Genomic DNA, 56,727 nt, shown 5'->3' on the forward strand with positions numbered 1-56,727 from the left:
TTGCATCCCATCCCGCCGACGTAGCTGCGCGACCCCTGGGAGATCGTAAACACGTTCTTAAAGCGAATGCGGGCCTCGAAATAGCCGAAGCGCGGCTGGTAGCGGCCGCTGGTGGTGAGGAAGCCGGTGTAATGCACACCGTTGGCGGTATAGGTGCTGATGCGCAGATTGCCGCCGCCCACGGCGATCGCGGCCGGCGTCAGCCTGGCGCTGTCGCGCAGCTTGTCGTAGGCCAGCCATTTGCGGGCATCGAGCGCCGGCGCCTTGAAATCGTCCTGCCAGACCAGTTGGTAGCCGGCCGGCGGCGCTGCGACGGCAGCCATGGTGGAGAACAGCGCACCCGCTGCGAACAGACCTGCACGGAGCATCATCCGCCCCTCCTTCCTGTATTCAGTCAGCCACGCACATCCTGCTGCGCCGGACGCTTGGAACGGGCGCAGAGGCCGGAGTTTCGCCCCCTCGAAGGAGGGAGGACTCAAGGTGCGACCAGAGGAGATACGGGGGATGAAGGAGATGGGAAGGTCGATGGCCTGCAGGCTTCGCAGCAGGCATCCGATGGGCCCGGCTCCAGCGCCCGCTCGCATGGAGCCCGAAAGAAATGGTAGGGCGTGGCGGACTTGAACCGACGACCAAGGGATTATGAGTCCCCTGCTCTAACCAACTGAGCTAACGCCCCATGCGCCAGCACCGCAGTCGGCCAGACACGCACGGATTGTATGTGTTTACTCCGCGCTTATTTACGGTGGCTGAGCGCGTTCGTCACCAGGCGCGACGTGATGTCCACGATCTGGATCATCTTGTCGTAGGCCATGCGGGTCGGGCCGATCACGCCCAGCGTGCCGACGATCTGGCCGTCCACCTCGTAGGGGGCGCTGACGACGGACAGCTCCTCGAACGGAACGACATGGCTTTCGCCGCCGATGAAGATGCGCACGCCCTCGGCCTTGCTGGAGATGTCCAGCAGCCGCAGGATCTGCGTCTTCTGTTCGAAGAGATCGAAGGCCCGGCGCAGGTGGCCCATGTCGCTGGAGAAATCGCTCACGGCCAGCAGGTTGCGCTCGCCGGAGAAGACCACCTCGTCCTGCGATTCGGTCAGCGCCTCGGTCCCGGCATTGACCGCCGCCTGCATCAGCTCGGCGATCTCGCCGCGCAGCTGATCGACCTCGGTCTTGAGCCGCTCGCGCACCTGCTCCATCGTGAGCCCGGTGTAGTGGGCGTTGAGGAAGTTGGCGGCCTCCACCAACTGCGACTGCGAATAGTCGGCGTCGGTGAAGATGACGCGGTTCTGCACGTCGCCGTCGGGCGAGACGATGATGACCAGGAAGCGCCGCTCGGAAAGCCGAAGGAATTCGATGTGACGGAACACCGATGCCCGCCGGGGCGCCATGACCACACCGACGAACTGCGACAGGCTGGAGAGCAGGTTGGCCGCGTTGGCGATGACCTTCTGCGGCTGCTCGGGCACCAGTTCGGGCGCCATCAGCTGACCGCGCTGCACAGTGAGCATGGTGTCCACGAAGAGGCGGTAGCCCTTGGCGGTCGGGATGCGGCCGGCCGAGGTGTGCGGGCTGGCGATCAGCCCCAGCTCTTCCAGGTCGGCCATGACGTTGCGGATCGTCGCCGGAGACAGTTCCAGCCCCGAAGCCCGCGACAAGGTGCGCGAGCCCACGGGTTGGCCGTCGGCGATGTACCGCTCCACCAGCGCTTTCAGCAACAACTTGGCACGATCATCGAGCATTGACTCATTTTAATGATGTAATTTCTGCATGAAGTCTTCTTTCCGGCGCGTGGCGCTCATCGGCAAGTACCAGAGCCCCAGTGCAGCGGCGGCATCCAACGACTCCCTGCAGGTGTTGGAGCGCATCGCCCGGTTCCTGTGGGACCGGGACTGCGAAGTGCTGCTGGAGGCGGAGACCGCCGCGAACACGGGGCTCGAGGGCTATACGGTGCTGGATGTGGACGGGATCGGCCGCCAGTGCGACCTGGGCCTGGTGGTGGGCGGCGACGGCACCATGCTGGGCGTGGGCCGCAGGCTGGCCAGCTACGGCACGCCGCTGATCGGCATCAACCAGGGCCGGCTGGGCTTCATCACCGATATTCCGCTCGAAGGCTTCGAGGCGACGCTCACCCCGATGCTGGAGGGCGATTACGAAGAAGACACGCGCCCGCTGATGCATGCCCGCGTGATGCGCGGTGGCGAATGCGTGTTCGAGGCCCTGGCTCTGAACGACGTGGTGGTCAACCGCGGCTCGACCTCGGGCATGGTGGAGCTGCGCGTGGAGGTGGACGGGCACTTTGTTGCCAACCAGCGCGCGGACGGGCTCATCATCGCCTCGCCCACCGGCTCCACGGCGTATTCGCTGTCGGCCGGCGGGCCGATGCTGCACCCCTCCATTCCGGGCTGGGTGCTGGTGCCCATCGCGCCGCATACGCTGTCCAACCGGCCGATCGTTCTGTCCGATACGACCGAGGTGGCGGTGGAAGTCGTGGGCGGCCGCGATATCAGCGCCAACTTCGACATGCAGTCGCTCGCCTCGCTGCTGCACGGCGACCGCATCCTGGTGCGCCGGTCGCAGCACCGCGTGCGCTTCCTGCATCCCCGCGGATGGAATTACTTTGCGACCCTGCGTAAGAAGCTGCGCTGGAACGAAGGGGGCTCCTGAGCATGGCACTCAAGCGGATCGCGCTGCGCGATTTCGTCATCGTCGAAAGCCTGGAACTGGACCTGCAGACCGGCTTCACGGTGCTGACCGGCGAGACCGGCGCCGGCAAGTCCATCCTGATCGATGCGCTGCAGCTGCTGCTGGGCGGCCGTGCCGACACCGGCGTGATCCGCGAAGGCGCGGAGCGCACCGACATGGCCGCCGAATTCGATGCCCCGGCCACGCTGGAGCCCTGGCTCGACGAGGCCGGCATTCCGGGCGACGACAGCCTGCTGCTGCGCCGCACCATCGACCTGCAGGGCCGCAGCCGGGCCTGGATCAACGGCGTGCCCGTCACCGCCACGCAGATGCGGGCCGCGGGCGGGCATCTGCTGGACATCCACGGCCAGCACGCCTGGCAGAGCCTGACCCGGCAGGACGCCGTGCGCGGCCTGCTCGATGCCTACGCGGGCGCCCAGCCTGGGCCGCTCGCTGCGCTCTGGGCCACCTGGCGGGATGCGCGCAAGGCCCTCGCCCAGGCCCGCAGCGCGCAGGACACGCTGCAGCAGGAGCGCGAGCGCCTGCAGTGGCAGATCGGCGAAGTGGGCAAGCTGGCCCCGGGCCACGACGAATGGGATGAGCTGAACGCGCAGCACACGCGCCTGTCGAACGCGCAGGCCCTGCTGGACAGCGCACAGGGCGCCCTGTCGGCGCTGGAAGAAGAGGATAGCGGCGCGCTCTCGCGGCTGTCACAGGCCCAGCATCTGCTGCAGGACTATGAGCAGATGGACGAGGCGTTCCGGTCGATGAACGAGGTGCTCACCTCGTGCCTGGCGCAGGCCAGCGACGTGGCGCATTCGCTGCAGAGCTACCTGCGCCATACCGAACTGGACCCCGATCGCCTGCAGGAACTCGATGCGCGCCTGTCGCAATGGATGTCGCTCGCGCGGCGCTACAAGCGCACGCCGGCCGAGCTGCCCGCCCTGCTGCAGGGCTGGACGGACGATCTGAAGCGGCTCGACGACGCCGCCGACCTGGCCGCGCTGGAAGCGGCCGAGCAGGCCGCCGCCGGCGCCTATGCCAAGGCGGCCCGCACGCTGTCGCAGCGCCGCGCCAAGGCCGCGCCCAAGCTGGCGCAGGCCATCACCCAAGCCATGCAGGGCCTGGGCATGACGGGCGGCCGCTTCGAGGTGGCGGTGGAGCCCGCGCCCGAACCCGGCCCGCACGGCACCGACGCCATCAGCTTCCTGGTCAGCAGCCACCCGGGCATGACGCCCAAGCCCATCGGCAAGGTGGCCTCGGGCGGCGAGCTTTCGCGCATCTCGCTGGCCATTTCAGTCACCACCAGCGAACTGGGCGAGGCGCCGACGCTGATCTTCGACGAGGTGGATTCCGGCGTGGGCGGCGCCGTGGCCGAGACGGTGGGCCGGCTGATGCAGCAGCTCGGCCGCGACCGGCAGGTGCTGGCCGTGACCCATCTGCCGCAGGTGGCCGCCTGCGCCGATCATCATCTGGTGGTGGCCAAGCACAAGCGCGCGGGCAACACCACCAGCTCCGTCCAGCCGGCAGCCGAAGACGCCCGCGTGAAGGAGTTGGCGCGTATGCTGGGCGGCGAGCGCCTGTCGGCCACCACGCTGGCGCACGCGCGTGAAATGCTGGACGGCGCGCAGCAGCCCCCCGCAGCAAGGCATTGACGGACGCACCATGGCACTCGACATCGTTTTCATCACCGGCATGTCCGGCTCCGGCAAGTCCGTCGCGCTGCATGCGCTGGAAGACGCAGGCTACTACTGCGTGGACAACCTGCCCCCCGAACTGCTGGCCGCCTTCGTCGCGCTGGAGCATGCGCACCACGGCCACCGCCTGGCCATCGCCATGGACGTGCGCAGCATGACCGCCCTGCCCCAGGTGCCCGAGCAGCTCGATCGCCTGCGCGTGCAAGGCACGCGGGTGCAGGCGCTGTTCCTCGACTCCACGACCGACACCCTGGTGCGGCGCTTTTCCGAAACGCGCCGCCGCCACCCGCTGTCGAAGGACGACCTGCACGAAGGCCAGCGCGGGCTGGTGCAGACCATCGAGCTGGAGCGCGAGCTGCTGGCCGAGCTGCGCGAGCACTCGCACGTCATCGACACCAGCGCCATACGCGCCTCGCAGCTGCAAAGCTACGTCAAGAGCCTGATGAGCACGCCGCCGGGGCAGCTGACCCTGGTGTTCCAGTCGTTCGCCTTCAAGCGCGGCGTGCCGGTGGATGCCGACTACGTCTTCGACGTGCGCATGCTGCCCAACCCGCACTACGAGCCCCCGCTGCGCGATCTGACGGGCAAGGACCAGCCCGTGATCGACTATCTGCAGCAGCAGCCCGAGGTGGAGGCCATGCGCACGCACATCGGCGGCTTCCTGCAGCACTGGCTGCCGGCGCTGGCGCAGAACCACCGCAGCTACGTGACGGTGGCCGTGGGCTGTACGGGCGGGCAGCACCGCTCGGTCTATCTGGTGGAGACGCTGGCCCGGCAGTTCAGCCAGGACTGGACGACGCTGCGCCGGCATCGCGAGCTGGACGGGCGCTGAGCGCCAGCCTACACAAAAGCTATCAAAACCATAGCTGATAGCGCATAGAGAGCAAGGGCTCCAGGCATATTTCGCCATGAATCGGATGGCGGATGGCGCAGACCTGCCCCCGCGCTCCAGACCTGACATCCGCCCCACTGACCGCGCGCCAGGGCGACACGGCCATCAAGCCAGCGGCAAGGCCTCCAGCATCTTGCGGATGGGCGCAGGCAGGCCCAGCGCCTGCCACTGCGCGCGGTCGAACCAGCCGCTGCCCGAGCCCTCACCCTCGCCCGCCATCCGGCCGCTCACCTCCTCCTGCGCCACCAGCACCGGGTGCAGATGCAGGTCGCGGTGCGTGAGCACATGCAGCGATGCGGGCAGGTCGTGCAGGGCGCCGTCATCGCCGTCACCTGCGCCCACGGCGCCGGAGAGCGCCGCACGGTCCTCGAATGCCGGCGGGCAGTAGAGCCCCGCCCAGATGCCCGCCTGCGGGCGCCGCTCCAGCCAGAGCCGGCCGCCCGCATCGCGCAGCAGCAGCAGCCACCAGGCCTGGGAGCTGCGGTTCAGCTTGCGGGTACGCACCGGGTAGTCCTCGGGGTTGCCTTCGGCGCGCGCCACGCAGGCCGCGTTCAATGGGCAGACGATGCAGGCCGGCTTGCGCGGCGAGCAGATGCTGGCGCCCAGGTCCATCAGGCCCTGCGTGTAGCGCGGCATGCTGGTGGCCAGGTCCTGCGTGGGCAGCAGCGCCTCGGCCTGCGCCCAGAGCTGGCGCTCGTTCTTCGCCACGGCCAGGTCGGCATCGAAGCCCAGCACGCGCGTGAGCACGCGCCGCACGTTGGCATCCAGGATGGGCGCCCGCACGCCGAAGCAGAACGATGCGATCGCGCCCGCCGTGGAGCGACCGATGCCCGGCAGCGCGGAGAGCTCTTCCACCGTGCGCGGAAAGGCGCCGCCGTGCCGCTCCATCACCTGCCTGGCGCAGGCGTGCAGGTTGCGCGCCCGGCTGTAGTAGCCCAGGCCCGCCCAGAGCGCGAGCACGTCGTCCTGCGGGGCCTCGGCCAGCGCCCGCACATCGGGAAAGCGCGCCAGGAAGCGTGCGTAGTAATCGAGCACGGTGGCGACCTGGGTCTGCTGCAGCATCACCTCGGACAGCCAGACGCGGTAGGGATCTCTCGTGTTCTGCCAGGGCAGATGGTTGCGGCCATGGCTGGCCTGCCACCGGACGACCAGGGTGGCGATGTCTTCGTTCTGAACGCTCATGCGGGAAGGGTTTCTGTGGGAGTGGCGCTGGCACCCGCCTCGGGCCGGGGCAGGTCCAGCAGCTGCTGCGTCAGGCTCTGCAGCCGGGCATGCATCTCGGTGAGCCGCTGTTCGGCCAGCTCGATCTCGGCGATGCGCTCGACCAGCCCGCTGGCGGCATGGCGGATGCGGTCCACCGCCTCGATGCGCCGCGCGAAGCTGCGCTTGCGCTCGCGCAGCTGGGCATCGAGCTGGGCCGTGGCCGACTTGCTCCACAGCTCCAGCTCGTTGGCTGCAGCCTCGAAAACGGCCCGCAGCCGCGTGCCCAGCGCCCGCACCAGGCGCTGCGTGAATTCCGGCTGCACCAGCCGCAAGGTGTTGCCCACGCCCAGGTATTGCAGGTGGCGGTCCTCGATCTGCTGGAGCTCCTGCACCAGGGGCGCGAGCGAGGGCGGCGTGGGCGCCTGTAGCGAGAAGCCGTATTCGGCATTGAGCTGGCGGAAGGTGCCGCCCAGCATGGCGTGGATCTCGCTGGCGGAGCCCTGGGCGCTGCCCAGCAGCTTGCGCAGGCGGCTGAAGGTGTCGATGTAGATCTTGCGTGCGCCCAGCTTGAGGCCGCGCGCCTGCAGGGCCTCTTCCAGCGCGGACATTTCCGTCTTCAGCGAACGCGCGCCCAGCTGCTGGAAGATGTCGCGCAGCAGGCGCAGATGCACGGCGCGCACGGCCTGGATGCGGGCGGCGCTGGCGTCGAACTCGCGCTGCTCCTGCTCGATGCGGCCGCGCATGTTGTCGATCACCTGGGCGTTCTTGCCGCGCAGGCTGCGCAGCTCCAGCATCTGCTCGTCCAGATCGCGCCGGCGGATGTGGATGGTGCGCTCGGCTTCGGCGCGCAACTGGGCCACGCCCGTAGCTACCGTCGCCCGCAGGATGGCCTGGCGGCGGCCCATGATGCCCTGGGCCAGCGCCTCTTCGAGCTGCGGCAGGCCGCTCATCGCGAGCAGGCCATGTTCGTGCCGCATCTTGGCCAGCAGCCCCTTCTGCGCCGACACCGGCAGCACCTGCGCGAGGGGCATGCCCAGCATCTCGGCGGCGCTGCGGCACTGGCGGTCCAGCTGCGCCTGCACCTGGGCGGGGGTGTTGATCGTGTCCCACAGGGTGTCGATCTTGTTGAGCACCACCAGCCGCGCGTCGGCGGCCTGGCCGGCAGGCGCCAGATGCTCGCGCCAGATGGCGAGGTCGGACTGGGTCACGCCCGTGTCGGCCCCCAGCATGAACAGCACGGCATGAGCCTGCGGAATGAGGTTGATGGTGAGCTCCGGCTCGGCGCCCACGGCGTTGAGCCCGGGCGTGTCCAGGATCACCAGCCCCTGCTTGAGCAGCGGATGGGGGATGTTGATGAGCGCATGCCGCCAGCGCGGCACCTCGACCAGGCCGGCTTCATCGGGCACGGGGTTGCCGCTGGCGGCAGTAGCGGCAGCGGCGGCATCGCCCTCCTGCGGCTCATCGCGCCAGAAGCCCAGGGCGCGGGCCTCTTCGACCGGCACGCGGCGCACTTCGGAAACCTTCTCGAAGGCATGGGCCAGCTGGTCGGCGTTGTCCACATCCAGCTCGATCTGCACCCACTGCTCGGCCCGCAGGCGCCAGTCGGCGAGGCTCTGCGGAGCCTGGCGGGTTTCGATGGGCAGAAGGCGCAGGCTGGGCGGGGTGGCCGGGTCGTAGGCCAGCTCGGTCGGGCACATGGTGGTGCGGCCCGCGCTGGCCGGCATGATGCGCCGCCCGTAGGACGCGAAGAAGATGGCGTTGATGAGCTCGGACTTGCCGCGCGAGAACTCCGCCACGAAGGCCACCATGACCTTGTCGCTGCGCACCTGCTCTTCCAGCCGGTGCAGGCGCTCCTGCACGGCGGCGTCCATCAGCTCGCACGAGCCCATCCACTCGGCCAGCTGGCGCAGCTGCTGCGCGAACGCGCGCCTCCAGGCACCGTGCTGGTCGAACTGTTCGTTGAAAGAAGGGCCCACGGTGCTCCCAGGATGGCGTGCGTCAACCAGCCCGAGCGGGCCGCAGAGATTTCAAAATATAGCATCGCGCCATGGCACGGGCCGCCCGTGCGCCGGCCTCAGGCACGCTGGCAGCGCGGGCAATAGAAGGTGCTGCGCTGGCCCTGCCGCAGCAGCTTGATGGGCGTTCCGCATACCCGGCAGGGCTGCAGCTCGCGCCCATAGACGTTGGCTTCCAGCTGGAAGTGGCCGGCATTGCCGTCGGCGCTGGAGAAGTCGCGCAAGGTGCTGCCGCCCCGCTCCACCGCGCGCGCCAGCACTTCGCGGATCGCCGCATGCAGGCGGCGCGCCCGCACCGGGCCGATGCTGCTGGCCCGCGCCGTGGGGCGGATGCCGGCAAGGAACAGCACCTCGGACGCATAGATGTTGCCCACGCCGACGACGATCTTGCCGCTGAGCAGCAGCAGCTTGACGGGCACCCGGCTGGCTCGCAGCCCCGCATGGAAGGCCTCGAACGTGAAGCCGTCGTCCAGCGGCTCGGGGCCCAGGTTCTGCAGCAGCTTATGCGCTACGGGGTCGGCCTCGTGCGCGGCCCAGACCACGGCGCCGAAGCGGCGCGGGTCATGCAGCCGCAGCGTGCCGCGATCGGTGACCATCTCGAAATGGTCATGCACGCCCGGCTCGGGCAGGTCGCCCGCGAAGCGCAGGCTGCCCGACATGCCCAGGTGCACCAGCAGCAGGCTGCCGTCGTCCAGATCGACCAGCAGGTACTTGCCCCGCCGGCGCACCCCCATGACCTGCCGGCCCGCCAGGCTGGCGGGATCGCGGCCCAGCGGCCAGCGCAGGGGTTTGCCCATCGCCACGGAGCGGATCTGCGCGCCGGCGATGCGGCCTTCGAAGCTGCGCCGGGTGACCTCGACTTCGGGCAACTCAGGCATCTGGGGACTCGTCTGAAAGTGGGAAAGGCATGGATTATTATGAGTCGATGATGCAATCACGTCGCTCCAGGGCCATTGCGCTGGCCTGCCTTCTGGCCACAGGTTCCGCCATGGCCGCCACGCAGCAACCCAAGCCCTCACAGGCCTCCCCCACGCTGCCCAAGGCCGCCACAGCGCAAGCCGCCCAGTCTTCGGACGACGAAGCGGCGGCCCTCAACGCCGAGCTGTTCTACGAAATCCTGGTCAGCGAGATGACCGCCAGCAGCGGCGACCCCGGCACGGCCTACGCGCTGATGCTGGAAGCCGCCCGCCGCAGCCGCGACGGCCAGCTCTACCGCCGCGCCACCGAGATCGCCCTGCAGGCACGCTCGGGCCAGTCCGCGCTGATCGCGGCCCAGGCCTGGAAGGAGGCGCTGCCGCAGTCGCGGGACGCCAACCGCTTCCTGCTGCAGATCCTCATCGCCCTCAACCGCATCGACGAGACCCCCGATCTGCTGCAGCAGGAACTGGCCGCCTCCACGCCGCGCACGCGCATCGCCACCATCCAGGCCCTGCCCCAGCTCTACGGCCGCGCTTCCGACAAGGCTCAGGCGACGGCCGTGGTCGAGAAGGCCCTGGCCAACGAACTCACCAACCCGGCCGTGGCACCGAGCGCCTGGATCACCATCGGGCGCATGCGGCTGGCCTCCGGCGACAAGGCGGGCGCGCTCGAAGCCGCCCGGCGCGCCAGCGAGCTGGAGCCCACCAACGACGGCGCGGCGCTCCTCGCGCTGCTGCTCACGGAATCCGGCGTGAAGGACGCCGAGGCCCTGCTCAAGCCTTACTTCGCCGGCACGCCGATCCCCGAGATCCGCATGACCTACGCCCGCGTCCTGCTCGAATCGCAGCGGTTCGCGGAAGCCCAGACGCAGCTGGAAGCCGTCACCCGCGAGCGGCCCGACATGGCCGAAGCCTGGCTGGTGGATGCATCCCTGAACCTGCAGGCCAACCGCCTGCCCCAGGCCGAGGCATCGCTGCAGAAGTTCCTGGCCCTGCTGGAGCCGCTGCCGCCCAGCGAGACGCGCGCCAACGCGCAGACCCAGGCCTACCTGCTGCTCTCGCAGGTGGCCGAAAAGCGCGGCGACTTCGCCCAGGCCGACGCCTGGCTGAACCGCATCGACAACCCCGCCGCCCTCATCAGCGCGCAAAGCCGCCGCGCATCCCTGCTGGCCAGGCAGGGCAAGATCACGGAAGCGCGGGCCATCCTGCGCGCCCTGCCGGCCAAGACGGCGGACGAGGAAAAGCAGAAGCTGCTGGCCGAGGTGCAGCTGCTGCGCGAAGTGCAGCAATACGACGCCGCCTACGAAGTGCAGAGCCAGGCCGTGGCCCGCTACCCCGACGACATCGACCTGGCCTACGAACAGGCCATGCTGGCCGAGCGCCTGGGCAAGCTCGATGTGATGGAGCGACAGCTGCGCGCCATCATCGCGCGCCAGCCCGGCTACCAGCATGCCTACAACGCGCTGGGCTATTCCTTCGCCGAACGCGGCGTGAAGCTGCAGGAGGCCCGGGAGCTGATCGCCAAGGCGCTGCAGCTGGCCCCCGGCGACCCGTTCATCACCGACAGCCTGGGCTGGGTGGAATTCAAGCTCGGCCACCGCGAGGAAGCCGCGCGCCTGCTGCAGGAGGCCTTCAAGGCCCAGCCCGATGCCGAGATCGGCGCCCACCTGGGCGAAGTGCTCTGGAGCATGGGCCAGCAGGACCAGGCCAAGGCCGTGTGGCGCCAGGGCCAGCAGCTCAACCCCGACAACGGCACGCTCAAGGACACGCTCAAGCGCCTGGGAGTGAGCCTGTGAGCCTGCTCAGCCGCCGCCGGGGCCTGCTGGCCTCGCTGGCGCTGTGCGGCCTCCTGGCCGCCTGCGCCCAGCCCCCCGCCCCTGCGCCCAGCACCGATCCGGCCAACGGCGCCTGGAGCGGCCGGCTGTCGCTGCTGGTCGATGACCCCTCCGCCCAATCCTTCAACGCCGGGTTCGAACTGACGGGCCGGCCGGAGCGGGGGCAGCTCACCATCCTCAACCCGCTGGGCAACGTCATGGCCCGGCTCGAATGGTCCCCCGGCCATGCCGTGCTGATGGACGGGCAGAAGCGCACGGAATCCGACTCGCTCGCACAGCTGGTGAAAACGCTCACCGGCAGCGCCCTGCCCGTGTCGGCGCTCTTCAGCTGGCTGCGCGGCGATGCCGTGCAGACGCCGGGCTGGCAGGTGGACCTGAGCGCCCTGCAGGAGCACGGCAGGCTGGTGGCGCAGCGCTTCTCGCCCATGCCGCAAGCCACGCTGCGCGTGATCCTGAGCCGCTGAAGAACCACGAATGCAATCGCTGTACGACGTGCCGGCTCCGGCCAAGCTCAACCTCTTTCTCCACATCACCGGCCGGCGGGCCGACGGCTACCACCTGCTGCAGTCGGTGTTCATGCTGATCGACTGGTGCGACACGCTGCATTTCGACCTGCGCGCCGACGGCCGGATCACCCGCGAGGACCTGTCGGTGGCGCTGCCGCCCGACGATCTCACGCTGCGTGCCGCCCAGGCCCTGCAGGCGGCCACGGGCTGCAGCCTGGGCGCGCACATCGGCGTGCACAAGCGCATTCCCGCGCAGGCCGGCATGGGCGGCGGCTCATCGGATGCGGCCACGGCCCTGCTGGCGCTCAACCGGCTCTGGAAGCTGAACCTGCCGCGCCACCAGCTCGAAGCCATCGGCCTGCGCCTGGGCGCCGACGTTCCATTTTTTTTACGCGGCAGGAACGCTTGGGTGGAAGGAATTGGTGACATAATTCGGCCTCTCGAATTGATGCACGAATTGCCGCGAAGCCGCTTCGCGGTGGTCAAGCCAGAAGCCGGGTTGGATACGAAATCGATTTTTTCAAGTCCTTTCCTCAAACGCGATTCTGCATGTGCTACAATTCAAGGCTTTGCTGCAGCACACTACCAATTTGGCAGAAACGACTTGCAGCCAGTCGCTCAGGCGCTGTGCCCCGAGATCGAAAAAGCCCTTCAGTGGCTGAATTCGCAAGGGCTACAGGCTAGAATGACGGGCTCTGGAAGTGCAGTGTTTGCAGCGATGCAACATGCGATCGATTTGAAGGATGCGCCCAGCACCTGGCAAGTCAGAGCATGTGAAAATCTGACGATCCATCCTCTCGAAGGGTGGTCAGCAGATGACAGTTTCGGTTGATTGCCCGCGGCAATCGACCTGTGTAGGGGAGTCGCCAAGTTGGTTAAGGCACCGGATTTTGATTCCGGCATGCGAAGGTTCGAATCCTTCTTCCCCTGCCAAATTCTTATCTCACACCGACGTTTTCCTCTAGCCAGCTGGGTCGCTCATGCAAGCCAATCAACCTGATTTCATGGTTTTCACGGGCAATGCCAACCCGGGCATGGCGGCAGAGATCGCCAAGCACCTCGGCACCACGCTGGGCGCTGTCGATGTGGGTCGGTTCTCCGACGGCGAAGTCACCGTCGAGATCAAGCAGAACGTGCGTGCCCGCGACGTGTTCGTCGTGCAGTCCACTTGCGCGCCGACCAACGAAAACCTGATGGAACTGCTGATCATGGTCGATGCGCTCAAGCGCGCTTCGGCCGAACGCATCAGCGCCGTGATCCCCTATTTCGGCTACGCCCGCCAGGACCGCCGCCCGCGCTCCAGCCGCGTGCCGATCTCGGCCAAGGTGGTGGCGAACATGCTGCAAGCCGTGGGCGTGGCCCGCGTGCTGACCATGGACCTGCACGCCGACCAGATCCAGGGCTTCTTCGACATCCCGGTGGACAACATCTACGCCTCGCCCGTCCTGCTGGGCGACCTGCGCCAGAAGCAGTACGAAGACCTGATCGTGGTCTCGCCTGACGTCGGCGGCGTGGTGCGTGCCCGTGCGCTGGCCAAGCAGCTCAATTGCGACCTGGCCATCATCGACAAGCGCCGCCCCAAGGCCAACGTGTCTGAAGTCATGCACGTGATCGGCGAGATCGAAGGCCGCAACTGCGTGATCATGGACGACATGATCGACACCGCCGGCACGCTGGTGAAGGCCGCCGAAGTGCTCAAGGAGCGCGGCGCCAAGAAGGTGTACGCCTACTGCACGCATCCCATTTTCTCCGGTCCCGCCATCGAGCGCATCGCCAAGGGCGGCGCACTCGACGAAGTGGTCGTGACCAACACCATTCCTCTGAGCGACAACGCCAAAGGATGCGCCAAGATTCGCCAACTGTCCGTGGCACCGCTGATCGCCGAAACGATCCAGCGCATCGCCAAGGGCGAGTCGGTGATGAGTCTGTTCTCGGACTGAGAAGTCTCCTCTGATGCACAGCCACCCTGCCGGGGTGGCCAGCAACAAGCCAAGCCTCCTTCGGGAGGCTTGTGCGTTCGGGAACACAGCAGGCTGCGGCACCACGAAGGTGCTGCGGTCTTTTTCAACAGGGCCAGGCTGGTCGCGGCCGGCCCATCAGGAGCTAACTATGAACTTCGTCGCTTTTGAGCGCGCCAAGCAAGGTACGGGTGCGAGCCGCCGTCTGCGCAACACGGGCCGCACGCCCGGTATCGTCTATGGCGGTGCCGCCGAACCCCAACTGATCGAGATCGATCACAACGCCCTGTGGCACGCCCTGAAGAAGGAAGCGTTCCACTCCAGCGTGCTGGACATGGAAGTTGCCGGCACCACCAGCAAGGTTCTGCTGCGTGACGTGCAATACCACCCCTACAAGCAGATGATCCTGCACATCGACTTCCAACGCGTCGATGCCAAGACCCGCCTGCACGTGAAGGTGCCCCTGCACTACAGCGGCTCCGAAGAGTCCGACGCCGTGAAGGTGGACAAGTGCCTGGTCAACCCCGTCGTGAACGAACTCGACGTGACCTGCATGCCTTCCGAGCTGCCCGAGTTCATCGCCGTGGACCTGAGCACGCTGAAGAAGGGTGCCTCCCTGCACCTGAAGGACATCAAGCTGCCCCGCGGCCTGCGTCCCGTGATCCGCGGCGGCCAGAACAACCCCGTTCTGGTGTCCGTGACCAACCCCGTGGTGGAAGAAGAAGCTCCGGCAGCCGATGCAGCTCCCGCTGCCGACGCCGCCAAGGGCAAGGGCAAGAAGAAGTAATCCATCGCACTCGCGACAAGGCAAGCCTGGGCGGCCCTCCGCCCCGGCCCCTTCGCAGGCCGCCTCCGGGCTGGCCTGCCCCGAACGGCCCACCTTCGCGTGGGCCGTTTCTCTTGGTGCGCACGGATAATCCCGCAGATCATGATCAAACTGTTTGTCGGCCTGGGCAATCCCGGCCCCGAGTACGAAGCCACCCGCCACAACGCCGGCTTCTGGTGGATCGACGCGCTGGCGCGCGAATTGAAGGCCACGCTGGTGCCCGATCGCAGCTATTACGGCCTGGTCGCGCGGGTGAACGTGCAGGGCCAGAGCGTCTGGCTGCTGGAGCCGCAGACCTTCATGAACGTGTCGGGCAAGTCGGTGGCGGCGCTGGCGCGCTTCTTCAAGATCCAGCCCGAGGAGATCTTGGTCGCGCACGACGAGCTCGACATCGTCCCGGGCCAGGTCAAGCTCAAGCGCGGCGGCAGCCACGCCGGCCACAACGGCCTGCGCGACATCCACGCCCAGCTGGGTTCCGCCGACTACTGGCGCCTGCGCATCGGCGTGGGCCACCCGGGCGTGAAGGCCGAGGTGGTGAACTGGGTGCTTAAGAAGCCCTCGCCCGAGCACCGCAATCTGATCGAGGACAGCATCGTGCACTCGCTCAAGGCCTATCCGGCCATGCTCGCGGGCGACATGGAGAAAGCCACGCTGCAGGTCCACACCACCAAGCCGCCCCGGCCGAAGCCGCCGCGCCCGGCTGCTGCGGCGACTCCCGCCACCGGCAAGCCAGCGGAAGGAGCACCGGCTGGCCCGGCGGATGCGGCCTGAGGCGCCTCGCGCCCAGGCTTGCTACGTTTTCAATAGCTAAAGGCGCTTGATCTATAAGGGCTGAGGCGAAAAAGATCGCTCAGGCGCTGGCAGCCGCCTGCAGGCGCTGGAACTTCTGCCACAGCGTCTCGCGGCTTTCGGTGTGGTTCGGATCGACGGGAATGCAGGCCACCGGGCAGATCTGCACGCACTGGGGCTCGTCGAAGTGCCCCACGCACTCGGTGCATTTGGACGGCTCGATCTCGTAGATCTCCTCGCCCATGGAAATGGCGCCGTTCGGGCACTCGGGCTCGCAGACGTCGCAGTTGATGCACTCGGCCGTGATCATCAATGCCATGGCGTGCTCCCACAGAGGAGCCGCGCAGCGGCAGGAAGACGGTGGAATCGGCTGGCGAAGGACATGCCCCGATTATCCGCCCCGCCCGCATGCCCCTGGCCGCGGCACGACCATGCCCGCACGGCGTACCGGCCGGCGATCGGGCCGATGGTTTGCCGCTATGCTCCGCCCACCCCACCGCAAGCCCCACCTGCCCCCGTTCACCCCATCCCTTCGCCATCCGCATGGGCCTGTTCGTTCTTCGCCGCCTGCTGACCCTGGCCGCCACGCTGGCCGGCGCGTCCGCCCTCGTGTTCCTGGTGCTGGAGATCCTGCCCGGCAACGCGGCCCAGGTGCTGCTGGGCCCCGATGCGGCGCCCGAGGCGGTGGCGGCGCTCACGACCCAGCTGGGGCTGGACCAGCCCGCCTTGCAGCGCTACCTGCACTGGGTGGCAGGCATGCTCTCCGGCGACCTGGGTACGAGCTACGCCTACGGCACGCCGGTGGCCGAACTGGTCTGGGAGCGGCTGGCGCTGACCGTGCCGCTGGCCGTGATGGCGATGGCCATCGCCACCGTGCTGGCCGTGGCGGCAGGCGTCTATGCCGCGTCGCGCCACAACCGCTGGGGCGACGTGGGCGTGATGGGCCTGGCGCAGCTGGGCATCGCCATTCCCAATTTCTGGTTCGCCATCCTGCTGATCCTGCTCTTTTCGGTGAAGCTGCAGTGGTTCTCGGCCGGCGGCTTTCCGGGCTGGACGGAAGACGCCGGTGGCGGCGTGCTGCCCGCGCTGCAGGCGCTGCTGCTGCCGGCCATCGCGCTGGCGGTGGTGCAGGCGGCCATCCTGGCGCGCATCACGCGCTCGGCCGTGCTCGACGTGCTGCGCGAGGACTTCGTGCGCACCGCGCGCGCCAAGGGCCTTTCGCGCCGCGCCGCGCTCTGGGGCCACGTGCTGCGCAACGCGATGATTCCGGTTGTCACCGTGATGGGCCTGCAGTTCGCCAACCTGCTGGCCGGCACCATCGTGGTGGAGAACGTGTTCTACCTGCCCGGCCTGGGCCGGCTCATCTTCCAGTCGATCGCCAACCGCGACCTGATCGTGGTGCGCAACTGCGTGATGCTGCTGGCGGCCATGGTGGTAGTGGTGAATGCCGTGGTCGATCTGCTCTACGCCGTGATCGACCCGCGCGTGAAGGCGGGCGCGGCATGAGCGGGCCGCACCCGCGCTGGCGCGTGCTGCGCCACCCCAGCTTCGCGCTCGGCGCCGCGCTCACGGCCCTGCTGGCCGCAGCCGCCCTGCTGTCGCTCTTCTGGACGCCCGCCTCGCCCTACGCCATGGACCTGGCCGCCAAGCTGCAGCCACCCAGCGCGCAGCACTGGCTGGGCACCGACGCCTTCGGGCGCGACGTGGCCTCGCTGCTGCTGGTGGGCGCGCGCAGCTCGCTGCTGGTGGGCCTGGTGGCGGTGGGCATCGGCGCGGGCATCGGCGTGGCGCTGGGCCTGCTGGCGGCGGCGCGGCGCGGCTGGGTCGAAGAAGTGGTGATGCGGCTGGCGGACTTCACCTTCGCCTTCCCCGCCCTGCTCTCGGCCATCATGCTGGCGGCGGTGTTCGGCGCGGGCATGGTCAACGCCATCATCGCCATCGGACTCTTCTACATCCCGACCTTCGCGCGGGTCACGCGGGCATCGGCCAACGCCGTGTGGTCACGCGACTTCGTGCTCGCGGCGCGGGCCTGCGGCAAGGGCCGCTGGCGCATCACGCGCGAGCATGTGCTGCCCAACATCCTGCCGGTGCTGATCGTGCAGGCCACCATCCACTTCGCGCTGGCCATCCTGGCCGAGGCAGCGCTCTCGTACCTGGGCCTGGGCACGCAGCCGCCGCAGCCCTCGTGGGGCCGCATGCTCAGCGAGGCGCAGACGCTGATGTTCCAGGCGCCGCTGCTGGCCGTGTGGCCGGGCGCGGCCATCGCCCTGGCGGTGCTGGGCCTCAACCTGCTGGGCGACGGCCTGCGCGATGCGCTGGACCCGCGCCTGGCCCGGCAGCGCTGACCGTCCCTGCTTCACCCCACATGACGACCAAGCCACCCGCCACGCCCTCGCCGCTCCTGCAGGTCCAGGACCTGAGCGTGCGCCTGCCCACGTCGCGCGGCATGGCCACGGCCGTGCGGCAGATGGGCTTCACGCTGGCGCGCGGCGAGACGCTGGGCATCGTGGGCGAATCGGGCAGCGGCAAGTCGCTCACTGCACTGGCGCTGATGGGCCTGCTGCCCGAAGGCGCTGAAACGTCGGGCAGCCTGCGCTTCGATGGCCAGGAACTGCTCGGCCTGCCCGATGCCGCCCTGTGCCGGCTGCGCGGCCACCGCATCGGCATGGTGTTCCAGGAGCCGATGACGGCGCTCAACCCGGTCCACTCCATCGGCCGCCAGGTGGCCGAGCCGCTGCGCCTGCACCTGGGCCTGGGCGCCCGCGCCGCGCGCAGCGAAGCCATCGCGCTGCTGGAGCGCGTGGGCATCGCGCAGGCGGCCCAGCGCTTCGATGCCTATCCGCACCAGTTCTCGGGCGGGCAGCGCCAGCGCATCACCATCGCCATGGCGCTGGCCTGCGGGCCCGACCTGCTGATCGCCGACGAGCCCACCACGGCGCTGGACGTGACGCTGCAGCAGCAGATCCTGGACCTCGTCGCCGACCTGGTGGACGAGCGCGGCATGGCGCTGATCCTCATCTCGCACGACCTGGGCGTGATCTCGCAGAACGTGGACCGCATGCTGGTGATGTACGGCGGCAGCGTGGTGGAAAGCGGCGACACGGCCGCCGTGTTCGCCCGCCCCGCCCACCCCTACACGCGCGGCCTGCTCGCGGCCCGGCCGCAGCTGCGGCCCCTGGCCGGCCCCCGCGCCCGGCTGGCGACCATTCCCGGCACCGTGCCCGAGCTGGCCGACCTGCCCCCGGGCTGCCCCTTCGCCGGGCGCTGCGCCCTCACCGTGCCGGACTGCGATGCCGGACTGCCCGCCGCCCAGGCGGTGCCGCCGGACGCGAGCCACCGGGCACGCTGCATCCGGCTGGATGCGGTGGATGCGGCCATGCCGCAGGAGGCCGCCGCATGACGCAATTCGCTACCAATTCGATAGCTGATAGCCCAGGCGGATCAAGCGCTGCTGCCCCATTCGGCACTGAAACCGTCACAGAGGCCCCGCTGCTGCGCGTGACCGACCTGCAGCGCCGCTACGCCCTGCCCCGCACCCGCCTCTTCGGCCCCCGGCCGCAGCACATCGCGCTGGCGGGCGTGAGCTTGCAGATCGACGCCGGCCGCAGCCTGGGCGTGGTGGGCGAATCGGGCTCGGGCAAATCCACCCTGGCGCGGCTGGTGATGGCGCTGGACGTGCCCGATGCCGGCCGCGTCGAATGGCAGGGCCGCGACCTGCACCGCCTGCCCGCCGCCGAACTGCGCGCGGCGCGCGCGGGCTTCCAGATGGTGTTCCAGGACCCATACGGCTCGCTGGACCCGCGCCAGACCGTGGAGCGCATCGTGGCCGAACCGCTCGATGCCCTGCCCCTGCCCGGCCAGGCGCGCCCCCTGCCGCGCGCCGAGCAGCGCGAGCGCGTGCTGCAGGCGCTGGCCGACGTGGGCCTGCGCAGCGCCGATGCGGCCAAGTACCCGCACGAGTTCTCGGGCGGCCAGCGCCAGCGCATCGCCATCGCCCGGGCGCTGGTCACGCGGCCGCGCCTGATCGTGGCCGACGAGCCGGTCAGCGCGCTCGACGTGTCGGTGCAGGCCCAGGTGCTCAACCTGCTGCAGGACCTGCGCGAGCAGCACGGCATCGCCTACCTGCTCATCAGCCACGACCTGGCCGTGGTCAACCAGGTCTGCGACGAGGTGGTGGTGCTGCACCAGGGCCGCATCGTGGAGCGCGGCGCGCCGGCGCAGCTCTTCGCCGCGCCCCAGCACCCCTACACGCAGGCGCTGGTGGGCGCGGTGCCGCGCATCGCGCCCGGCGCGGCGCGGGCCCGCCGGGCCGGCGCGGTGCGCACGCAGCACCGCGTGTAGTACAAACAGTGGCTGTGCGGACGGGCGGCCACGGCCCCGCCGCATGCGCCCGCACCCGACCACAGGAGATTCCCCCATGCCCGACCGCCGCTTCGTCCTCGCCACTGGCGCCCTCGCGTCCGCCGCGCTCTGCGCCCCGTTCGGCGCCGCGCTGGCCCAGGGCCGCAAGGACGCGGTGACGCTGGGCATGACGCTGGAGCCGCCGGGGCTGGACCCGACGGCGGGCGCCGCCTCGGCCATCGGCGAGATCGTGCTCTACAACGTGCTGGAGCCGCTCACCAAGATCAACGCCGACGGCAGCGTCTCGCCGCTGCTCGCCGAAAGCTGGGAGGTCTCGCCCGACCTCAAGACCACCACCTTCCGCCTGCGCCGGGGCGTCAAGTTCCAGAACGGCGAGCCGTTCAACGCGGCGGCGGTCAAGTTCTCGTTCGACCGCGCGGGCAGCGACAAGAGCATCAACAAGGACAAGCGCACCTTCGCCACCCTGAGCACGCAGGTGGTGGACGACCACACCGTAGTGGTCATCAACCAGGACATCGAACCCGACCTGCTCTTCCTGCTGGGCCAGGCCACGGCGGTCATCGTCGAGCCCAAGAGCGCTGCGACCAATGCCACCCGTCCGGTGGGCACGGGCCCCTATCAACTGAGCAACTGGAGCCGTGGCGCCTCCATCACCCTCACGGCCTGGCCGGGCTACCGGGCGGCGGGCGGCCTCAAGATCCGCCGCGCCGTTTTCCGCTTCATTCCCGATCCGGCCGCGCAGGTCGCGGCGCTGCTGGCCGGCGACGTGGACGACTTCCCGCGCATCACGCCGCGCAGCGTGGCGCAATTCAAGGGCAACCCGCGCTTCCAGGTGGTGGTGAGCGGCTCGCGCGCCAAGACCATCCTGGCCATGAACAACGCGCGCAAGCCGCTGCAGGACGTGCGCGTGCGCCGCGCCATCGCCGCGGCCATCGACCGCCGCGCCGTCATCGAAGGCGCGGCCGACGGGCTGGGCGTGCCCATCGGCAGCTACTACGTGCCGGGCGCCTTCGGCTACATCGACACCACGGGCCTCAACCCCTACGACCCCGACAAGGCGCGCAAGCTCCTGGCCGAGGCGGGCGTGAAGACGCCGCTCACCCTGACCATGACGCTGCCGCCCACGCCCTACGCCCGCCAGGGCGGCGAGGTCATCGCCGCGCAGCTGGCGCAGGTGGGCATCACCGTCCGGCTGCAGAACGTGGAATGGGCGCAGTGGCTCAGCGGCACCTACGGCAGCAAGAACTACGACCTGACGCTGATCTCGCACGTCGAGCCCTTCGACCTGGGCAACTTCGCCAAGCCCGACTACTACTGGGGCTACCGCTCGGCCAGGTTCGATGCGCTCTACGAGCAGATCAAGAACGCCTCGCGCCCCGCCGACCGCGCCCGCCTGCTGGGCGACGCGCAGCGCCTGCTGGCCGAAGACAGCGTGCACGCCTTCCTCTACCAGCCGCAATGGGTGACCGTGGCGCAGAAGAACCTGCGCGGGCTCTGGAAGGACATGCCGATCTTCGTGAACGACCTGTCGGCGCTCTCCTGGGGCTGAGAACGTGTTTACGATCTCGCAGGGGATCGCGTTGGAGCGCAATCGGGATGAGTGGATGCTTCGGATGCGCCGCATGGGCTCATGCCCATGCAAGCAGCCGGGGCGTCCAATCGCCCGATTTCGCTCCAACCCGAAGGGCAGCTACGTCGGCGGGCGGTCTGCGGCGTTGCGGCGCTTGTGGATAGCCGTGCTATCCACTGCGCACCGCGCCTTGCATCCCATCCCGCCGACTTAGCTGCGCGACCCCTGGGAGATCGTAAACACGTTCTGAGGCTGAGGAATGCTCCCGGGGCCTGAACCGCCCCGGGCACAATGCCTGCACGCCCCGCCCTCCGGACGCCAGCGCCCGGCCGCCGCGCCCCTCCTTCCTTTCCTCCTCTTCCCCGCTGCCCGCCCCGGCTCCGAACCATGGACCTTCTCCTCCTCACGCTGCTGCTGTCCACCGGCGCCTACGTCGTCAATGCCCACCAGCAGCGCAAGCGCATCGCCCTGCTCGCCCACCACCTGGGCCACTACCAGATCGAGAAGCTGATGGAAACGCTCACCCAGGGCTACCTGCGCGCCCTGGGCGAAAGCGATGCGGAGCGGCGCGACCAGATCTGGACGCTGCTGCACATCAGCGAAGTCCAGCTCAGCGACCAGTTCAACCGCTTCGCCGCCGAGTTCGGGCGCGTCGATGCGCAGCTCGCCCGCGTCAGCCGCCTGCCGGTGGGCCTGCCCTTCGCGCTGCAGCTCTTTCCCTCGGCCTCGTTCGACATGCGCCAGGCGCTCGCCATCCATGCGCAGGGCATCGCCCGCGTGGTGCGCAACGAGGCGCAGCGCGCGCCCCGGGACAAGGCCTACATGCTGACGGCCGAGCTGTTCCTGATGCAGCACACCTGCCACTGGTTCTGCAAGTCGCGCAGCGTCGCCTCGGCACGCATGGTGGCGCGGCACCAGACGCCGCATGCGCAGCTCGTGGCCTCGGTCTCGCCCGAGACGCGCGCCGCCTACACCGCCTTGATCGGCCGCTGACAGGGGCTCTCGCCCGCAGGAGCTGCGGCGGCGGGATGCCGCCTAGAATGCGCGCATTGGCGTTCGCTAACAGCAGTTACCTTTCATTCAACCGGCCTCATTTGTGTCTCCGCGCTCCCTCGACGCTCCTGCCCTCGGTGCCGCGCCGGCACGGACGGACCCCCTCGCCGCGCTTCGGCAGGCCACGCAAGAGCGCCACGCCCGGCTGGACGCGCAGCTGCCCATCGCCCGCCCCGACGCCCGCCTGCACGACTACACCTGCCACGCGCGGGCGCTGAGCGCCTGGCTCGCCGCCCTGGCGCCCGAGCTGCGCGCCATTGAGGCCGCCACACCCGATTTCCGCTTCGACGAACCGGCGCGCCTCGCCGCGCTGCATGCCGACCTGCTGGACGCCGGCGCGATCGCAGCGCAATCCGCCGTGCCCCCGGGCGCGGCCACCCAGGCCGCCATCGCGCAGGCCCTGCAGGAACACGCGGCCCTGCCCATGGCCTGCCGCTGGGGCATCGCCTACGTGGTCGAAGGCTCGCAGCTGGGCGGACAGGTGCTGTTCCGGCGGCTGGCGGAGCGGCTCGCGCCCCATCCGCTGCGCTACCTGCAAGGCCGTGGCAGCGAGGGCACGGCGGCCCGTTGGCGCGCCTTCATCGAACAGCTGCGGGGCCGGCTGGCTTCGCCCGCCGACGTGCAGGCCGCCTGCGCGGGCGCCTGCGCCGCGTTCGACGGCATGGCGCATGAGCTGCGCGCCGCAGGAGCGCCGCTGTGAACCCGCCCATCCCTACCGGCTACTTCCAGGCGCTGCTGCCCTCGGCCACGCTGGACAATTGCGACCGCGAGCCGATCCATATCCCGGGCTCCATCCAGCACCACGGCGCCCTGGTGGCGCTCGATGCGACCGGGCAGGTGCGCTACGCCAGCGCCAATACCGCCACGCTGCTGGGCCACCGGGTGGTGCCGGGCAACGTGCTGGGCCCGGCCAGCCTGGGCGGCGACGAGCGCCTCTGGGCCGCGATCAGCGAAGGGCTGGCGGCGCTGGCCGGCAGCGCGGAGCTGCCCATGCCCATCGAATGCCATCTGGCCGGCCACACCTTCGACGTGGTGCTGCACATCGCGCAGTCGCACCTGGTGATCGAATTCGAGAGCCGCCGGCAATCGTCGGACGAGCTCGCCGGCTTTGCCATCCAGGCCCACCGCGCCATGGAAAAGCTGCGCCGCCCCCGCGCCATCGAAGACCTGCTGCAGCGCGCCACCGAAGAGCTGCGCGCGCTCACCGGCTTCGACCGCGTGATGGGCTACCGTTTCCGCCAGGACGGCAGCGGGGACGTGGTGGCCGAAAGCTGCGTCGCCACGCTCGACCCCTACCTGGGCCGCCGCTACCCGGCCAGCGACATTCCGGCCCAGGCACGGCGCCTCTATGTGAGCAACACGCTGCGCATGATCGCGGACGTGGCCTCCGCCCCCGTGCCGCTGCTGCAGCACACGCCCAGCCAGCTGCCGCTGGACCTGAGCGCCGGCGTGCTGCGCAGCGTCTCGCCCATCCACATCGAATACCTGACCAACATGGGCGTGGGCGCGTCGATGAGCGTGTCCATCGTCATCAACGACCAGCTCTGGGGCCTGATCGCCTGCCACCACATGGGGCCGCGCCAGGTGCCCTACAGCGTGCGCATGGCCTGCGACGTGATCGGCCAGATGCTGGCCGCCAACATCCAGACCGGGCTGGCGCGCGCGCAGACGGAACGCCACCAGGAAGTGGCCGCGCTGCGCATGTCGGTGATGGAGAACGTGCTCCATTCCGACGACGAATTCGCCACCCTCTGCCAATACGCCGCGCCGCTGGCCCGCGCGCTGCGCGCCGATGCCGCGGTGGTGGCCGAAAGCGGCAAGCTGTGCCAGGAAGGCCCGATCTCCACCGAAGTCGCGCGCACCCTGGTGCAGTGGCTGAACGTGACGCAGCCGGTGCAGGGCCACGACATCTATCACACGCACGCCCTGCCGCTCGAATCGCCCGCGCTGGCCGCAGCGCTCGCGCCCTGGTGCGGCGTGCTGGGCATGCCGCTCGATCGCGCCACGGGCAGCTGGATGATCTTCCTGCGCAAGGAGCAGGTCGAGACCATCCACTGGGGCGGCAAGCCCGACAAGGTGCTGCGCACGGGGCCGCTGGGCCCGCGGCTCACGCCCCGCGGCTCGTTCGAGCTGTGGAAGGAAACCGTGCGCTCCACCTCCGAGCCCTGGAGCACCGAAGACCTGCAGATCGCCCAGCAGATGCTGGACGAGCTGGTGCGCGCGCAGAACGGCCGCTACGCCGAGGTGAACCGCGCACGCAACCAGCTCATGGCCGTGCTGGGGCACGACCTGCGCGACCCGCTGCATTCGATCAGCATGGCTGCGCGGGTGCTGGAGAAGACCGACGCCGCCGACAGCCGTGCCGGCCGCCTGGGCCAGCGCATCCAGTCCTCCAGCAGCCGCATGCAGCGGCTGGTCAGCCAGGTGCTGGACATGTCGCGGCTGCAGAACCGGCTGGGCCTGGACATGCGCCCGCAGCCCATCGATCTGGTGCCGCTGGTGGAAGACCTGCTGGACGAGGCCCGCACCGCGCACCCGCAGATGCGGGTGGAGTGGCAGGCCCCGCCGGCGCTGCACGTCCATGCCGACCCGGACCGCGTCGCCCAGGTCATCGCCAACCTGGTCAGCAATGCGCGCCACCATGGCGCGATGGGCGAGCCCATCCTTTTGCAGGCCGTCAGCCAGGACGAACGGGCGCTGCTGCGGGTGCGCAACATCGCGCCCCGGATCACGCAAGAGGTCGCGGAGACCCTGTTCAAGCCGTTCAAGCCCACATCGCTGAACAATCCCCGCAACCGGGGCGGCATGGGGCTGGGCCTCTATATCGCCCATCAGATCGTGACGGAGCACGGCGGGGACCTGAGCTACCACTTCGACGAGCCGCACGTGGTCTTCACCATGGCGCTGCCCAGCCTGCGGACGGCCTCGGGCGACTCGGCCGGCTGAGCGAGGCCGGCGGGCCGCCGATGCGGCGGATTAGCGCGGCGCGCCTGCCGCGCCTATCGGCCGCGTCCTACCTCGCAGAGGCCTGGCATCCTCGCAAATAGGGCCACAATCAGCCGCAGTCATCGATGGCATGCGGGCCCACGGCCATCTCGCGCCGGCAAGCCCGCCTCCGTCCTTTCGATACCCGGCTGCGCCACCTGCCCAGCCGTTACCCGCAATTACACCCCCCGGGTGATCCAGCCCTCCATCCACCTCGTAACCTGCCAGTCCAACCCGCCCCACCGGCCCATGCAAACCGACATCCTCATCATCGACGACAACCTGGACGCGACCGAACTTCTGCGCGAGCTGCTGGAGATGCAGGACTTTTCCGTGCGCACCGCGCTGAGCGGCCAGGCCGCGCTGGCAGCCATGCGGGACAAGCCGGCGCAGCTGCTGCTGGTGGACCAGAACCTGCCCGACATGCAGGGCTCGGTGCTCGCCCCCCAGCTCAAGCAGATCGCAGCGGATGCCGGCCAGCCCTGCATCGCCATCTCGATCACCGGCATGGCCTCGGGCACCAATCCGGGCACGCCCGTCTTCGATCACGTGCTCGGCAAGCCGCTCGACTTCGACGCTTTCGATGCGCTGATGGCGCAATGCGTCGCCCGCCTGCAGTCGCAGTCCGCACGCTGACCTCCGCGCCGCTCCATCGCGCCCACGTCCTCTCCTCCCGTTGCCTGCCCCACCGCTTCGCGCCATGACTTGTTTCGACCAACCCAACGCTCGGCTCTGGATGGCTGCCGGAGTACAGCACGCGGTGTTGATGCGCGCCTTGCCCGCCATGCGCCACGACCTGGCCAGCCCCCTGTCGGTCATGCGCATGGGCATGACGGTGCTCAAGCGCCGGCTCGCCCCGGGCAACGACACCCCCGCCGAACAGGCGGTGGAACGCGTCGAACAGCTGGAAAGCCAGCTCGGCACGCTGGGCGAGCATGTGCGCCGCCTGCGCAACTGGGATGTGCAGCTCTCCGACCGCCAGCCCGTGCGCGCCACGCTGCTGGAGGCCATCGAACTGGCCCGCCCCCTGCTCGCGCTGCGCGGCGTGTTCATCCAGCCGCTGGCGCAAGCCCAGCCCGGCGAAAGCGAAGCGCCCGCGGCACCGCACCACACGCTGCTCTACGTCACCCTCGCCGCCATCTACCACCTGGGCGAATCGGCCGAGATTCCCCCTGCCGAGGTGCATGTGACGATCAACGCGCAAGGCATCCGCATCGCAGCCCATGGGCAGATGTCGCCCGATGCGCTGCCGCCCCTGGTGCCCGCGGGAGCGCAGAACACGCTGCCCATCGATGCCAGCGCGCTGCAGTGCCTGGCGGACTATCTGCAGCTGCCGGTCTCGTTGACGCCCGGGTGCGTGGACATCGGCCTGCCGCAAGGCTGAAGCGCCCAGCGCCCAACGCCCCGCTCACACGGCAAAGCGCCTGCGGCAGAAGCCGCCGGGCTATCGCATCGGCAGCACGAAAACCCGTGGCCTGGGCTGGCAGCCCGGCCCGTCGAAGGGCCCGCCGTCTTCCTCCCAGCCCGGGCCCGGCGAAGTCTGCGCGCACACCCGCTGCCCGTCGATCTTGCTGCGCCACCAGTGCCAGGGCGCAGGAGCGGCCACGGCACCGCCGGCCCAGAACCCAACGCACACCAGACCCGCAAGCAGCCCCGCCACGGCGGCGGTGCGGCGCGCCGGAAGGCGACCAGACGGATCAGAGCGGAAAGCGGACATGGGCGGTATTGTGGCGCTGGCACGCGCCGCCGGATCAAGCCGGCGCTGACGGCCAGGGCGCCGTGACGATCCAGCCTTCCAGCGGGTCCAGCCCCGGCGGCAAGCCGTAGAGCGCATCGCCCGCGGCATGGCGCTGGCTGGCCCAGGCGGCCTGCACGAGGCAGAGCACGGCATCCAGGCTGTCGCCGCTCGCGTCGGCCGCCAGGGCGTCGCGCTGCGCGTGGGTGAGCTTGAGCCGCAGATCCAGCCGCGTGGCGCCGCGCTCCAGCGCCTCCAGCAGATCGCGGCGGGCGATCAGGCGGTCGGGTGTCTGGCGCTGCCGGTCATCGCTCTTGTAGCTGCGGCGCCCGAGGATCTCGCGGGCCAGCAGGCCCGGGTAGGCCTCCAGCGCCACGCGCTGCGCATCGCCCGCATGCAGGCCCGGCAGATGCACGCCGGCATCGAGCAGCAGCGGCAGTCCGGCATGCAGCATGTAGGCCACGGGCGGGTTCACCCACTTCATCGATGGGCTGGAGCCGGCCGGGATGTCGGTGGCGCGGTGGGCGAACTTGCCGCCCACGGGCCGGGCATTGCAGAAGGCCGCGAAGGCATCGCGGATCTGGGGCCGGGTGAGGCTGCGGTAGTGCTGCATGCTGGCCAGCCAGGTCAGCGGCCAGCCCAGCGATTCGAGCAGCGGACGCGGCAGGCCGAAGGGCAGGTCGAAGCCGCCCACCCAGGCGCGGGGTTCGGCAAGCCAGGCGCCGAAGGCGGCCAGCGTGGGAAAGCGCTCCAGCCCCGAGAGCACCACCCGGCTGCCTGCCAGATGGCCCAGCGCCAGCACGACGGGCTTGGCGCGGCTGGGGCTGCTGGAGAAATCGCAGCCCACCAGCAGCGGGGCTGCGCCGGGCTGCGGAGGCGTCAAGCGCGGCCGATGATGGAAGCGGTGGCGATCAGCTCTTCGAGCAGGGCGTAGGACACGCGGCCCGACACCGAGTACGGGTCGAGTTCGGGCTTTTCGGAGTACTTGAGCACGATCGAATGGTTGATGCGCGAGAGGTTGACCTGGCCCATGGTCCAGCCGCCGAAGCGGCGCTCGTCGATTTCCTCGAAGTGCAGGAGTTCGACGTCCTTGTGCCGCGGGTCTTTCTGGATGTGTCCGTAGAGCGCGCTCACGGCCGAGCGCCCGCCCTCGATGGCCTGCAGGAACACGCCGCCGCCATAGCAGAGCACGCCGGTGATGCCGCTGGGTGGGTTGTGTTCGCGCGACTGCGTGAGGATGGCTTCGATCGCGGCAGGCGAGGTATCGACCGCGCGGCTGGCATAGAGCAGACGGACCAGCATGGGTCAGTTCCTTCCGGGGATGAGGGAGAGGAATTCGCGGCGCAGCGCCGGATCCTTGAGGAAGACGCCGCGCATCACGGAGTTGAGCATCTTGCTGTCCATCTCGCGCACGCCGCGCCAGGACATGCAGAAATGGCTGGCTTCCATCACGATGGCCAGGCCGTCGGGCTGGGTCTTGTCCATGATGAGGTCGGCCAGCTGCACCACGGCCTCTTCCTGGATCTGCGGGCGGCCCATCACCCAGTCCACCAGGCGGGCGTACTTGGACAGGCCGATCACGTTGGTGTGCTCGTTGGGCATCACGCCGATCCAGATCTTGCCGATCACCGGGCAGAGATGGTGGCTGCAGGCGCTGCGCACGGTGATGGGGCCGACGATCATCAGCTCGTTGAGGTGCTCGGCGTTCGGGAATTCGGTGATCGCCGGCTGCGGCACGTAGCGGCCCTTGAAGACCTCGGTGAGGTACATCTTGGCCACGCGGCGCGCGGTGTTCTGGGTGTTGTGGTCGGTCGCCGTGTCGATGACCATGCTGTCGAGCACGTCCTGCATCTTGGCTTCGACTTCGTCGAGCAGGCGGTCGAGCTCGCCCGGCTGGATGAATTCGGAGATGTTGTCGTTGGCGTTGAAGCGCTTGCGGGCCGCCACCAGCCGTTCCCGGATCTTGACGGACACGGGCGTGCCCTCGGCGGACGGAGCGGCGCTGGCCGGGGCATCGGTGGCGAGGAGTTCTTTCAGCATGGCGCGCATGGTACCAGCGAAGCCGCGGGCCTGCTTCACAGAGGTTTTGCGGCTCCGGCGCTTGCGGAATCTGCGCATTCAGCTATCAATTAAATAGCAATATGCGTATGCCTGCAGCCGCCTGTGGCCGTCAGTAGCGGTGGCCGGTGATCCAGAGCGCGGCGCGCATCAGGCCGAAGGCCAGGCGGTCGAGCAGGCGCTGGCGCAGCGGGCGGCCCGCATAGCCGGCCGGCTCCAGGTGCTGGCCTGCCTGCGCCATGGCCTGCACGAGCCGGCGGCGCAGGTCCTGGGCGAAGGCGGCGTCCTCCACGACGACGTTGGCTTCCCGCGCCAGCAGCATCGAGAGCGGATCGAGATTGGACGAGCCCACCGTGGCCCAGGGCCGGCCGCCCTCGGCATCGACCACCGCCACCTTGGCGTGCAGGAAGCTGGGCGCGTATTCGTAGATCTCCACGCCTGCCTCCAGCAGCACGCCATAGACCGGCCGGGCGGCGTGGTACTGCATGAAGTATTCGTAGCGCCCCTGCAGCAGCAGCTGCACGCGCACGCCGCGCCGCGCGGCCAGCACCAGCGCGCGGCGCAGCTTGCGGCCGGGCAGGAAATAGGCGTTGGCGATGATGACCTCCTGCCGCGCCGTGCCGATGGCGCGCAGGTAGGCCTGTTCGATGCGGCTGCGGTGGCGCAGGTTGTCGCGCAGCACCAGCATGGCGCGCATGCCGTGGGCGGCGCCCGCCTGCGGCGGATGGCCGGCCGCGATCCGGGCGGCGCTGGCGGCGCGCAGGTCGGCCAGCGCCTGCCCGAGCCGGCGCTCGCGCGCGTCGTGCACGGCGCGCATGCGCCACCAGAGCTGCTCCATGGCGTCGCTCGCCTCGTTCACCAGGCTGCCCACCACCCGCACCGCGAAGTCGAAGCGCGGCGCCTGCAGCGCGCCATGGTTGGGGTCGTGGAAGTCATCCAGCACGTTGATGCCGCCGCAATACAGCACGCAGCCATCGACCACGCAGAGCTTGCGATGCAGCCGCCGCCAGCGCGCGGGCCGCAGCAGGCCGAAGCGGCCGGGCGGCGAATAGACCTGCCACTGCACGCCCGCGTCGGCCAGCCGCTGGGGCCAGGGCGCGGGCAGGCCGCCCATGCAGCCCACGCCATCGACCGCGACCTGCACGCGCACGCCGCGCTGCGCGGCGCGGATGAAGGCCTCGGCCACCTGCGCTCCGGCGCCGGTGCAGTCGAAGATGTAGGTCTCGAACTGGATGTCCGAGAGCGCCGCGTCCACATCGCGGATCAGCGCGGCGAAGAACTCCCGGGCGCCTTCGAGCAACTCGACGCGGTGGTCGTCGGCGCAGACGGGCCGGGCCGCCGAGGCGCGCCGGCCGAAGACGCCACGGCGCTGCCGCGGCGCCGCGCTCACAGGCGAAACTCCGCGATCAGCGGCAGGTGGTCCGACATGCGCCACCAGGCCCGCCCTCGCGGCACGTGCAGCCCGACGGGGGTGAGGCCCCGCGCATAGACATGGTCCAGCTGCGCCAGCGGCAGCCGGGCCGGATAGGTCGGAACGGCCTCCCCGCCTTCGTACTCCCGCAGGCCGAAACCGGCCAGCATGCGCTTGAGCTGCAGGCCCCAGTCGTTGAAGTCGCCCGCGACCACCAGCGGGGCGCCGGCGGGCACCTCGCGCTCGATGAACTTGTGCAGTTGCAGCACCTGCCGCACGCGGCTGCCGGGCACCAGCCCCAGATGGACGACGATGGCGTGCAGGCGCAGCCCGTCGATGTCCACCTCGACATGCAGCAGCCCGCGCTGCTCGAAGCGGTGGTCGGAGATGTCTTCATGCTGGTGGCCGATCACCGGCCAGCGTGAGAGCAGCGCGTTGCCGTGCTCGCCATGGCGCGTGACGGCATTGGTGCGATAGACCGCCTCGTAGCCCTCGGGCGCCAGGTAGTCGGCCTGGGGCTGCTCCGGCCAGCCCGGGAACTGGTGCGGGCCGCGGTGGTGCAGCTTGCGCACCTCCTGCAGGCAGACGATGTCGGCATCGAGCTGCTCGACGGCCAGGCCCAGGTTGTGGATCTCCAGGCGCCGCGCGGGGCCAACGCCCTGCACTCCCTTGTGGATGTTGTAGGTGGCGATGCGCAGCAGGCTGGAAGGGGGCATGGCCGGCATTGTGGCCCAGCCGCCGCGCCCCGGCATTTCCCGCTATCAGCGCGGCGCCCTCTGAAAGCAAGAGGATGTATCCAGAAGTTGCGGGATTGCCTACACTTGCCCGCTTGGCAATTTTTTGCATGTTTTCGCACGATTCGTACTGCGACCCACTCCAACCCCCACACACGTCGCACCGCATCGCAGGCCCATGAGCTACGTTCCCCCGTCCGCCAATCCGGCCAACACCACGCGCGCGCTGGTGATCGACAGCAACGCCACCTCGCGCAGCATCCTCGTGTCGCAGCTGCGCCAGTACGGCGTGACGCGGGTGATGCAGTGCAGCCGGCCGCAGGACGCGCGGGCCCGGCTGGAGCACACCGTCTTCGACTACGTGCTGTGCGAGCAGTACTTCAACACCGGCCAGTCCGGCCAGACCCTGCTGGACGATCTGCGGCGCGCGCAGCTGCTGCCGTTCTCGACCGTGTTCTTCATGGTGACGGCCGAGGCCTCCTACGCCGCCGTGGCCGAGGCCGCCGAATCGGCCCTGGACGGCTACCTGCTCAAGCCCTTCACGCCCAGCGCCATGTTCGAGCGGCTCACCGCCGCGCGCATGCGCAAGACCCATCTGCAGTCGATCTTCGGCGCCATCGAGCGCGAGGACTTCGAAGGCGCGGCGACGCTCTGCCTGGAACAGTTCAAGCAGCGCAAGGCCTACTGGCTCTACGCCGCGCGCATCGGCTCCGAACTGCTGCTGCGCCTGGGCCGCCACGACCAGGCGCGCACGCTGTTCGAGGCCGTGATCGAAGCCCGCGCCCTGCCCTGGGCACGCCTGGGCATCGCCCGCGCGCAGATGGAGTCGGGGCAGGTGCCGCGCGCCATCACCACGCTGCAGGGGCTGCTGGGCGAAGACTCCAGCTTCGTCGATGCCTACGACGTGCTGGGCCGTGCGCAGGTGGAAAGCGGCCATTTCACCGATGCCCTCGACACCTACCGGCTGGCCAGCAGCCTCACGCCCGACTCCGTCGCCCGGCTGCAGAAGCTGGGCATGATGGCGCACTACATGGGCGACAACGAGACCGCCTCCAAGTCCCTCTCGCGCGCGGCCATCCTGGGCATCGACTCCAAGCTGTTCGACCATCAGTCCCTGGTGCTGCTGGCCTTCCAGTATTTCAACGACAACGACCGCAAGGGCTTGGAGCGGTGCATGGCCGACTTCGCCCGGCTGCTGGAGCGCCAGCCCGAGAACCGGCGCTCCCGGCGCTTCGAGGCCGTCGTGCGCTCGCTGCAGCTGATCCAGCAGCGGCAGGTGGTGCAGGCCGTGGCCAGCGTGCGCGCCCTGGGGCAGGACATCTTCGACAGCCAGTTCGACTTCGAGGCCGCCTGCAACATGGTGGGCCTGCTGGCCGTGCTGGGCGAGACCTCCATCGAGCTGCCCGAGGGCCCCGAGTGGGTGCTCGCCATCGGACTGCGCTACACCAACACCAAGGCGCTGACCGAGCTGCTGGCGAGCGCCGCCCAGCGCCATCCCCCACATGCCCAGGCCCTGCGCGACTGCCTGGGACAGGTCAACAAATCGGCTGAAATCGCCGTGGCGCAGAGCCTGAGCGGCGACCCGCAAGGCGCCGTGGCGCAGCTGCTGGCCCGGGTGGACCAGACGCTCAACACCAAGCTGCTGGATCTGGCGCATCAGCTGCTCACCCGGCATGCCGCCCGCCTGGGCGACGTGGCCGACACCCAGGCCGCCATCGACGCCCTGCGCGAGCGCTGCGGCCCCACCACGGCGCGCGCCGCGATGGGCCACGAGGGCGAGCGCAAGCCCGGCGAACTGGTGCTGCGCACGCAGTCGGCCGAGGCGGCCGCACAGCGCAAGGCCGCGCTGGCGAGCCTGGCCCTCCAGCCCGAGCCGCAGCACGACGCGGAGCCGGCCGACACGCTGGACGCCTTCCGCCTGCGCCCTTCGGGCTGACCCCCTGCCGGCGCGGCGCGGCCCGGGCCGCTACGCCTCGGGGCCGTGCGCAGGCGGCGGCTGCGTGAAGCGCGGCAGCATCAGGCAGGCCTCCGCGTTGGAGGGCGAAAAGCAGGCCAGCGCCGCCTCGCGCCAGGGCAGCCAGCGCCACCGCACATGCTCGCGCGGATTGAGCGTGATGGGCTGGCCCGCCGGCACCTGCAGGCCGAAGAGGCGTTCGCGGTTGCGCACCACGCCGGGCGCATAGCGGTGCAGCCACTGCGGCCAGATGTCATAGACGTTTTCCAGCGCCCAATCCGTCAGCACGCAGCCGGGGGCCCTGGCATCGATGCCGGTTTCCTCGCGCACCTCGCGCACGGCCGTGTCCTCGAAGGGCTCGTCCAGCCAGTCCTTGCTGCCGGTCACCGACTGCCAGTGGTCCGCATCGCCCGTGCGGCGGATGAGCAGCACCTCCAGTGCGGGCGTATGGATCACGACCAGCACGGATTCCGGGATCTTGTAGGCGGACATGGACAGGCATGAAAAAAGGCAGCAGAAGCGGTGGACTCCTGCTGCCTGGTGCGGGGCGAAAAGAACGGCAACGCGACGGCGTGGGCCGGGCGCAGCGCCCGATCAGATCAGCCGGCCTTCACGGCATCCGGGTTGCGCAGACGGATGTGCAGCTCGCGCAGCTGCTTCTCGTCCACCGGGCCGGGGGCCTGGGTCAGCAGGTCCTGGGCGCGCTGGGTCTTGGGGAAGGCGATCACGTCGCGGATCGACTCGGCGCCGGTCATCAGCGTGACGATGCGGTCCAGGCCGAAGGCCAGGCCGCCGTGCGGGGGCGCGCCGTACTGCAGCGCGTCCAGCAGGTAGCCGAACTTGTTGCGGGCTTCTTCGGGCGAGATCTTCAGGGCGTCGAACACCTTCTGCTGCACGTCGGCGCGGTGGATACGGACCGAGCCGCCACCCATTTCCCAGCCGTTGAGCACCATGTCGTAGCCCTTGGAGATGCACTTCTCGGGCGCGGTCACCATCCAGTCCTCATGGCCGTCCTTGGGCGCCGTGAAGGGGTGGTGCACGGCCGTGTAGCGCTGGGCTTCGTCGTCGAACTCGAACATCGGGAAATCGACCACCCAGAGGGGTGCCCAGCGGTCTTCGAAGAGGCCGTTCTTCTTGCCGAATTCGCTGTGGCCGATCTTGATGCGCAGCGCGCCGATGGCGTCGTTGACGATCTTTTCCTTGTCGGCGCCGAAGAACAGCAGGTCGCCGTCCTGCGCACCGGTGCGCTTCATGATCTCGGCGATGGCCGCGTCATGGATGTTCTTGACGATGGGCGACTGCAGGCCGTCACGGCCCTTGGCCAGCTCGTTGACCTTGATGTAGGCCAGGCCCTTGGCGCCGTAGATCTTGACGAACTCGGTGTAGGCATCGATCTCGCCGCGCGAGAGGCCGCCGGACTCGCGCGCGCCGCCAGGCACGCGCAGGGCCACCACGCGGCCACCCTTCATGTTGGCGGCGCCCGAGAACACCTTGAAGTCCACGTCCTTCATCACTTCGGTCAGCTCGGTGAATTCGAGCTTCACGCGCAGGTCGGGCTTGTCGGAGCCGTAGCGGTGGGCAGCTTCCTGGTACGTCATGACCGGGAACTCGCCCAGGTCCACGCCGATGGTGTTCTGGAACACCGTCTTGATCATGCCCTGGAAGATGTCGCGGATCTCTTCTTCGGTCAGGAACGAGGTCTCGATATCGATCTGCGTGAATTCAGGCTGGCGGTCGGCGCGCAGGTCTTCGTCGCGGAAGCACTTGGTGATCTGGTAGTAGCGGTCGAAGCCCGAGACCATCAGCATCTGCTTGTAGAGCTGGGGCGACTGCGGCAGCGCGAAGAACTGGCCGTCGTGCACGCGGCTGGGCACCAGATAGTCGCGCGCGCCTTCGGGCGTGGACTTGCCCAGCATGGGCGTTTCGATGTCGATGAAGCCGTTGGCGTCGAGGAACTTGCGCACTTCCATCGACACGCGGTAGCGCAGCATCAGGTTGCGCTGCATGTAGGGGCGGCGCAGGTCCAGCACGCGGTGCGTGAGGCGGGTGGTTTCCGACAGGTTCTCTTCGTCGATCTGGAACGGAGGCGTGACGGAGGGGTTGAGCACTTCCAGCTCGTGGCAGAGCACCTCGATCTTGCCGCTCTTGAGGCCGTCGTTGGCCGTGCCTTCGGGGCGCTCGCGCACCAGGCCCTTGACCTGCACGCAGAACTCGTTGCGCACGCCTTCGGCCGTCTTGAACATGTCGGCGCGGTCGGGGTCGCACACCACCTGCACGTAGCCTTCGCGGTCGCGCAGGTCGATGAAGATCACGCCGCCATGGTCGCGGCGGCGGTTGACCCAGCCGGCCAGGGTGACGGTTTGGCCCAGGAGGGCTTCGGTGACGAGACCGCAGTAATGTGAACGCATGGCCATGGATGTCTTTCCAGTGCGCCCGCAAGGAGCGCCATTAGTTGCTTGACTGACTCGCGCCCACGGAGGGCGCGGCGGATGTGATGCCGGTGTTCGGCGGGCTGCCGGTTAATGCTTGGAATCGAGCTGCACGGGGTCGGGCGGCACCACCACCCCCATCGAGACGATGTACTTCAGCGCCGTATCGACGCTCATGTCCAGCTCGACGCAATCGCTCTTGCGCATGATGACGAAGTAGCCGCCGGTCGGGTTGGGCGTGGTGGGCACATAGACGCTCACGAACTCGTCGCGCAGGTAGGCCGCCACTTCGCCGCTGGGCGCGCCGGTCACGAAGGCCACCGTCCAGACGCCTTCGCGCGGCCACTGCACCAGCACGGCGGTGCGGAAGGCATTGCCGCTCTCGGAGAACAGCGTGTCCGACACCTGCTTGACGCTGGAATAGATCGAACGCACCACCGGGATGCGGCTGACCAGCGCATCGCCCCACTGCACCAGCTTGCGGCCCGCGAAGTTGCTCGCGAGCGCGCCCACTGCCAGCAGGATGCCCAGGGTCAGCAGGACCCCGAAGCCGGGAATGTGAAAGCCCAGCAGCCGGTCGGGCTGCCAGGACAGCGGCAGGATCTGCAGGGTCTGGTCGAGCGTGCTGACGATCCAGTGCAGCACCCAGGCCGTGATGACACCGGGCACGATGACCAGGAGGCCGGTGAGCAGCCATTTGCGCAAAGCGGACATTCGGGGCGGACGCGGTTGGTGGGACGAGGAAGGAACGGAGGATCAGGACGCGGCGGCGCCGGAAGGCGCGCTCGCAGGCGCTGCTGCCGGTGCGGGCGCAGCGGCAGCCGGGGCGGCTGCTGCGGCGCCGTCGGTGGCCGCCGGCTTGGCAGGGGCGCTGCCGCTGTTCTTGAAGTCGGTGGCGTACCAGCCCGAGCCCTTGAGCTGGAAACCGGCCGCCGTCAGCTGTTTGGAAAACGACTCCGCGCCGCAGGCCGGGCAGACCGTGAGCGGCGCATCGGAGATCTTTTGCAGCACATCCTTGGCGTGGCCGCAGGAGCCGCATTTGTAGGCGTAAATAGGCATCGGAGGCTAAGGCGTAAGGGGTGGGACAAAGCCGGCGATTATAGGTCGCCGGGCCATGGAGCCCTTCGCGCCCGGCCTGCGGCCCGGCACGCCGCTCAGGCCGAACCCGCGGTCAGCATGCGGTGCGGCGTGCGGGTGTCCGACACCCACTGCGGCAGCAGCGAGCCGGCCACCATGCCGACGGCCGCCGCCAGCACGCCCGCCAGCTGCGCGGGGAAGGCCTCGCCCCAGGCCATGGACAAGCCCGCGATCCAGACGCCGATGCCCAGCACCACGGCGCACACCGCGCCCTGGGTGCTGGCCCGGCGCCAGTAGAGGCCCGCCACCAGCGGCACGAAGGCGCCCACCAGCGGCACCTGGTAGGCACCCGACACCAGCTCGTAGATGGGCGTGCCCTGCATGTGGATCGAATAGAACAGCACGGCCAGGCTGAACACCAGCACGCTCACGCGCATGGTCAGCAGGTTCTCGCGGTCGCTGCTGCCCTTGCGGAACTGGCGCCAGATGTTCTCGGTGAAGGTGACGCTGGGCGCCAGCAGCGTGGCCGACGCGCAGGACTTGATCGCCGACAGCAGCGCGCCGAAGAACAGCACCTGCATGACGAAGGGCATCTTCTCCATCACCAGGGTGGGCAGCACCTTCTGCGGATCTTCGGCCAGCAGCTGCTGGGCGCGCTCGGGCATGATGATCAGCGCGCTCACCACCAGGAACATGGGCACGAAGGCGAACAGGATGTAGGCCGTGCCGCCGATGACGGTGCCGCGCGTGGCGGCCTTCATGGAGTTGGCCGACATCACGCGCTGGAACACGTCCTGCTGCGGGATGGAGCCCAGCATCATGGTGATGGCAGCGGCGAAGAAGAAGATCGTGTCGTGCAGCGTGGGCTCGGGCAGGAACTTGAAGAGGTCGCGGCTGGAGGCCAGCTCGATGACCTTGGCCGGCCCGCCCGCCATGCCGCCCGCGAAGAAGGCCAGCACCAGCAGGCCCACCACGAGGATGATCATCTGCAGGAAGTCGGTGACCGCCACCGACCACATGCCGCCGAAAAGCGTGTAGGCCAGGATGGACACCACGCCGATCACCATGCCCATGGGAATGCTCACCGCCCCGCCCGAGAGCAGGTTGAACACCAGCCCCAGCGCCGTGACCTGCGCCGAGACCCAGCCCAGGTAGCTCAGCATGATGATCAGCGAGCAGGCCGTCTCGATCACGCGGCCGTAGCGCTCACGGTAGTAGTCGCTGATGGTCAGCAGGCTCATGCGGTAGAGCTTGCCGGCGAAGAACAGCCCCACCAGCACCAGGCACATGCCGGCACCGAACGGGTCCTCGATCACGTTGTGCAGGCCGCCCTCTATGAACTTGGCCGGCACGCCCAGCACGATCTCGGAGCCGAACCAGGTGGCGAACGTGGTCGTGATGATCATGAACATCGGCAGATGCCGCCCGGCGATGGCGTAGTCCGTGGTGTTCCTGACCCGCCGGGCGGCCACGAGCCCGATGGCGATGGTGATCAACAGGTAGGCAATGACCAGGGTCAACAGCACGGCATGCTCCTCGATGTCGCGAAGTGGTGGGGAGAAGAAAAAAGAGAACGGGCGGAAAAAGGCGAGCGCAGCGGGAACCGGGCCGGCGCCGTCAGAAGATGCGCACGCGCACCAGCAGCTGCATGGCCAGCAGACCCAATGCAAAACCCAGGCCACCGTAGATCAGGCCCTGCAGCAGGCGGTTGGTCTGCTTCTGGGCTGCCAGCAGCTCCAGCAGCTCGCGCCGGCTCTCGTTCGGGCGCTGCTGCAGGTAGCCGTGCAGCAGGCGCGGCAGCTCGGGCAGCATCTTGGCGAAGTGCGGCGCCTCGGCGCGCAGCTCGCGCAGCAGGCGCTGCGGGCCCATCTGGTCGAGCATCCACTTTTCCAGGAAAGGCTTGGCGGTGCTCCAGAGGTCCAGCTCGGGGTCGAGCTGGCGGCCCAGCCCCTCGATGTTGAGCAGGGTCTTCTGCAGCAGCACCAGCTGGGGCTGGATCTCGACCTGGAAGCGCCGCGAGGTCTGGAACAGCCGCATCAGCACCATGCCGAGCGAGATTTCCTTGAGCGGCCGGTCGAAATACGGCTCGCACACCGCGCGGATGGCGCTTTCCAGCTCGTTGACGCGGGTGGTCGGCGGCACCCAGCCGCTTTCGATGTGCAGCTCGGCCACGCGCTTGTAGTCGCGGCGGAAGAAGGCCGTGAAGTTCTGCGCGAGGTATTCCTTGTCGAACTCGGTCAGCGAGCCGACGATGCCGAAGTCGAGCGAGATGTAGCGGCCGAAGGTCTCCGGCTCCAGGCTCACCTGGATGTTGCCCGGGTGCATGTCGGCATGGAAGAAGCCGTCGCGGAAGACCTGGGTGAAGAAGATCGTCACGCCGTCGCGGGCGAGCTTGGGGATGTCCACGCCGGCGGCACGCAGCCGCTCGATCTGGTTGATCGGCACGCCCTTCATGCGCTGCATCACCAGCACTTCGGAATGGCAGTAGTCCCAGAAGATCTCGGGGATCTCGACCAGCTCCAGGCCCTGCATGTTGCGGCGCAGCTGCGCGGCGTTCGAGGCCTCGCGCACCAGGTCCAGCTCGTCGTGCAGGTAGTTGTCGAACTCGGCCACCACCTGGCGGGGCTTCAGGCGCTTGCCGTCGGCCGACAGGCCCTCGACCCAGCCGGCCATCATGCGCATCAGCGCCAGATCGTTCTCGATGACGGGCAGCATGCCGGGGCGCAGCACCTTCACGGCCACTTCGCGCTCGCGGCCCTGGCGGTCGCGGATGACGGCGAAATGCACCTGGGCGATGGACGCGCTGGCGATGGGCTCGCGGTCGAACGACACGAAGACCTCATCGACCGGACGGCGGAAGGCGCGCTCGATGGTGGCGATGGCGATCTTGGGGTCGAACGGCGGCACGCGGTCTTGCAGCAGGGCCAGCTCGTCGGCGATGTCGGGCGGCATCAGGTCGCGGCGGGTGGAGAGCACCTGCCCGAACTTGACGAAGATCGGGCCCAGGCGCTCCAGCGCCTCGCGCAGGCGCTGGCCGCGCGGCGCGTCGAGGTCGCGGCCGACCGAGATGACGCGCGCCAGCAGGCGCAGCCAGGGCTTCTGGAAGCTGGTCAGCACCAGCCCATCCAGGCCGTAGCGCAACGCCACCCAGACGATGGTGCACCCGCGGAGGAAGCGGCTCATGGCGCCGTGGTGTCGCTGCTGCCGGCCATGGAGCCGGGTGCCGGCGCGGCGCCGGCTGCGCCCATGCGGGCACCCACGAAGCTGCGCAGCGCCTGGGCGGCCTTGCGGGCCACGGAGCCGACGGCATGCGCGGGCGCATCGCCGATCACGCGGGCCAGGTCTTCCTCGACATCCCAGCGGACGTGATCGACCAGCCAGTTGATCTCGGCGGCGAGCTGCACGTCGCCTTCGATGCGGATGGAGGGCTTGTCGCCGCGCAGCGCGGCCTGGGCCAGGGAGAGCGGGGAGGTGTCGGTGACTTCGAGGCGCAGATCGGGCTGCGCGTCGGCACGGGCCAGGTCGAACAGCCCGGCGGGGGTGATCTGCAGCGCGACCGAATAGGCGCGCCACTGCACCTGCGCCACCCGCCCGCGCTGGCGGGCGAGCCGTTCCGTGGCCTGGGGCTCCTGCATGAGCACGTGGTTCAGGAACAGGACCGCGCGGTGCTGCACCTCATGGATGAGCCACTGCGGCGGCTGCGGACCACTGGCCAGACGCTCGAAGAGACCGTCCAGGAACGAAAAAGGGGACTGTGTTGCCATAGTCCCCGATTATTCCCTGAACTGGCAGCGGCGCGCAGCGCCTTGCCCCTATGCGCCGCCGGCCGCGATGCCTTGCACCAGGCCGGCAGGGCGCGAACGGATCACTGCAGCGCCTGAACGCCGGCCACCAGCCAACCGGTGGAGCCGCTCTTGGGCTTGGTCATGTTCCACACTTCGCGGAACGGGCTCGGGCCGGCCGAGGCCTCTTCGCGGATCATGCCGGAGAACTCGACGCTGGCCATGTAGCCGTCGCCCAGGTCTTCGATGCCCAGCAGCTGCGCTTGCAGCATGACCACTTCGGTGTGGTTGGGCTGGCTGGCGTCGCGGTGCAGTTCGCGTTCGTGCAGCTGGGCGCGGATCTCTTCCAGCATGCCGTCGGTCATCATCGAGCGCAGCACGTTGATGTCCGAGGCATCCCAGGCGGCCTGCAGCGTGGTGAAGTTGCGCTTGGCGGCGCTCAGGAAGCCTTCGGTGTCGAAGCCTTCGGGCACGCCCCAGTTCTGCGAGCCGGCCAGCGCGGAGCCGATGACCACGCCACCGGCCGTCGCGGCGCCGGCAGCGGCGGCCGGGCGGGCCGCATCGAACGCGGTGGCGCTGCGCTCCCACGGGCGGGCCGAGGCGTCGTTGCCGACGTTGGCCGGGCTGTACTGGCGCGGCACCTGGGCTTCTGCGGGCGTCGCGGCGCCCTCGCCCGCTCCGGCGCCCTGGAAGGCGAAGGGCGAGCGGGCCGGCGCGGCGGGCTTGCGGGCCCGCATGATCATGCCGATCACCACGAAGGCCACCAGCACCAGCAGCGCGATCATCAGGAACTGGCCGAATTCGGCGCCCAGGCCCAGCGAGTGGGCCAGCCAGGCCAGGCCCAGGCCGGCGGCGAGGCCGCCCAGCATGGCGCCCCAGGGCTTCTTGGGCGCGGCGGCAGCGGGGGCTGCGGCCGGCGTCGCGGGCTTGGCGGCCGCGGCGTTGCTGGGGGCGGCGTTCTGCGCCGGCACGCCCGGGGTCGCGGGCGGCGTGGCCGCGGATTCGCGTTGCGTCACGTGGTTGGACTGCTTGCCCACCGAACGGCCTCCGCCCATGCGCTTGGCATCGGCGTCCACATGGGCCACGACCAACATCGCGGCCAGGACCACGGACCAGAATTTCATCATCGCTCTCTCCTACTTATGCGTGTCTCTACCTTGAATCAGCACTTGATTCCAACATGCAGGGCCACGACACCGCCAGTCATATTGTGATAGTCCACATGTCCAAAGCCATTTTGCTGCATGAGGGATTTGAGCGATTCCTGGTCCGGATGCATGCGGATCGACTCGGCCAGATAGCGGTAGCTGGCGTCGTCGCCCGCCACCAGCTTGCCCAGGCGCGGCAGCACCGAGAACGAATACCAGTCATAGACCTTCTCGAGCGGCTTGGCGACCTTGGAGAACTCCAGCACCAGCAGCTTGCCGCCCGGCTTGAGCACGCGGCACATCTCAGCGATGGCCACGTCCTTGTGGGTCATGTTGCGCAGGCCGAAGGCGACGCTCACCACGTCGAAATGGGCATCGGGAAAAGGCAGCGCCTCGGCGTCGCAGACCAGGGTCGGCAGCACGATGCCTTCGTCGATCAGGCGGTCGCGGCCCACGCGCAGCATGGCCTCGTTGATGTCGGTGTGCACGACGCGGCCGGTGGCGCCGACCTTCTTGGAGAAGGCGCGGGCCAGGTCGCCCGTGCCCCCGGCGATGTCCAGCACCTGGCTGCCTTCGCGCAGGTTGGCGACCATGACGGTGTAGGCCTTCCAGGCGCGGTGCAGGCCGCCGGACATCAGGTCGTTCATCACGTCGTACTTGGAGGCGACGGAATCGAAGACGCCGCGCACATGGCGGGCCTTTTCCTGTTCGTCCACCGACTGGAATCCGAAATGCGTGGTGCTCATGTCTTTGATGCTCAAGGTTGAACGGGGGATGTAGGGTGCTGTTGCGGCCGCCGGCTCAGTGGCCGCCGCAGCCGTGGCCGTGGCCGCCGCAGCCGTGGCCGTGGCCGCCGCCGGCCGCCTTGGGGGCCATGGGCGCGTCGCGGTCCACGCCGGCCGCCTGCAGGCGGGCCTCGTAGTCGGCCCAGAGGGCGGCTTCTTCTCGGCCCAGCTGGTAGAGATAGTCCCACGAGAAGATGCCGCTGTCGTGCCCGTCGGAGAAGGTCGGCTTGACCGCGTAGTTGCCCACGGGCTCCAGCGACAACAGCGTCACGGCGCGCTTGCCCGTCTGCAGCACTTCCTGGCCCGGGCCGTGGCCCTGCACTTCGGCCGAAGGCGAATAGACGCGCATCAGCTCGAACGGGATGCGGAACACCGCACCGTCGGAGAACGCCACTTCCAGCACGCGCGATGCGCCATGCACCGTGATGGATTGCGGAGTGGGCGCGCCTGCGGTCAAACCTGCCATGGGATGTTCACCTGTACCTGTTGTCTGTGTGACGGGAAAAAGAAGCGGCCCGCATTGTCCCACTGCCGCGCGCCTGCCCGCGGCCGTGCGGTCGAGCCACCCTCCGGGTGCCCGGCGATTGACCCCCTGCGCCGGGGCGGTTACCGTGGGATGCACACATCGCACCACATCGTTCATGGCTGCCACCCCCTCGGCGCTCCCGGCGCAAAGCAAGCTCGCGCACAAGGCGTTCTGGATCATGTCGCGGCGCGTCACCGTGATGGCGGCCGGGGTCGATCTGGCCTTCCTGATCCTGTTCACGGTGCTGGGCTCGCCCGTGCTGGCCTGGCTCAACGTGGTCAGCATCGCCCTCTATGCCGCGGCCTACCGGCTGCTGATGCGCCGCGCCAACGTGGCCGCGCTGGTGCTCATCTGGCTGGAGGTGACGGGCCACGCCGCGCTGGGCACCTGGCTCATCGGCTGGGACAGCGGCTTCCACTACTACCTGCTGATGTTCATTCCGGCCATCATCGTCAGCGCCAACCAGCAGCTGCGCACCACCCTGCTGCTGCTGGCGCTGTTCGTGTTCTACATGGGGCTGCACACGATGTCGCGGCATGTCGGCCCCCAGGCGCCGCTGAGCGCGCACGGGCTGGCCGTGGTCCACGGCTTCAACGTGGCCGTGGTGTTCTGCATGGCGGCGTACACGGCCCGCTTCTATTACGACACGGTGCGCCGCGCCGAAGAACAGCTGCAGGCACAGGCCGCGACCGATCCGCTGACCGGCCTGTCCAACCGCCGCAACCTGATCGCGCGGGCGGAACGAACGCTGGCCGATGCGCGCCAGGGCGGCCGGCCCACGGCGCTGGTGATCGCGGACATCGACCATTTCAAGCGGATCAACGACCGCTACGGCCACGATGCCGGCGACCAGGTGCTGGTCTCCATCGGCGCGCTGCTGCTGCGGGCCAGCCGCGCGCACGACGTGGTGGCGCGCTGGGGCGGGGAGGAATTTTTGATCCTGCTGCCGGACACCTCCGCGCAGGCCGCGCAGATCCTCGCGGAACGCGTGCGCAGCGCGGTGGCCGAAGCGCCGATCGAGCACCACGCGGGCGGGCGCATCGATGCCACCCTCTCCCTGGGCGTGTGCGAGGTGGAGGCCGGCGAATCCCTGTCGAGCGCCATCGCCCGCGCCGACCGCGCGCTCTACCGCAGCAAGGATGCGGGACGCGACCGCGTGACCACCGCCTGCATCGCGGCGTGAGCGCCCGTCAGAGGCTGCCCAGGCGGTCCAGCTGAAGGCGCATGGCCTGCTCGGCCGCCGGCAGCAGCGCAGCCAGCTGCGCCTCCTGCTCCGGCACCCGTTCGCGCTGCGCCGCGGCCCACACCGGCGCCGGGAAGTGGCTGTCCCAGCCGAAGCGGGCGATCACGTGCCAGTGCAGGTGCGGCACCATGTTGCCCAGCGCCGCCAGGTTGATCTTGGCGGGCTGCAGGTGGGTGCGCAGCGCCTGCTCCACGGCGCAGACAGCCGCCATGCAGTGCGCGCGGTCCTGCACGGAGAGGTCGGAGAACTCGGCCACATGCGCGTTCCACACCACGCGGTAGAAGGCGGGAAAGCCCGCCTCGTCGGCGCGGATCACGCGCAGCCGCTCGCCGCGCCAGATCAGCGCGCCGCCGTCCGTTTCGCAGAGCGGGCAGCCGGCGACGGCAGCGGTCGAGGCGGAGCCGGCCATCAGACCAGGACCCGCTCGATGCCGCCCGCGTTGGCGCGCTGCACGTATTCGGGCATCCAGTTCTCGCCCAGGATCTCGCGTGCCATCTCGACGACGATGTAGTCGGCTTCGAGCAGGCCGTTGTTCAGGTCGTCCTGGTAGCGGTTCAGGCCCTGCAGGCAGCTGGGGCAGCTGGTGAGGATCTTCACGTTCTCCTGCGGAGCGACGGCGCCGCTGGCGCGCAGCGCGGCCTCGCCCTTCTTGATCTCCTGCTCCTTGCGGAAGCGCACCTGGGTGGAGATGTCGGGCCGGGTCACGCCCAGCGTGCCCGATTCGCCGCAGCAGCGTTCGCTCTTGAGCACCTGGTCGCCCACCAGGGCCTTGACGGTCTTCATCGAGTCCTGCTGCTTCATGGGGCTGTGGCAGGGCTCGTGGTAGAGGTAGGCGCCCTTGCCCTGCAGCTGGATGCCCTTTTCGAGCAGGTATTCGTGGATGTCGATGATGCGGCAGCCCGGGAAGATCTTGTCGAACTGGTAGCCCTGCAACTGGTCGTAGCAGGTGCCGCAGCTCACCACCACGGTCTTGATGTCCAGGTAGTTGAGCGTGTTGGCGACGCGGTGGAAGAGCACCCGGTTGTCGGTGATCATCTTCTCGGCCTTGTCGAACTGGCCGCTGCCGCGCTGCGGGTAGCCGCAGCACAGGTAGCCCGGCGGCAGCACGGTCTGCACGCCGGCATGCCAGAGCATGGCCTGGGTCGCCAGACCGACTTGCGAGAACAGGCGCTCGGAGCCGCAGCCGGGGAAATAGAACACCGCCTCCGTCTCGGCCGTGGTGGCGGCCGGGTTGCGGATGATGGGCACGTAGTCCTTGTCCTCGATGTCCAGCAGCGCGCGCGCCGTCTTCTTGGGCAGGCCGCCGGGCAGCTTCTTGTTGATGAAGTGGATGACCTGTTCCTTGACCGGCGCCGTGCCCACAGTGGCGGGCGGGTGCGCTGTCTGCTTGCGGCCGAAGCCGCGCAGCAGATCGACGGCCATGCGCTGGGCCTTGAAGCCCACGTCCACCATGGCCGTGCGCATCAGCTTGATGGTGTCGGGGTTGGTGGCGTTGAGCATTCCCATGGCCAGGGCGTTGCCCGGGCGGAAGGTCTTCTTGCCCATCTTGCGCAGCAGGTTGCGCATGTTCATGGTCACGTCGCCGAAGTCGATCTTGACCGGGCACGGCGTGTAGCACTTGTGGCAGACGGTGCAGTGGTCGGCCACGTCCTCGAACTCCTGCCAGTGCTTGATCGAGACGCCGCGGCGCGTCTGCTCTTCGTAGAGGAAGGCCTCGACCAGCAGCGAGGTCGCCAGGATCTTGTTGCGCGGGCTGTAGAGCAGGCTGGCGCGCGGCACGTGGGTGGCGCACACCGGCTTGCACTTGCCGCAGCGCAGGCAGTCCTTGACCGAATCGGCGATGGCGCCGATGTCGCTCTGCTGCATGATCAGCGACTCATGCCCCATCAGGCCGAAGCTGGGCGTGTAGGCGTTGGTCAGGTCCGAAAACATCAGCGATTCGCGAGCAGAAACGGCCGCAGGCGCTTTTCCCGCCTGGGCAGAATGCTCCTGATTTCGCAGCAGCTTGCCCTTGTTGAAGCGGCCCTGCGGGTCCACGCGGCGCTTGTAGTCGGCGAAGGGGCGCAGCTCGTCGTCAGTCAGGAATTCGAGCTTGGTGATGCCGATGCCGTGCTCGCCAGAGATCACGCCGTCCAGGCTGCGCGCCAGCACCATGATGCGCGCCACGGCCTCGTGGGCGGTCTGCAGCATCTGGTAGTCGTCGCTGTTGACGGGCAGGTTGGTGTGCACGTTGCCATCGCCCGCATGCATGTGCAGCGCGACCCACACGCGGCCCTTGAGCACGCGCTTGTGGATGGCCTGCGCCTCGTCCATGATGGGCTTGAAGGCCGCGCCGGGGAAGATCTTGGCGAGCGGCTCGCGGATCTGCGTCTTCCAGCTGGCGCGCAGGGTGTGGTCCTGCAGCTGGGGGAAGAGCGCCTCCACGTCCTGCAGCCAGCCGGACCAGAGGGCACGCACCTCGCCCAGCAGCGCCACGGCCTGGGCCACGCGGTCTTCCAGCAGCTCGGCAGAAGGGATCTCGTGCGCGTCGTCCTGCCGGCCCAGCGGCAGGTTGCCGCGCAGGAAGAAGTCTTCCAGCGCGTCGCACAGCTGCAGCTTGTTGCGCAGCGACAGCTCGATGTTGATGCGCTCGATGCCGTCGGTGTATTCGGCCATGCGCGGCAGCGGGATCACCACGTCTTCGTTGATCTTGAAGGCGTTGGTGTGGCGGCTGATGGCGGCCGTGCGCTTGCGGTCCAGCCAGAACTTCTTGCGCGCCTCGGGGCTGATGGCGATGAAGCCTTCGCCGGCGCGGGAGTTGGCGATGCGCACGACCTCGCTGGTCACGCGCGCCACGGCGTCGGCGTCATCGCCCGCGATGTCGCCGAACAGCACCATCTTGGGCAGGCCACCGCCGTGCTTCTTGCTCTTGGTGGCGTAGCCCACGGCCTTGAGATACCGGTCGTCCAGATGTTCCAGGCCGGCCAGCAGCACGCCCGAGCGCTTCTGCTCGGCGAACATGAAGTCCTTGATCTCGACGATCGATGGCACCGCGTCCTTGGCGTTGCCGAAGAATTCCAGGCACACGGTGCGCGTGTGCGCGGGCATGCGGTGCACCACCCAGCGCGCGCTGGTGATGAGGCCGTCGCAGCCTTCCTTCTGGATGCCGGGCAGGCCGGAGAGGAACTTGTCCGTCACGTCCTTGCCCAGGCCTTCCTTGCGGAAGGTGCGGCCCGGGATGGCCAGCCGCTCGGTGCGGACCGGCGTCCTGCCGTCGGCTTCGAAGTACTGCAGCTCGAAGGTGGCCGTCTCCACGTCGTGGATCTTGCCCATGTTGTGATCGAGGCGCGTGACTTCGAGCCACTGCGCATCGGGCGTCACCATGCGCCAGCTGACGAGGTTGTCCAGGGCCGTGCCCCAGAGCACGGCCTTCTTGCCGCCCGCGTTCATGGCGATGTTGCCGCCGATGCAGGAGGCCTCGGCGCTGGTCGGATCGACCGCGAAGACGAAGCCCGCACGCTCGGCCGCATCGGCCACGCGCTGGGTGACCACACCGGCCTCGGTCCAGATGGTGCCCACTTCTCGGTCCATGCCGGGCAGGTGGCGCATCTCCACCTCGGTCATGGCTTCGAGCTTCTCGGTGTTGATGACCGCGCTGCGCCAGGTCAGCGGAATGGCGCCGCCGGTGTAGCCGGTGCCGCCCCCGCGAGGGATGATGGTCAGCTCCAGCTCGATGCAGGCCTTGACCAGCGCGGCCATCTCGGCCTCGGAGTCGGGCGTGAGCACCACGAACGGGTATTCGACGCGCCAGTCGGTGGCGTCGGTCACGTGCGAGACGCGCGAGAGGCCGTCGAACTTGATGTTGTCCTTGGCCGTGTGGCGGCCCAGGCGCTTTTGCACCTGGCGGCGCAGCTGGGCGGCTTCCACGAAGGTGGCGTCGAACTCGGCGATGGCGCGGCGGGCGGCTTCGACCAGCTGGCCGACCAGGCGGTCGCGCTCCTCGTCTTCGCCCGGGGTGCGGCGCTTGCCGATCTCGGCCAGGCGGTGCTGCAGGGCCTCCACCAGCATCTTGCGGCGGCCTTCGTTGTCCAGCAGGTCGTCCTGCAGGTAGGGGTTGCGCTGCACGACCCAGATGTCGCCCAGCACTTCATACAGCATGCGCGCGGAGCGGCCGGTGCGGCGCTCGCGGCGCAGCTGGTCCAGCACACCCCAGGCATCGGAGCCCAGCAGGCGGATGACGATTTCCCGGTCGGAAAACGAGGTGTAGTTGTAGGGAATCTCGCGCAGACGCGCGGGCTCGGCGGCCTGCGGCATCAGGGCTGCCAACTCAGTGGATGCATTCATCGGGGGGTCACCTGGGGGGGCATGAACGCCCCCGGCTTTGGGGGCTGCGATTCTAAGCCAGCGCCCCCGCGCGCGCTGGGGCGGGGGCTCGCGGGCAGCGGGACAGGATCAGAAGCTTTCCCAGTCGTCGTCCGCACGCGCCGGCTTGGCCGCGGCCGCAGGAGCCGAAGCCCGCAGCGCCGGCTTGGCAGGCAGGCGGCTGCCGGCCCTGGGCTGGCCAGGGGCCACGGCCGGCGCAAGCGCCTTGGGCGTGCTGGCCTGCAGCGCCGGCACGGCCGGCACGGGCAGGGCCGCTGCAGGGGCGGCCAGCTGCGCCAGGGGCTCGGCGCGCGGGCTCAAGGCGACGCCTGAGCCGGTGCGGAAGAAGGACATGGCCTGCACCAGCTGGTCGGCCTGGGTGCGCAGGCTGCCCGCCGCAGCGGCGGACTCTTCCACCAGCGCCGCGTTCTGCTGCGTGGCGTGGTCCATCTGCGACACCGCGTTTTCCACCTGGGCGACGCCCTCGCTCTGCTCGCTGCTCGCCGCGCTGATCTCGGCCACGATGTCCGTCACGCGCCGGATGGACAGGACGACCTCGTCCATGGTGGCGCCGGCCTTGTCCACCAGCGCCGTGCCCTGCTCCACCCGGTCGACGCTGTTGCCGATCAGGCTCTTGATTTCCTTGGCGGCCTCGGCGCTGCGCCGCGCCAGGCTGCGCACCTCGCTCGCCACCACGGCGAAGCCCCGGCCCTGCTCGCCGGCCCGCGCCGCTTCCACGGCAGCGTTGAGCGCCAGGATGTTGGTCTGGAAGGCGATGGAGTCGATCACGCCGATGATGTCGCCGATGCGCCGCGAGGCCTCGTTGATGCCCTTCATGGTCTCGACGACCTCGCCGACCACCTCGCCGCCCCGGCTGGCGATGCCCGAGGCGCTGAGGGCCAGCTGGTTGGCCTGGCGGGCGCTGTCGGCGTTCTGGCGCACCGTGGCGCCCAGCTGCTCCATCGACGCCGCCGTCTGCTGCAGCGCCGCAGCCTGCTGCTCGGTGCGGCTGGAGAGATCGCTGTTGCCCTGCGCGATCTGGACGCTCGCGGTGGCCACGCTCTCGGCATTGCGGCGCACGTCGCTGGTGATGCGCGCCAGGTTGTCGCGCATGTGCGCCAGCGCGCCCAGCAGGCGGGACACCTCGTCGCGGCCATCCGCGTGCAGTTCGACGGCCAGATTGCCATCGGCCACCTGGCGGGCCGCATCGATGGCGCGGTTGAGCGGCGGGACGATGCTGCGCACGATGACGATGGCCAGCAGCGCCGCCAGCGCACCGGCGGCCAGCATGGTGGCGGTGAGCCAGTTGCGGCCGCTGTTCAGGATCTGGAGCGCGAGGGACGATGCGTCCTTCGCCCCCTCCACGTTGAACTGCACGACCTTGTCCAGATCGGCGCTGGCCTTCAGGTACATGTTCCTGGTGTCATCCACCGAGTACCGCATCAGCGCCGCGCGCTGGGTGGCGTCCTGGGCCGCATTGCGGATCCGCATGGCGCCGGCCACGTAGGTGGCCAGGTCCTGCTTGAAGGCGTTGGCGAGCGCCAGCTCGGCCGGGCTGCCGATCAGCGTGGGCTCGACGTAGGTCCGGTTGAGTTCGGCCAGCTTGGCGACCGTCTTGTCGAAGGTGCCGTGGTAGAGCGCCTGATCGGCTGGCGTGGTTTCCAGCAGCATCTGGGCTTCGAGGCGCCGCAGCATGTCGATGCTGCGGCGGTAGTCGCCGAGCAGCAGCACGGCCGGCAGGTTGCTTTCCACCACGACGCGGGTCTGCGCCTGCAGGTGCGACATCTGCCGCAAGCTGAACAACCCCAGGAAGACGGAAAGCAGCACCATGGCTGCGAAGGCCAGGCCCAGACGGGGCGCGATGTGGATACGGGAGAAATGCATGATGGCTGTGAACGGTGAAGATGCCTCGGAGAGGCAAGACAGCCATTGAATGTATCAAATGTTACAAAATACCCACCAGTCGCAAAAACTCCCGTCTTCTGCCGTGCCTGCGCGTCCGTCAGGCGGCGCGTCAGGCACGGGCAGCGCCAGCCCGGCCGATCAGAACAAGACGCGGCTGCGGATCGTGCCCGGCACGCTGCCCAGCTTGTCCAGCGCCAGGTCGGACGACTGCGCGTCGATGTCGATCACCACGTAGCCGACCTTCTCGTTGGTCTGCAGGTACTGCGCGGCGATGTTGATGTGGTTGTCGGCGAACACCTGGTTGATGGCCGAGAGCACGCCCGGCACGTTGCGGTGGATGTGCAGGATGCGGTGCTTGCCCGGGTGCGCGGGCAGCGCCACCTCGGGGAAGTTCACCGACGTGATCGAGGTGCCGTTGTCGCTGTACTTCACCAGCTTCTCGGCCACCTCCAGCCCGATGTTGGCCTGCGCCTCCATGGTGGAGCCGCCGATGTGCGGCGTGAGGATGACGTTGTCCAGCCCGCGCAGGGGGCTGACGAATTCGTCCTTGTTGGTGCGTGGCTCGACCGGGAAGACGTCGATGGCCGCGCCCAGCAGCTTGCCGGACTTGAGCGCCTCGGCCAGCGGCTCGATCTCCACCACCGTGCCGCGCGAGGCGTTGAGCAGGATGGCGCCCTGCTTCATCGCAGCGATCTCGGCCGCGCCGATCATCCACTGGGTGGACGGCAGCTCGGGCACGTGCAGGGTGACGATGTCGCTCTGCGCCAGCAGCGCCTGCAGCGAAGGCGCCTGGCGCGCATTGCCCAGCGGCAGCTTGTTGATCACATCGTGGAAGACGACGTGCATGCCCAGCGCCTCGGCCAGCACCGACAGCTGCGTGCCGATGGAGCCGTAGCCCACGATGCCCAGCGTCTTGCCGCGGATCTCGTAGGCGTTCTCGGCGCTCTTGAGCCAGCCGCCGCGGTGCGCCACGGCGCTCTTTTCGGGCACGCCGCGCAGCAGCAGGATGGCTTCGGCCAGCACCAGCTCGGCCACCGAGCGGGTGTTGGAGTACGGCGCGTTGAAGACGGCCACGCCGCGCTCGCGGGCCGCATCCAGGTCGATCTGGTTGGTGCCGATGCAGAAGGCCCCCACGGCGACCAGCTTGTGCGCCTGGGCGAAGACCTCGGCCGTCAGCTGCGTGCGCGAGCGGATGCCCAGGAAGTGCACGTCGGCGATCTTGCGCTTGAGCTCCTCGTCCGGCAGCGCCCCGGACACCAGTTCGACCTGCGTGTAGCCCGCGCCGCGCAGCACCTCCACCGCGGAGGGGTGGATGCCTTCGAGCAACAGGAACTTGATCTTGCTTTTGTCCAGAGAGGTTTTTGCCATGGCGATGAGGAAAAAGAAGGAAGAAAGAAAGAAGGAAGGGGCGACGGATGGGGAATGAGCCGGGCGGCTGCAGCGAAGGCCCGAAGCCTGGCGCCTGGGGCGCGCGCACCGCAGGGACCGCCCCGGCCTCCCCCTGCCCCGCCGGCCCGCACCGCGAAAGCGGGCGGGGCCGGATGCGGCGGGCCGAATCATTGTGCATCGCACCAATTCCCTTGTGGCAGCGCAGTATTCCGAGGCACGGGGGCCCGTAGGCTAGGGGCCGGGCCATGACTCGTCACAATACCGACACGTCACCGACACGACTGCAAAGGCCGTTTGCGACGGGTTTCCCCCGTTGAGCCGCCGGCCTTTGCATGTCACAAAGTCACGGGCTCGTCACGGAGCGCGCCATACCATGGCTTTTTCGTGCCTTCCCGCACCATCCCCTACGCAGGAGTTTTCATGCAATTCAAGCACCTGGCACTGACCGCCGCCATCGCCGCGTCGGCTTGCCTGTCTGCACAAGCCCAGACCGAGATCCAGTGGTGGCACTCGATGACCGCCGTCAACGGCGAATGGGTGAACGATCTGGCCAAGCAGTTCAACGAGAGCCAGAAGGACTACAAGATCGTGCCTACCTACAAGGGCACCTATGACGAATCGATGACGGCCTCGATCGCCGCCTTCCGCGCCGGCAACGCGCCGCACATCCTGCAGGTGTTCGAAGTGGGCACCGCCACCATGATGGCCAGCAAGGGCGCCATCGTGCCCGCGGGCAAGGTCATGCAGGACGCCGGCCTGCCGTTCGACCCCAAGGCCTACATCCCGGCCGTCGCGGGCTACTACACGGCCCCCAACGGGCAGATGCTGAGCTTCCCGTTCAACAGCTCCACCACCATCTTCTATTTCAACAAGGACGCCTTCAAGGCCGCCGGCCTGCCCACCGACAAGGCGCCCGCCACCTGGCCCGAAGTGGTGGCCGCCGCCGCCAAGCTGAAAGCCGCCGGCCACAAGTGCCCGTTCACCACCGCTTGGCAGAACTGGACGCAGGTGGAGAGCTTCTCGGCCTGGCACAACGTGGAGTTCGCGAGCAAGTCCAACGGCCTGCAGGGCCTCGATGCCCGCCTGAAGGTCGATTCGCCGCTGCACGTGCGCCACATCGAGAACCTGGCCAACATGGCCAAGCAGGGCCTCTTCGTCTACAAGGGCCGCGGCAACATCCCCGAAGCGAGCTTCGTCTCGGGCGAGTGCGCCATGATCAACACCTCGTCGGGCTTCTACGGCAACGTGGCCAAGAACGCCAAGTTCGCCTACGGCATCGCGCCCCTGCCCTACTACCCCGACGTGCCCGGCGCACCGCAGAACACCGTCATCGGCGGTGCCAGCCTGTGGGTGATGGCCGGCAAGAAGCCTGCCGAATACAAGGGCGTGGCCGAGTTCTTCAAGTTCATCTCGCGCCCCGAAGTGCAGGCCGCCAGCCACCAGCGCACCGGCTACCTGCCCGTCACCCTGGCCGCCTACGACCTGACCGAGAAGTCGGGCTTCTACAAGCAGCACCCGGGCACCGACGTGGCCGTCACGCAGATGATCCGCAAGGTGACCGACAAGAGCCGCGGCATCCGCCTGGGCAACTACGTGCAGATCCGCGCCATCGAGGACGAAGAGCTCGAACAGGTCTGGTCCGGCAAGAAGACGGCCCAGGAAGCGATGCAGAACATCGTCAAGCGCGGCAACGAGCAGCTCGAACGCTTCCAGAAAGCCAACAAGAGCTGATCCCGCGGGCCGCACCCGCACGCCGGCAGGGCCGGCGCGAGGGCGCGGCAGACTGACCGCCCCAACCCTCCCCGCGCGTGCGGGGAGGGTTTTTTGTCGTTCAACCCTTCACCACCCTGCAAGGATCGCAGCGGGTGGCCCTTGCAGTGGCCTTCCGCAGACATCATGGAAAAACGCGTCCGATTCAAATCCGCCTGGCTGCCGTGGCTGCTGATCGCCCCGCAGATGGCCGTCATCCTGGTCTTCTTCTTCTGGCCCGCGAGCCAGGCCCTGGTGCAGTCGCTGCAGCTGCAGGACGCCTTCGGCACCTCCACCGAATGGGTGGGGCTGGAGAACTTCCGGCGCCTGTTCGAAGACCCGGGCTACATCGATTCGTTCAAGACCACCGCCTTCTTCTCGGTGCTGGTGGCGACCAGCGGCATCGTGCTGTCGCTGCTGCTGGCGGTGTTCGCCGACCGCGTGGTCAAGGGCGCGATGTTCTACAAGACCCTGCTGATCCTGCCCTACGCGGTGGCGCCCGCCGTGGCCGCCGTGCTGTGGGTGTTCATGTTCTCGCCCTCGCTGGGCGTGGTCTCCTACGCGCTGGGCCACTTCGGCATCGACTGGAACCACCTGCTCAATTCAGGCCAGGCCATGGCGCTGATCGTGATGGCCTCGGTCTGGAAGCAGATCTCCTACAACTTCCTCTTCTTCCTGGCCGGGCTGCAGTCGATTCCCAAATCGCTGATCGAGGCCGCCGCCATCGACGGCGCGGGCCCGCTGCGCCGCTTCTGGACGGTGCAGTTCCCGCTGCTCTCGCCCACCACGTTCTTCCTGCTGGTCATCAACGTGGTCTATGCGTTCTTCGACACCTTCGCCATCGTCGATGCCGCCACCCAGGGCGGGCCGGGCAAGGACACCGCCATCCTCGTCTACAAGGTGTATTACGACGGCTTCAAGGCCATGGACCTGGGCGGCTCGGCCGCGCAGTCGGTGGTGCTGATGCTGATCGTGGTCGCGCTCACCGTCGTGCAATTCCGCTACGTCGAAAAGAAGGTTCAGTACTGACATGGTCGAACGCAGCCTCACGCGCGGCATCCTCGCGCACTTCATCATGGTGCTGGGCGTCGTCATCGTCGCCTTCCCCCTCTACCTGGCGTTCGTCGCCTCCACCCACACCGCGCAGGAGATCGTGCAGGCGCCCATGCCCCTGCTGCCCGGCTCGCACTTCTGGGAAACCTACAAGGCCGCGCTCTTCGGGCGCGACCAGGGCGCCGGCTCCACCGCGCCCGTGGCCCGCATGATGTGGGTGAGCTTCGTCTCGGCCATGGTCATCACGGTCGGCAAGATCGCCATCTCGCTGATGTCGGCCTTCGCCATCGTGTACTTCCGCTTCCCGTTCAAGGGCCTGTGCTTCTGGCTGATCTTCATCACCCTGATGCTGCCGGTGGAAGTGCGCATCGGCCCGACCTACCAGGTCGTCTCCGACCTGGGGATGCTCAACAGCTACGCGGGCCTCACGGTGCCGCTGATCGCCTCGGCCACGGCCACCTTCCTCTTCCGGCAGTTCTTCCTCACGGTGCCCGACGAGCTGGTCGAGGCCGCGCGCATGGACGGCGCCGGGCCGCTGCGCTTCTTCAAGGACGTGCTGGTGCCGCTTTCGCGCACCTCCATCGCGGCCCTCTTCGTGATCCAGTTCATCTACGGCTGGAACCAGTACCTCTGGCCGCTGCTGGCCACCACCAGCGAAGACATGTACCCGGTGGTCATCGGCATCAAACGCATGATCGCCGGCGGCGACGGGCAGAACGAATGGAACATCGTCATGGCCACCGCCCTGCTGGCCATGCTGCCACCCGCGCTGGTGGTGATCCTCATGCAGAAATGGTTCGTCAAGGGACTGGTGGACACCGAGAAGTAATCCACCCAAAACCCCTTGCAGCGCCCATTCCATCAACGCATACAGCTACGGATTCAATAGCAAAATGGCATCTCTTTCCCTGCGCAACGTCATCAAGCGCTACGGCCACGGCCCCAAGGCCAACCAGGTCATCCACGGCGTCAACGCCGAAATCGCCGACGGCGAATTCATCGTCATCGTCGGCCCCTCGGGCTGCGGCAAGTCCACCCTGCTGCGCATGGTGGCGGGCCTGGAGGAAATCTCCGGCGGCGAGATCGCCATCGGCGACCGCGTGGTCAACGACCTGGAACCCGCCCAGCGCGACATCGCCATGGTGTTCCAGAACTACGCGCTCTACCCGCACATGACGAACTTCGAGAACATGGCCTATGGCCTGAAGATCGCCAAGGTGCCCAAGGACGAGATCCGCGCCCGCGTGGACAAGGCCGCCAAGATCCTCGAACTCGGCCACCTGCTGGAGAGAAAGCCCCGCGAACTCTCCGGCGGCCAGCGCCAGCGCGTGGCCATGGGCCGCGCCATCGTGCGCCAGCCGCGCGTGTTCCTGTTCGACGAGCCGCTCTCCAACCTCGACGCCAAGCTGCGCGCGCAGACCCGCCTGGAGATCCAGAAGCTGCACCGAGAGCTGGGCATCACCAGCCTCTTCGTCACCCACGACCAGGTCGAGGCCATGACGCTGGCCCAGCGCATGATCGTGATGAACGGCGGCGTGATGGAGCAGTTCGGCACGCCCGAGGAGGTCTATCACACGCCCGCCTCGACCTTCGTGGCGAGCTTCATCGGCTCGCCGCCGATGAACCTGCTCAGGAACGCGCCGGGCTGCCAGGCCGGCGCCGTGCTGGGCGTGCGCCCCGAGCACCTGGACGTCACCGCCGCCGACGGCTGGGACGTGCGCGTGGACAGCGTGGAGCTGCTGGGCGCCGAACGCCTCGTCTATGCCAGCCTGGGCGGCGAGCAGCTCATCGTGCGCGTGGAAGAAGGCACGCTGCACCCGCAGCCCGGCGACACGCTGCGCGTAGCCCCGCGCCCCGACCGCCTGCACTGGTTCGACGCGGCCAGCGGCAAGCGGCGCTGAAACATGGCCGGTGTCACGCGCACAATCCACGGGATGCACGACGACGCCACCGCCCCCTCTCACGCCGCCCCATCCACCACCCCAACGGCGGCGCCCGCCTGGCCCTATCCCCGCTGGATCGCCCACCGCGGCGCCGGCAAGCTCGCGCCCGAGAACACGCTGGCGGCCTTCCGTCTGGGGGCCTCGCACGGCTTCCGGATGTTCGAGTGCGACGCCAA

Annotated in this window: 51 protein-coding genes and 2 tRNA genes (1 of these 53 cut by a window edge); 27 read left to right on the forward strand and 26 right to left on the reverse strand. The window is 68.8% G+C overall.

Going from position 1 to position 56,727, the window contains the following annotated elements; genetic code table 11:
* The 3 genes from BM070_RS18385 to hrcA form a co-directional block, all read right to left on the reverse strand.
* Positions 1-371, reverse strand: a 371-nt coding sequence (locus BM070_RS18385; protein WP_217648956.1) for a glycoside hydrolase family 16 protein, incomplete at its 3' end; no start/stop codon positions are given.
* 228 nt (positions 372-599) lie between these two features.
* A tRNA-Ile gene (locus tag BM070_RS18390) sits at positions 600-676 on the reverse strand.
* A 57-nt stretch (positions 677-733) separates the two neighbouring features.
* Complete coding sequence (gene hrcA / locus BM070_RS18395; RefSeq protein ID WP_092940800.1) at positions 734-1,738, reverse strand: heat-inducible transcriptional repressor HrcA; 1,005 nt, start codon at positions 1,736-1,738, stop codon at positions 734-736.
* 28 nt (positions 1,739-1,766) lie between these two features.
* Here hrcA and BM070_RS18400 point away from each other — a divergent pair, with 28 nt between their 5' ends.
* The 3 genes from BM070_RS18400 to rapZ are packed head-to-tail and all read left to right on the forward strand — an operon-like array spanning position 1,767 to position 5,210.
* Positions 1,767-2,663: an NAD kinase gene (locus BM070_RS18400; protein WP_092940801.1), complete on the forward strand. Its 897-nt coding sequence runs from the start codon at positions 1,767-1,769 to the stop codon at positions 2,661-2,663.
* A gap of 2 nt (positions 2,664-2,665) precedes the next feature.
* The gene (gene recN, locus BM070_RS18405) at positions 2,666-4,336 is read left to right on the forward strand and encodes a DNA repair protein RecN (protein WP_092940802.1); all 1,671 of its coding nucleotides are present in this window, start codon (positions 2,666-2,668) and stop codon (positions 4,334-4,336) included.
* Between the two features lie 10 nt (positions 4,337-4,346).
* Complete coding sequence (rapZ, locus tag BM070_RS18410; protein ID WP_092940803.1) at positions 4,347-5,210, forward strand: RNase adapter RapZ; 864 nt, start codon at positions 4,347-4,349, stop codon at positions 5,208-5,210.
* A 165-nt stretch (positions 5,211-5,375) separates the two neighbouring features.
* Here the strand turns inward: rapZ and mutY are convergent, their stop codons facing one another.
* From mutY to mutM, 3 genes are all read right to left on the reverse strand, one after another.
* Positions 5,376-6,452, reverse strand: coding sequence for an A/G-specific adenine glycosylase (gene mutY, locus BM070_RS18415; protein WP_092940804.1), 1,077 nt, complete (start codon positions 6,450-6,452; stop codon positions 5,376-5,378).
* Positions 6,449-8,449 carry a dynamin family protein gene (locus BM070_RS18420; protein WP_092940805.1) on the reverse strand — a complete coding sequence of 667 codons (2,001 nt, stop codon included), beginning with the start codon at positions 8,447-8,449 and terminating at the stop codon, positions 6,449-6,451. The genes mutY and BM070_RS18420 overlap by 4 nt, the downstream gene beginning before the upstream one ends.
* 98 nt (positions 8,450-8,547) lie before the next feature.
* A complete protein-coding gene (mutM, locus tag BM070_RS18425; protein ID WP_092940806.1) occupies positions 8,548-9,366 on the reverse strand; it encodes a bifunctional DNA-formamidopyrimidine glycosylase/DNA-(apurinic or apyrimidinic site) lyase in 819 nt (272 codons plus the stop codon).
* A 29-nt stretch (positions 9,367-9,395) separates the two neighbouring features.
* Between mutM and BM070_RS18430 the strand changes: the two genes are divergently transcribed.
* The 7 genes from BM070_RS18430 (at position 9,396) to pth (ending at position 15,301) form a co-directional block, all read left to right on the forward strand.
* Positions 9,396-11,201: a tetratricopeptide repeat protein gene (locus tag BM070_RS18430; protein WP_092940807.1), complete on the forward strand. Its 1,806-nt coding sequence runs from the start codon at positions 9,396-9,398 to the stop codon at positions 11,199-11,201.
* Positions 11,198-11,704: a lipoprotein insertase outer membrane protein LolB gene (locus tag BM070_RS18435; RefSeq protein WP_245785293.1), complete on the forward strand. Its 507-nt coding sequence runs from the start codon at positions 11,198-11,200 to the stop codon at positions 11,702-11,704. The genes BM070_RS18430 and BM070_RS18435 overlap by 4 nt, the downstream gene beginning before the upstream one ends.
* Positions 11,705-11,714: 10 nt before the next feature.
* Entirely contained in the window at positions 11,715-12,578 is an 864-nt protein-coding gene (gene ispE, locus BM070_RS18440; protein ID WP_092940808.1) for a 4-(cytidine 5'-diphospho)-2-C-methyl-D-erythritol kinase, read from the forward strand.
* A gap of 24 nt (positions 12,579-12,602) precedes the next feature.
* Positions 12,603-12,679, forward strand: a tRNA-Gln gene (locus BM070_RS18445).
* A 47-nt stretch (positions 12,680-12,726) separates the two neighbouring features.
* The gene (locus BM070_RS18450) at positions 12,727-13,686 is read left to right on the forward strand and encodes a ribose-phosphate pyrophosphokinase (protein WP_092940809.1); all 960 of its coding nucleotides are present in this window, start codon (positions 12,727-12,729) and stop codon (positions 13,684-13,686) included.
* Positions 13,687-13,855: 169 nt separating this feature from the next.
* Complete coding sequence (locus BM070_RS18455) at positions 13,856-14,491, forward strand: 50S ribosomal protein L25/general stress protein Ctc (RefSeq protein WP_092940810.1); 636 nt, start codon at positions 13,856-13,858, stop codon at positions 14,489-14,491.
* Between the two features lie 141 nt (positions 14,492-14,632).
* Complete coding sequence (pth, locus tag BM070_RS18460; protein WP_092940811.1) at positions 14,633-15,301, forward strand: aminoacyl-tRNA hydrolase; 669 nt, start codon at positions 14,633-14,635, stop codon at positions 15,299-15,301.
* 79 nt (positions 15,302-15,380) lie between these two features.
* Here the strand turns inward: pth and BM070_RS18465 are convergent, their stop codons facing one another.
* The gene (locus tag BM070_RS18465) at positions 15,381-15,638 is read right to left on the reverse strand and encodes a YfhL family 4Fe-4S dicluster ferredoxin (RefSeq protein ID WP_092940812.1); all 258 of its coding nucleotides are present in this window, start codon (positions 15,636-15,638) and stop codon (positions 15,381-15,383) included.
* A gap of 224 nt (positions 15,639-15,862) precedes the next feature.
* On the opposite strand from BM070_RS18465, the gene BM070_RS18470 reads away from it, so the two are divergent.
* From BM070_RS18470 to BM070_RS18515, 10 genes are all read left to right on the forward strand, one after another.
* Positions 15,863-16,825 carry an ABC transporter permease gene (locus BM070_RS18470; protein ID WP_092940813.1) on the forward strand — a complete coding sequence of 321 codons (963 nt, stop codon included), beginning with the start codon at positions 15,863-15,865 and terminating at the stop codon, positions 16,823-16,825.
* Positions 16,822-17,664: an ABC transporter permease gene (locus tag BM070_RS18475; protein ID WP_092940814.1), complete on the forward strand. Its 843-nt coding sequence runs from the start codon at positions 16,822-16,824 to the stop codon at positions 17,662-17,664. Before BM070_RS18470 ends, BM070_RS18475 begins: the two co-directional genes overlap by 4 nt.
* A gap of 20 nt (positions 17,665-17,684) precedes the next feature.
* Positions 17,685-18,719: an ABC transporter ATP-binding protein gene (locus BM070_RS18480; protein ID WP_092940815.1), complete on the forward strand. Its 1,035-nt coding sequence runs from the start codon at positions 17,685-17,687 to the stop codon at positions 18,717-18,719.
* Entirely contained in the window at positions 18,716-19,660 is a 945-nt protein-coding gene (locus BM070_RS18485; RefSeq protein WP_092940816.1) for an ATP-binding cassette domain-containing protein, read from the forward strand. The genes BM070_RS18480 and BM070_RS18485 overlap by 4 nt, the downstream gene beginning before the upstream one ends.
* Positions 19,661-19,736: 76 nt before the next feature.
* Positions 19,737-21,230: an ABC transporter substrate-binding protein gene (locus BM070_RS18490; RefSeq protein ID WP_092940817.1), complete on the forward strand. Its 1,494-nt coding sequence runs from the start codon at positions 19,737-19,739 to the stop codon at positions 21,228-21,230.
* Positions 21,231-21,638: 408 nt separating this feature from the next.
* Entirely contained in the window at positions 21,639-22,244 is a 606-nt protein-coding gene (locus BM070_RS18495) for a hypothetical protein (protein ID WP_092940818.1), read from the forward strand.
* A 103-nt stretch (positions 22,245-22,347) separates the two neighbouring features.
* Positions 22,348-23,004 (forward strand): biliverdin-producing heme oxygenase, encoded by a 657-nt coding sequence (locus BM070_RS18500; protein ID WP_092940819.1) that lies wholly within the window; start codon positions 22,348-22,350, stop codon positions 23,002-23,004.
* Positions 23,001-25,250: a GAF domain-containing protein gene (locus BM070_RS18505; protein ID WP_245785294.1), complete on the forward strand. Its 2,250-nt coding sequence runs from the start codon at positions 23,001-23,003 to the stop codon at positions 25,248-25,250. The genes BM070_RS18500 and BM070_RS18505 overlap by 4 nt, the downstream gene beginning before the upstream one ends.
* A gap of 288 nt (positions 25,251-25,538) precedes the next feature.
* On the forward strand, positions 25,539-25,925 hold the full coding sequence (locus BM070_RS18510; RefSeq protein ID WP_092940820.1) for a response regulator: 387 nt from the start codon (positions 25,539-25,541) through the stop codon (positions 25,923-25,925).
* A 64-nt stretch (positions 25,926-25,989) separates the two neighbouring features.
* Positions 25,990-26,673, forward strand: coding sequence for a sensor histidine kinase (locus BM070_RS18515; protein ID WP_139222879.1), 684 nt, complete (start codon positions 25,990-25,992; stop codon positions 26,671-26,673).
* Between the two features lie 367 nt (positions 26,674-27,040).
* On the opposite strand, the gene BM070_RS18525 is transcribed toward BM070_RS18515, so the two are convergent.
* The 5 genes from BM070_RS18525 to BM070_RS18545 form a co-directional block, all read right to left on the reverse strand.
* On the reverse strand, positions 27,041-27,907 hold the full coding sequence (locus BM070_RS18525) for a DUF429 domain-containing protein (RefSeq protein ID WP_245785296.1): 867 nt from the start codon (positions 27,905-27,907) through the stop codon (positions 27,041-27,043).
* Positions 27,904-28,326 carry a BLUF domain-containing protein gene (locus BM070_RS18530; RefSeq protein ID WP_092940823.1) on the reverse strand — a complete coding sequence of 141 codons (423 nt, stop codon included), beginning with the start codon at positions 28,324-28,326 and terminating at the stop codon, positions 27,904-27,906. The genes BM070_RS18525 and BM070_RS18530 overlap by 4 nt, the downstream gene beginning before the upstream one ends.
* 3 nt (positions 28,327-28,329) lie before the next feature.
* Positions 28,330-29,064: a GTP cyclohydrolase I gene (folE, locus tag BM070_RS18535; protein ID WP_092940859.1), complete on the reverse strand. Its 735-nt coding sequence runs from the start codon at positions 29,062-29,064 to the stop codon at positions 28,330-28,332.
* Between the two features lie 130 nt (positions 29,065-29,194).
* The gene (gene clsB / locus BM070_RS18540) at positions 29,195-30,472 is read right to left on the reverse strand and encodes a cardiolipin synthase ClsB (RefSeq protein WP_092940824.1); all 1,278 of its coding nucleotides are present in this window, start codon (positions 30,470-30,472) and stop codon (positions 29,195-29,197) included.
* Positions 30,469-31,209, reverse strand: coding sequence for an endonuclease/exonuclease/phosphatase family protein (locus BM070_RS18545; RefSeq protein ID WP_092940860.1), 741 nt, complete (start codon positions 31,207-31,209; stop codon positions 30,469-30,471). The genes clsB and BM070_RS18545 overlap by 4 nt, the downstream gene beginning before the upstream one ends.
* 196 nt (positions 31,210-31,405) lie before the next feature.
* Between BM070_RS18545 and BM070_RS18550 the strand changes: the two genes are divergently transcribed.
* Entirely contained in the window at positions 31,406-33,163 is a 1,758-nt protein-coding gene (locus BM070_RS18550) for a response regulator (protein ID WP_092940825.1), read from the forward strand.
* A 30-nt stretch (positions 33,164-33,193) separates the two neighbouring features.
* Here BM070_RS18550 and nudB read toward each other — a convergent pair whose 3' ends face one another.
* The 10 genes from nudB to BM070_RS18600 all read right to left on the reverse strand — a co-directional run bounded on the left by nudB (position 33,194) and on the right by BM070_RS18600 (position 42,868).
* Positions 33,194-33,673, reverse strand: coding sequence for a dihydroneopterin triphosphate diphosphatase (nudB, locus tag BM070_RS18555; protein ID WP_092940826.1), 480 nt, complete (start codon positions 33,671-33,673; stop codon positions 33,194-33,196).
* A 107-nt stretch (positions 33,674-33,780) separates the two neighbouring features.
* On the reverse strand, positions 33,781-35,595 hold the full coding sequence (gene aspS / locus BM070_RS18560) for an aspartate--tRNA ligase (protein WP_092940827.1): 1,815 nt from the start codon (positions 35,593-35,595) through the stop codon (positions 33,781-33,783).
* 105 nt (positions 35,596-35,700) lie between these two features.
* Positions 35,701-36,324: a DUF502 domain-containing protein gene (locus BM070_RS18565; RefSeq protein ID WP_092940828.1), complete on the reverse strand. Its 624-nt coding sequence runs from the start codon at positions 36,322-36,324 to the stop codon at positions 35,701-35,703.
* A gap of 42 nt (positions 36,325-36,366) precedes the next feature.
* On the reverse strand, positions 36,367-36,669 hold the full coding sequence (locus tag BM070_RS18570) for an FmdB family zinc ribbon protein (protein ID WP_092940829.1): 303 nt from the start codon (positions 36,667-36,669) through the stop codon (positions 36,367-36,369).
* Positions 36,670-36,764: 95 nt separating this feature from the next.
* Positions 36,765-38,213 (reverse strand): high affinity choline transporter 1, encoded by a 1,449-nt coding sequence (locus BM070_RS18575; protein ID WP_092940830.1) that lies wholly within the window; start codon positions 38,211-38,213, stop codon positions 36,765-36,767.
* 91 nt (positions 38,214-38,304) lie between these two features.
* Entirely contained in the window at positions 38,305-39,870 is a 1,566-nt protein-coding gene (gene ubiB / locus BM070_RS18580) for a ubiquinone biosynthesis regulatory protein kinase UbiB (protein ID WP_092940831.1), read from the reverse strand.
* Positions 39,867-40,451, reverse strand: a complete 585-nt coding sequence (locus BM070_RS18585) for a ubiquinone biosynthesis accessory factor UbiJ (protein ID WP_092940832.1) — start codon at positions 40,449-40,451, stop codon at positions 39,867-39,869. Before BM070_RS18585 ends, ubiB begins: the two co-directional genes overlap by 4 nt.
* A 101-nt stretch (positions 40,452-40,552) precedes the next feature.
* Complete coding sequence (locus tag BM070_RS18590) at positions 40,553-41,596, reverse strand: Tim44 domain-containing protein (RefSeq protein ID WP_092940833.1); 1,044 nt, start codon at positions 41,594-41,596, stop codon at positions 40,553-40,555.
* A 35-nt stretch (positions 41,597-41,631) separates the two neighbouring features.
* Positions 41,632-42,363: a bifunctional demethylmenaquinone methyltransferase/2-methoxy-6-polyprenyl-1,4-benzoquinol methylase UbiE gene (ubiE, locus tag BM070_RS18595; protein ID WP_092940861.1), complete on the reverse strand. Its 732-nt coding sequence runs from the start codon at positions 42,361-42,363 to the stop codon at positions 41,632-41,634.
* Between the two features lie 55 nt (positions 42,364-42,418).
* Positions 42,419-42,868: a gamma-butyrobetaine hydroxylase family protein gene (locus BM070_RS18600; protein WP_092940834.1), complete on the reverse strand. Its 450-nt coding sequence runs from the start codon at positions 42,866-42,868 to the stop codon at positions 42,419-42,421.
* A 175-nt stretch (positions 42,869-43,043) separates the two neighbouring features.
* On the opposite strand from BM070_RS18600, the gene BM070_RS18605 reads away from it, so the two are divergent.
* Positions 43,044-44,111, forward strand: a complete 1,068-nt coding sequence (locus tag BM070_RS18605; protein WP_092940835.1) for a GGDEF domain-containing protein — start codon at positions 43,044-43,046, stop codon at positions 44,109-44,111.
* 7 nt (positions 44,112-44,118) lie between these two features.
* Here the strand turns inward: BM070_RS18605 and BM070_RS18610 are convergent, their stop codons facing one another.
* From BM070_RS18610 to serA, 4 genes are all read right to left on the reverse strand, one after another.
* Positions 44,119-44,580, reverse strand: coding sequence for an HIT family protein (locus BM070_RS18610; RefSeq protein ID WP_092940836.1), 462 nt, complete (start codon positions 44,578-44,580; stop codon positions 44,119-44,121).
* The gene (locus BM070_RS18615) at positions 44,580-48,494 is read right to left on the reverse strand and encodes a DUF3683 domain-containing protein (protein WP_092940837.1); all 3,915 of its coding nucleotides are present in this window, start codon (positions 48,492-48,494) and stop codon (positions 44,580-44,582) included. The genes BM070_RS18610 and BM070_RS18615 overlap by 1 nt, the downstream gene beginning before the upstream one ends.
* A 108-nt stretch (positions 48,495-48,602) precedes the next feature.
* Positions 48,603-50,396, reverse strand: a complete 1,794-nt coding sequence (locus BM070_RS18620) for a methyl-accepting chemotaxis protein (protein WP_092940838.1) — start codon at positions 50,394-50,396, stop codon at positions 48,603-48,605.
* Between the two features lie 159 nt (positions 50,397-50,555).
* On the reverse strand, positions 50,556-51,785 hold the full coding sequence (gene serA, locus BM070_RS18625) for a phosphoglycerate dehydrogenase (protein WP_092940839.1): 1,230 nt from the start codon (positions 51,783-51,785) through the stop codon (positions 50,556-50,558).
* 441 nt (positions 51,786-52,226) lie between these two features.
* On the opposite strand from serA, the gene ugpB reads away from it, so the two are divergent.
* From ugpB to ugpQ, 5 genes are all read left to right on the forward strand, one after another.
* Complete coding sequence (ugpB, locus tag BM070_RS18630) at positions 52,227-53,537, forward strand: sn-glycerol-3-phosphate ABC transporter substrate-binding protein UgpB (protein ID WP_092940840.1); 1,311 nt, start codon at positions 52,227-52,229, stop codon at positions 53,535-53,537.
* A gap of 165 nt (positions 53,538-53,702) precedes the next feature.
* Complete coding sequence (ugpA, locus tag BM070_RS18635; RefSeq protein WP_092940862.1) at positions 53,703-54,584, forward strand: sn-glycerol-3-phosphate ABC transporter permease UgpA; 882 nt, start codon at positions 53,703-53,705, stop codon at positions 54,582-54,584.
* A gap of 1 nt (position 54,585) precedes the next feature.
* Positions 54,586-55,437, forward strand: coding sequence for a sn-glycerol-3-phosphate ABC transporter permease UgpE (gene ugpE / locus BM070_RS18640; protein WP_092940841.1), 852 nt, complete (start codon positions 54,586-54,588; stop codon positions 55,435-55,437).
* A gap of 64 nt (positions 55,438-55,501) precedes the next feature.
* Positions 55,502-56,509 carry a sn-glycerol-3-phosphate import ATP-binding protein UgpC gene (locus tag BM070_RS18645; RefSeq protein WP_092940842.1) on the forward strand — a complete coding sequence of 336 codons (1,008 nt, stop codon included), beginning with the start codon at positions 55,502-55,504 and terminating at the stop codon, positions 56,507-56,509.
* Positions 56,510-56,542: 33 nt separating this feature from the next.
* Positions 56,543-56,727, forward strand: the start of a protein-coding gene (gene ugpQ, locus BM070_RS18650; RefSeq protein ID WP_092940843.1) for a glycerophosphodiester phosphodiesterase. 613 nt of this gene lie beyond the right edge of the window; only the first 185 of its 798 coding nucleotides appear in the window; the start codon lies at positions 56,543-56,545; its stop codon lies beyond the right edge, outside the window.

It is taken from the genome of Paracidovorax wautersii (genome assembly GCF_900113035.1).
GTDB classification, from domain to species: Bacteria; Pseudomonadota; Gammaproteobacteria; order Burkholderiales; family Burkholderiaceae_C; genus Paracidovorax; species Paracidovorax wautersii.

Coding starts and splice junctions, on each gene's coding strand:
- hrcA (WP_092940800.1), bottom strand. CDS start 1,738: ATGCTCGATGATCGTGCCAAGTTGTTGCTGAAAGCGCTGGTGGAGCGG.
- BM070_RS18400 (WP_092940801.1), top strand. CDS start 1,767: ATGAAGTCTTCTTTCCGGCGCGTGGCGCTCATCGGCAAGTACCAGAGC.
- recN (WP_092940802.1), top strand. CDS start 2,666: ATGGCACTCAAGCGGATCGCGCTGCGCGATTTCGTCATCGTCGAAAGC.
- rapZ (WP_092940803.1), top strand. CDS start 4,347: ATGGCACTCGACATCGTTTTCATCACCGGCATGTCCGGCTCCGGCAAG.
- mutY (WP_092940804.1), bottom strand. CDS start 6,452: ATGAGCGTTCAGAACGAAGACATCGCCACCCTGGTCGTCCGGTGGCAG.
- mutM (WP_092940806.1), bottom strand. CDS start 9,366: ATGCCTGAGTTGCCCGAAGTCGAGGTCACCCGGCGCAGCTTCGAAGGC.
- BM070_RS18430 (WP_092940807.1), top strand. CDS start 9,396: ATGGATTATTATGAGTCGATGATGCAATCACGTCGCTCCAGGGCCATT.
- ispE (WP_092940808.1), top strand. CDS start 11,715: ATGCAATCGCTGTACGACGTGCCGGCTCCGGCCAAGCTCAACCTCTTT.
- BM070_RS18450 (WP_092940809.1), top strand. CDS start 12,727: ATGCAAGCCAATCAACCTGATTTCATGGTTTTCACGGGCAATGCCAAC.
- BM070_RS18455 (WP_092940810.1), top strand. CDS start 13,856: ATGAACTTCGTCGCTTTTGAGCGCGCCAAGCAAGGTACGGGTGCGAGC.
- pth (WP_092940811.1), top strand. CDS start 14,633: ATGATCAAACTGTTTGTCGGCCTGGGCAATCCCGGCCCCGAGTACGAA.
- BM070_RS18465 (WP_092940812.1), bottom strand. CDS start 15,638: ATGGCATTGATGATCACGGCCGAGTGCATCAACTGCGACGTCTGCGAG.
- BM070_RS18470 (WP_092940813.1), top strand. CDS start 15,863: ATGGGCCTGTTCGTTCTTCGCCGCCTGCTGACCCTGGCCGCCACGCTG.
- BM070_RS18475 (WP_092940814.1), top strand. CDS start 16,822: ATGAGCGGGCCGCACCCGCGCTGGCGCGTGCTGCGCCACCCCAGCTTC.
- BM070_RS18480 (WP_092940815.1), top strand. CDS start 17,685: ATGACGACCAAGCCACCCGCCACGCCCTCGCCGCTCCTGCAGGTCCAG.
- BM070_RS18485 (WP_092940816.1), top strand. CDS start 18,716: ATGACGCAATTCGCTACCAATTCGATAGCTGATAGCCCAGGCGGATCA.
- BM070_RS18490 (WP_092940817.1), top strand. CDS start 19,737: ATGCCCGACCGCCGCTTCGTCCTCGCCACTGGCGCCCTCGCGTCCGCC.
- BM070_RS18495 (WP_092940818.1), top strand. CDS start 21,639: ATGGACCTTCTCCTCCTCACGCTGCTGCTGTCCACCGGCGCCTACGTC.
- BM070_RS18510 (WP_092940820.1), top strand. CDS start 25,539: ATGCAAACCGACATCCTCATCATCGACGACAACCTGGACGCGACCGAA.
- BM070_RS18515 (WP_139222879.1), top strand. CDS start 25,990: ATGACTTGTTTCGACCAACCCAACGCTCGGCTCTGGATGGCTGCCGGA.
- BM070_RS18530 (WP_092940823.1), bottom strand. CDS start 28,326: ATGCTGGTCCGTCTGCTCTATGCCAGCCGCGCGGTCGATACCTCGCCT.
- folE (WP_092940859.1), bottom strand. CDS start 29,064: ATGCTGAAAGAACTCCTCGCCACCGATGCCCCGGCCAGCGCCGCTCCG.
- BM070_RS18545 (WP_092940860.1), bottom strand. CDS start 31,209: ATGCCCCCTTCCAGCCTGCTGCGCATCGCCACCTACAACATCCACAAG.
- BM070_RS18550 (WP_092940825.1), top strand. CDS start 31,406: ATGAGCTACGTTCCCCCGTCCGCCAATCCGGCCAACACCACGCGCGCG.
- nudB (WP_092940826.1), bottom strand. CDS start 33,673: ATGTCCGCCTACAAGATCCCGGAATCCGTGCTGGTCGTGATCCATACG.
- aspS (WP_092940827.1), bottom strand. CDS start 35,595: ATGGCCATGCGTTCACATTACTGCGGTCTCGTCACCGAAGCCCTCCTG.
- BM070_RS18565 (WP_092940828.1), bottom strand. CDS start 36,324: ATGTCCGCTTTGCGCAAATGGCTGCTCACCGGCCTCCTGGTCATCGTG.
- BM070_RS18570 (WP_092940829.1), bottom strand. CDS start 36,669: ATGCCTATTTACGCCTACAAATGCGGCTCCTGCGGCCACGCCAAGGAT.
- ubiB (WP_092940831.1), bottom strand. CDS start 39,870: ATGAGCCGCTTCCTCCGCGGGTGCACCATCGTCTGGGTGGCGTTGCGC.
- BM070_RS18585 (WP_092940832.1), bottom strand. CDS start 40,451: ATGGCAACACAGTCCCCTTTTTCGTTCCTGGACGGTCTCTTCGAGCGT.
- BM070_RS18590 (WP_092940833.1), bottom strand. CDS start 41,596: ATGATGAAATTCTGGTCCGTGGTCCTGGCCGCGATGTTGGTCGTGGCC.
- ubiE (WP_092940861.1), bottom strand. CDS start 42,363: ATGAGCACCACGCATTTCGGATTCCAGTCGGTGGACGAACAGGAAAAG.
- BM070_RS18600 (WP_092940834.1), bottom strand. CDS start 42,868: ATGGCAGGTTTGACCGCAGGCGCGCCCACTCCGCAATCCATCACGGTG.
- BM070_RS18605 (WP_092940835.1), top strand. CDS start 43,044: ATGGCTGCCACCCCCTCGGCGCTCCCGGCGCAAAGCAAGCTCGCGCAC.
- BM070_RS18610 (WP_092940836.1), bottom strand. CDS start 44,580: ATGGCCGGCTCCGCCTCGACCGCTGCCGTCGCCGGCTGCCCGCTCTGC.
- BM070_RS18615 (WP_092940837.1), bottom strand. CDS start 48,494: ATGAATGCATCCACTGAGTTGGCAGCCCTGATGCCGCAGGCCGCCGAG.
- BM070_RS18620 (WP_092940838.1), bottom strand. CDS start 50,396: ATGCATTTCTCCCGTATCCACATCGCGCCCCGTCTGGGCCTGGCCTTC.
- serA (WP_092940839.1), bottom strand. CDS start 51,785: ATGGCAAAAACCTCTCTGGACAAAAGCAAGATCAAGTTCCTGTTGCTC.
- ugpB (WP_092940840.1), top strand. CDS start 52,227: ATGCAATTCAAGCACCTGGCACTGACCGCCGCCATCGCCGCGTCGGCT.
- ugpA (WP_092940862.1), top strand. CDS start 53,703: ATGGAAAAACGCGTCCGATTCAAATCCGCCTGGCTGCCGTGGCTGCTG.
- ugpE (WP_092940841.1), top strand. CDS start 54,586: ATGGTCGAACGCAGCCTCACGCGCGGCATCCTCGCGCACTTCATCATG.
- BM070_RS18645 (WP_092940842.1), top strand. CDS start 55,502: ATGGCATCTCTTTCCCTGCGCAACGTCATCAAGCGCTACGGCCACGGC.